Origin of the sequence: Pseudoalteromonas sp. APC 3694 (assembly GCF_030407565.1) — a bacterium.
Classification (GTDB): Bacteria; Pseudomonadota; Gammaproteobacteria; order Enterobacterales; family Alteromonadaceae; genus Pseudoalteromonas; species Pseudoalteromonas tetraodonis.
The window spans coordinates 57,672-115,342 of the sequence record NZ_JASDDE010000006.1; the positions used below are offsets into that span (position 1 = coordinate 57,672).

A 57,671-nucleotide genomic window follows, 5' to 3' on the forward strand; every position below is an offset into this window, starting at 1 on the left:
TTGACTGAACTAGGTTAATAGATTGCTACTTAACTAAGTAAGCTTAACTGTAACCACACTATAGTTTACTCGAAAAGCGATAACCAGCTCCGCGTACCGTTTGTACTAAGCGGTCATGTCCAAGCGTAGCAATTGCCTTACGCAAGCGACGAATATGAACATCTACGGTTCTGTCTTCAACATACACATTCGTTCCCCATACATGATCAAGCAGTTGCTCACGGCTGTAAACACGCTCTGGATGGGTCATAAAAAAGTGTAACAGTCTAAATTCGGTTGGCCCCATATCAAGCTCACTGCCCCCTGAGGTAACACGATGCGAAATAGGGTCCAAGCGCAGGCCATGCACTTCAATTGCTTCTTCTAAAGAGGTAGGTGCTACTCGGCGAATAACCGCTTTAATACGCGCCATTAACTCTTTAGGTGAAAACGGCTTAGTAACGTAATCATCAGCGCCCACTTCTAAACCGCGTATTTTGTCTTCTTCTTCGCCGCGAGCAGTCAGCATAATGATAGGGATTTGGCGTGTGTGTTCATTTTGTTTGAATTTTTTAGCAATTTGAATTCCACTACCACCAGGTAGCATCCAATCGAGTAACACCATATCTGGATAAGGTTCAACCATTGCGGCTATTGCAGAATCATAATCTTCTGCCTCAATGGCTTGAAAGCCATTTTGTTCTAAAACAAAAACCAACATTTCCCTGATAGGTGCTTCGTCATCAACGACTAATACTTTACGTGACATTCCAATTTATCTCTTAGGCTATTGAGTAGGTTTCATTATTATGACTAAGTATGACATTTTTATTAAAGTGTAACGTCTAAATTAAAATGAGTGTAAAAAAAACACAAAATAGTGACAAAAAATAGAATTTGTCATATTTTTATCATCTTGAGCAGTAATAAAAAAGCGGTTTGCAGTAAAAAGAATCAATCATTAAAGTCACTATTTATGGTATCAACATGGGATCATCAAATTACTAACTAGCATCAATTTTCACGCTTAATAATAAAAGTTAGCACCTGCTTAACAGTGTTTAGATCAGGTTTATTATGATCTTAAATACAAGGATCAGAGTTTTATCAAGCAGATCCCTTTTCGGATCACTATTTTACCCACTAACAAAGCTAAACCAATGATTTACTGTGTGATTTTTATCCATTAATCATGATGTTCGACACTTAAAAGTACAAAATACGTCACTTTAAGCCTTTTACTTAGTAAAGTAATGATCCCAGATATGACAAGTTAGTAATCGAGTGATCCCTAATTAATAACTAGGTAAAATACTGATCTCTTACAGATCAAAAAAGCCAGTGCGTAAGCAACTGGCTTTTTATAATGAGTGCGAGAGTATCGCCGTTATTGGCTCATTATTTTATTTTTGGGTTTAACTCACCGCTTAAGTATTTAAGGTGCATTTCATCCAATGAAATTGGCTTAATTTTACTTGCTTGACCCGCAGTACCAAACGCTTCGTAACGGGCGATACAAATATCAGTCATCGCTTGTGTTGCAGCAGCTAAAAACTTACGTGGGTCGAAGTTAGACGGGTTCATTGCTAAATGACGACGGATTGCACCGGTAGACGCTAAACGTAAGTCAGTATCAATGTTTACCTTACGCACACCGTATTTAATACCTTCAACGATTTGCTCAACTGGCACACCGTATGTTTCAGGAATTTCGCCACCGTATTGGTTAATCACTTCTAACCACTCTTGTGGTACAGAAGACGAGCCATGCATTACTAAGTGCGTGTTTGGAATACGCGCATGAATTTCTTTAATACGATCAATCGCTAAAATGTCATCGGTTGGTGGACGCGTAAATTTGTAGGCACCGTGTGATGTACCACAGGCAATAGCCAGCGCATCAACATGGGTTTTATTTACAAAATCTGCCGCTTCTTCTGGATTCGTTAGCATTTGCTCTGTGGTAAGTTTACCCTCAGCGCCAACGCCGTCTTCTTCACCCGCTTCACCGGTTTCAAGTGAACCTAATACACCTAGCTCACCCTCTACAGATACGCCACACGCGTGTGCCATTTCAACTGTTTTACGTGTTACATCAACGTTGTAATCGTAGCTTGACGGAGTTTTACCATCGCTCATTAACGAGCCATCCATCATTACTGATGAAAAACCTAACTGAATTGAACGCTGACATACACCCGGTGATGTACCGTGATCCTGATGCATAACCACGGGGATATGTGGCCATTCTTCAACTGCCGCTAAAATCATATGACGAATAAAAGGTGCACCGGCATACGCACGTGCGCCCGCAGAACCTTGCACAATAACAGGGCTGTTTGTTTTATCAGCCGCTTCCATAATTGCACGCATTTGCTCTTGGTTATTTACATTAAACGCGGGTACACCGTAACCATGCTCAGCGGCATGATCCAGAAGTTGTCGCATACTGATTAAAGCCATTGGGTATTCTCCAATTTATCGGTAGTTATTTTACTACCTAGTTTGAACGGATTTGTTAGTTTGGCGCAATCACTGCGCCATGAATTAAAAGGCAAATGACCTAAAATTCATATTATTAACGACTAAATAAAAGTGAGAGGTATTTACTCGTTAATTGTAGCAGATGTGGGATTAGCACATCTGCTTTACGGCTAGCTAATACCCTAGGTATTATTTAGCGCGTGATTCTAGCATTGCAACTGCAGGTAGTTTTTTGCCTTCTAAAAACTCTAAGAACGCACCACCACCTGTAGAGATATACGATACTTTATCACTAATGCCATACTTATCAATTGCCGCTAGGGTGTCACCACCACCAGCAATAGAAAATGCGCTTGAATCAGCAATCGCTTTTGCAATAGCACGTGTACCATTACCGAACTGATCAAATTCAAAAACACCGACTGGGCCATTCCATACAACGGTGCCCGCATTAGCAATAATTTTTGCAAGTTTGTTTGCTGTATCAGGGCCAATATCAAAAATCATATCGTCGCTGGTAACTTCGCTTACATCTTTAAGTGTTGCTACAGCTGATTCTGAGAATTCATTACCCACAACAACATCAGTCGGTACTGGAATTTCACCATTGTTAGCTTTTGCTGCTGCACATAAGCGATTAGCTTCGTCCATTAAGTCAGCCTCAAAAAGTGACTTACCTACAGGATAACCTGCAGCTGCAATAAAGGTATTAGCAATACCGCCACCGGTAACAAGCTGGTCAACAATTTTAGATAACGAATCAAGTACGGTTAACTTAGTTGACACTTTAGAGCCACCCACAATCGCCACGAGCGGGCGTGCTGGGTTATCAAGTGCTTTGCCTAGCGCTTCAAGTTCAGCTGATAATAATGGACCGGCACACGCTACATCAGCAAATAAACCTACACCATGCGTTGATGCTTGTGCGCGATGCGCAGTACCAAAAGCATCCATTACGTACACGTCACATAATGCAGCTAATTGCTTTGATAAGGTTTCGTCGTCTTTTTTCTCGCCTTTATTAAAACGCACGTTTTCAAAAACAACCACTTCGTTATCTGCAACATCAACGCCGTTTAGGTAATCTTTTTCTAGGCGAACTGTTTGCTCAAGTGCATCATTTAAGTAATCGACAACCGGAGCCAATGAAAACTCGTCTTCGTATTGCCCTTCCGTAGGACGACCAAGGTGTGACATAACCATCACTTTCGCGCCTTTCTCTAACGCTAGTTTGATAGTAGGTAACGCAGCACGAATACGTGCGTCTGACGTCACTTTACCTGCTTTAACGGGTACATTTAAATCTTCACGAATTAATACACGCTTGCCGTTTAAATCTAAATCTGCCATTTTTATGACCGACATGAACATCTCCTTAGTTAACGATACTAAACCAATAAATACGTTTTAAATATTACTTAAATGCCATCATAGCACGCGCGGTATCAAGCATGCGATTCGCAAATCCCCACTCGTTATCACACCAAACTAATAACTTTATCAGTCGTTTATGACTAACACGTGTCTGTGTGCCATCTATAATACAAGAATGGGGATCGTGGTTAAAATCAACCGATACCAATGGCTCTTCGGTGTAACTCAAAATACCTTCAAGGCGGTCTTTAGCTTGTGCTTTAAGGGCATTATTAACCGCACTTAAATCTACATCTGCATTAACCGTGACACTTAAATCCATCGCCGTCACATTAATGGTCGGTACACGGACCGCAATGGCCTCAAAGCGACCTTTAAATTTAGGTAAAATACGGTCTATACCACGGGCTAATTTTGTATCTACAGGAATAATAGACTGGCTGGCGGCACGTGTACGGCGTAAATCATGATGATACGCATCAATTACTTGCTGATCGTTCATTGACGCATGAATGGTCGTAATAGCACCTGATTCAATGCCAAAGGCATCATCGAGTACTTTAATAACAGGAACGACGCAGTTAGTTGTACACGAGCCATTAGAGACAATAGTATGCTCGCTTTTAAGCTCATCGTCATTAATACCGTAAACAATAGTGGCATCAACATCATTATCCGCAGGATGTGAAAACAGCACCTTTTTTGCGCCCGCAGTCAAATGTAACTGTGCGTGCTCACGTGAGTGGTAAACCCCCGTACATTCAAGCACCACATCAACATCTAACGTTTGCCACGGTAATTCAACTGGATTTTGTTCACAAAATAACGCAATGGTGTCATCAGCAACGCTGATAGTGTCTTCACCTAGTTTAACTGGAAAAGCAAAACGACCATGAGAGGTGTCGTATTTTAACAAATGGGCAATAGCTTCAGGGTCGGCTAGTTCGTTAATTGCAACAATTTTGATCTCGTCGCTTAAGCCTGATTCGTATAGTGCACGGACAATATTTCGACCAATACGACCAAAACCATTAATTGCAAGTTTGATTGTCATGAAATATAAAATCCACTCTAGTTACGTACAGAGAAAGGCAGCGTCGCCTTTTAGATGGCGGTATTGTAATCGACCTTGCCTGTGATTATAAGAGCCAAGCATTAGAAACTTTAAATTAACGTCATAATCAACACACAATGCGCTTTTACTTTTAACTCGGCTTCGCGATATTTGCTATTTTAGTTTTAAATCAAACACCACGTTTATTGATGCTTTAACGCTTATTCTTGCACCTAAATATTGCTGCTTAAATGGGTTCTCGTTATTTCTAGCAGCCATGCTATTTCTGTGGCTAGATAAAACAATGTGCTTAACACCGCTCGCGTCGTAATCTGAGCTACTGGAATTTGCACTAATACTATAAACGTTGCCAAGTTCAGCACCAAAAGACTGAGCGAGCTTATTTCCCTTCGCTTTTGCGTTATCAATTGCTAGTTGTGTTGCCTCTGCCTCTAACTGCGTGGCCTTGGAGGATAAACCATTAATTTTTTTGATATTGTCTATTTGTAAGCGTTGAGCAAAATCAATAAATTCATCGACTTTTTTAATATCTTTCAATGTGACTTTAACTGTTTTCAGAGCTAAATAATTATCGCTTAAAGCAATCCCAGATTCTGTACCAACCTTAGTGTATATCTTGCTTTTTAAACCCGATATATGAACATCGCCTTGTCCAAAATCATACTTATCTAATTCTTCAAGTAACACGCTAACTCGGCCATCAAGGTCACGTTTAGCTTCAAGTAATGTATCTTCAATGCTTTTTACTTCAAATATAATTTGAGCCATATCTGGCTCAACTAATACCTCAGCTGTGCCATGTACAGAAATATGACGATTAGTTGGCACGCTTGAATTAGCAAAAGTAATAAGAGGGAATAAGGTAATAAAAATAGCGGTGATGAATTTCATATTCGTTCCTTGAATTTTTAATAAAATACGCGTTCCCATAATTATACAAACAAGAATAAAAGTAAACTGCATGCAATTAAGCTTAGTGCATACTTTATAGTTGGGTTTCTTATAGTTGGGTTTCGCTGTCCTTAACCAACCTACATTAGATCGCCTACTTTAAGTTCTTTACCGGCGCCTATTTGATGGCATTGGGCTAATAACAGCTCAGCAGTGGCTTGTGCATCGGTAAGCGCATGATGGCAATGATAGCTTGGTAAATCGTAGCGATTACGGCATTCATTTAAGGTTAAATCATCTAATTTGATATCGCTTGCGTGTTGCAGTAAGCGCTTTTTTTCTATTTGTAAGGTATCGATGATCAGCTTAGGCCGCTGGATGATCCCTGCATTTTTTAGTGCTAACTTTAAAAAGCCCCAGTCGAGCATGGCATTATGAAATACTAAAATACAGTCACTAAAGTGAGCGCTTAAAGACGTTAAAATGCTTTGTAGACTTTGCCCTTGTGCCACCGAGTCAGTACTAATGCCATGAAAAACGGGGCTCTGCTCTAAACTTTTCACCTCTTTATTAACCAAATGCTGCGACTGACTGTTTTTGATACATTCGTTATCAATCAGTACCCAAGCAACCGAGACAATTTCATGTTGTTTAGGATCAAGCCCTGTTAATTCCAAATCAATCACTAAATAACGTTGCTTTAAAGCACTTTGCGCAAGCAAATGGCGGCGCTTTAAATAACGAGTAATAAGCTGCTTAACCATTGTTGTTACAAACTCCCACGCGCAAATTTAAACGCCGCGCCTTGCTGCGCTTGTTTTACTAGGTAAAACGCTTCTTTAAGCTGATGACGCTCTAACGAATTGAGCTTATCTGGGTTTATACAATTGCTGGGTAACCCCTCTTCGTTTATTTGTGTACGCAACCTAAGTTGAGTTAAAAATCGCCAACAATCTTTTAAATTATAAATATCTTCTTTGCTTAACAATGAATACTTTAATAAAGCATCCAACCGCTCTTGGGTGTTAGCACGGCGGATGCCTACTTTTAATGCATACAGCCTTGCCAGATCGTTAATGATCACCACCCCGCGCTTTTTAAGATCGATGTACTTATGGTGTTGCTCTGTTTTTTCGGTTTTAAAGTTATTGAATAAACCAATCGGCGCACTGTTAGCGTTAACATCGCTGGCCATTGCCGCATAAAAAAGATCGTTGCGAGAAATATGGGTCAACTCTTCACAAAACTGGCTATAGAGTGTGGTTGAGCCTTCAATAAAACGCAGATCAAAAAATATTTTACAGTTGAGCATTGCCTGGGGTGTGGGACTGGTGATCCACTTTAAAAACTTCGCCCCCCAATCACTAACACTCATTCGACACGCATCACTGCTAGCCATTATGTTACCAGGGCAACGACGAATGCCGCACTCAACTAAGTTTTCACAAACAAATTCGCCCATCTGTTTAAAATATGCGTGCTGTTCATCGTTTAGACCATCAGGTAATAACAAGCCATTATCTTGATCTGAATGCAGTGTTTGCTCTTCGCGCGCTTGAGAGCCAAAACAAATAAAACTAAAACTGGTTGGCGCGGCGCCATGGTGTTGTTGAAATAAAAAAATTAGCCGCGAGGTCAACGCATCGGTTAAACCACTGAGTAACTTTCCGATCAGCGAAATATCATCAATATTATTTGAAAAACCTTTTAATAACTCAGGAATTTCTTTCGCGTAACGTTTTAAATCAGCCACATTATGGGCCTTGTAAATACGACCAATTAGCTGCACTGGGTCGCTTTTTTGTTGGCGTAGTAAGTCTGTACTGGTGATCATTCCTAGCGGTTTGTGGTTTTCGTCAAGCACAGGTAAATGATGAATATTATGCTTAAGCATTAAGTGCAGCGCTGAAAATACGCGGTTATTTTCAAATATAAACTTAGGCTTATTGGTCATAATACTATTGATAGCTTGCGCGGGGTCCACCTCATCAGCAAGCACTCGGTTACGTAAATCCCGATCTGTAACTACTCCAACAAGATGCGAATTTTCGGTGATCATCATTGATGAAATCCCATGCTCTTGCATTTTTTTAGCACTATGACGGATGCTGGCATCGGGGGGCAGCGTAATCGCTTTGCGAGTCATGATCTCTGATATTTTACGCTCAGACCAGCTGTCGTTATTACTTTTATAATGTGATGACAGCAATCGATTAGCATGAGCACGAACAAAGTATTGCTCGAATGCTTTATATTCTCGACGTAAGTAATCAAAATCCGTTTGGTCGAGCATATAGACAATGCCCTCTTTTTGTACTTCTAAACTGTTTTGTATTGAATCTCCCGTCAGTAACGAGGGATAACCAAAGTAATCACCTTGAGTTAAACGCGTTACCGTATCGCCTTGAGCATCCACTAAATCGTATAACCCGGAACGAATTAAAAATAATTTAGGCTGTTCACTGTTAAGCCATTGCGTTTGGTTTTCTCGGGTCAAATAAATACTATCGAGATGGTTAACAAAATAACTGCAGGCGCTGTCCTGTAACATTGAAAATGGTGCTTGCTTGTTAATAAACTGCGCGACTTCCTGTTGCTCACTACTCATAAATCATCCTCAATAAAAAAGCGACTTAACCTGAAATATAGTTATTTAATGTAGTCATTATTTAAACAAATAAAAAGCCCGACTTAAGTCGGGCTTTGATGCGTTATATCATTAGATATATGGATTAGTGAGCATGCGCTTCACTAGACCCTTTAGGATTACGAATACCTTCAACCATTTCTTGAATTTCAACTGGTGTCGGTTGAGTCATTTTCATAACACCTGCAGCTACTGCAAAGTTAATGATCATGCCTACTAAACCAATCCCTTCAGGTGAAATACCTAAGAACCAATTTTCTGGGCTATTAAGCTCTGGACTCACAAACTTGAAGTAGATGATGTATGCAGCAGTAAAGGTGATACCCGTTACCATGCCTGCAATTGCACCATGTTTATTCATTGATTTAGAGAAAATACCCATAATAATTGCAGGGAAGAAGCTCGCCGCCGCTAAGCCGAAGGCAAAGGCAACAACCGAGGCCACAAATCCTGGCGGGTTAATCCCAAAGTAAGCGGATATTACAATAGCAATCATCGCTGCCAACCTCGCTGCAAGTAATTCTTGCTTGTCGGTTATATCCGGTTTGAGTGTCCGTTTAAGTAAATCGTGCGATACTGAGGTTGAAATAACCAATAGTAAGCCCGCTGTAGTCGATAGTGCCGCGGCAATACCACCAGCAGCAACGAGTGCAATAACCCATGCTGGTAAGTCGGCAATTTCAGGGTTCGCTAGTACCATAATATCGCGGTCAACGTTTACTTCGTTCGCGCTATTAGGGTCAGTGATTTTACCTGATGTGTAAAACATTTTGCCGTCACCATTTTTATCATTAAAGGTGATTAGGCCCGTACGTTCCCAGTTTTTGATCCATGCAGGCGCATCTGCATACGCTGTGCCGCTACCGTCTTTACCATTAATGGTGTCAATCATGTTTACACGGGCAAACGAAGCTACTGCGGGTGCTGTTGTGTAAACAATAGCAATAAATACCAGTGTCCACGCCGCTGAAATACGTGTGTCCTTTACGCGAGGTACAGTGAAAAAACGAACAATTACATGTGGTAAACCAGCAGTACCCACCATAAGAGCACCTGTGATTGCAAATACATCAATCATGCTCTTCGAGCCTTCAGTGTATTGCCCAAAGCCCAACTCAGTACTTAAACCATCTAATTTATCCAATACATACATGCCTGAACCATCACTTAGCGTGGCACCAAACCCTGTTTGTGGAAAAAAGTGACCGGTTGCCATCATCGAGATGAAAATAGCCGGTACTAAATAAGCAAATACCAGTACACAGTACTGCGCAACTTGCGTGTAAGTAATGCCTTTCATGCCACCAAGTACAGCATAAAAGAAAACAATTATCATGCCGATGTAAACGCCGGTTTCAATTTCAACTTCTAAGAAACGCGAGAACACCACACCCACACCACGCATTTGACCCGCAATGTAAGTAAAACAAATAAAGATGGCACATAAAATAGCCACTAAACGCGCAGTACGTGAGTAGTAACGGTCACCGATAAAATCTGGCACGGTAAACTTGCCGAATTTACGTAAGTAAGGCGCTAAACACATAGCCAGTAGTACATAACCACCGGTCCACCCCATTAAGTAAACACTTCCGTCGTAACCCGCAAACGAAATAATACCAGCCATTGAAATAAATGACGCAGCACTCATCCAATCCGCAGCAGTTGCCATACCATTGGCTAGTGGAGGTACACCACCACCGGCAACATAGAATTCATTTGTTGACCCTGCACGAGCCCAGATTGCAATGCCGATATAAAGCGCAAAGCTTAAACCGACGATTATAAAAGTGAGTATTTGAACATCCATTGCTTAGCTCCTATTCGTCTACGCCATATTTTTTATCTAACGTATTCATTTTGAAAACGTACACAAAAATCAAAGCTACAAAGGTATAAATCGCGCCTTGCTGGGCGAACCAGAAGCCAAGTTTAAACCCAAAAAAACGTACTTCATTTAGTACATCTACAAGTAATATGCCAAAGCCAAAAGAGACCACAAACCATACCGCTAATAACTTAAACAGTAATGAAATGTTTTCTGCCCAATAAGCTTTTGCTTGTTCTTCATTTTTAAAAGCCATTTTTATTTTCCCCTTTAAACATCGCAAGATTACGATGGGTGGTTTTTTATATTCGTTAATCAATTTAGCAATGCAATTCAAATATTGAATTGCGACAATAGTCGTAACAACATATTAACGTTTTCGTAAACTGCGCATGATCAATTAATAAACAACTCATGAACCACTTAAATTTCAGTAGCTTAATAGATTTTTATTGCTCAAGTTTTTAGCCAAATTAAAACAAACCGTGGGAATAAGACATTAGTCTAACCAAATAGACAAAAACAAATTAACCCTTAATTATCATAGCTTTATTTTATTTATAGATAACATAAACAAAATGTATACCCCCTACTTTATTTGCAGCTAGGTATTGTTAATAAGCAAACTCCAACTGGCGCTCGCATCTTGAAATAGTTTGGGTATAGTTATGACAAATTATAAAAACACTCTACGAGGTTAAATAAACATGACAGCTGTACTACTCATTGTTGCCTTTGGCTACATAGGCGTGCTGTTTTGGCTGGCAAATTGGGGTGATAAGACCACCCCACTTGCCAAGCGCATTAGTCATCACCCATTTGTGTATTCATTTGCATTGGGAATTTATTGTACTTCGTGGACTTACTATGGCTCGGTAGGTACCGCTGCTACTAGTAGTTGGAGCTTTTTGCCTATTTTATTAGGACCCGCTTTATTGTTTTTTTTCGGTCAAGGCTTTTTACGTAAACTGGTACTGGTGAGTAAAAAACAAAATATCACCACTATTGCCGACTTTATTTCAGCCCGCTATGGTAAGCGTCAAACCACCGCCATTATGGTGACAATAATCGCCTTATTGGCCACCATTCCGTACATTGCATTGCAATTAAAAGCACTCAGCTCTAGCTTTTTACTCCTACAAAACAGCAATCAGATATCAGGGGATATTTTAGCGCTATCGGCCACGTTAATGATGGCGCTATTTGCTATATTTTTTGGTACGCGCAAAGTTGATGTAACCGAATACCGTTCAGGTTTAATGCTCGCTGTTGCGTTTGAGTCGCTAATAAAGCTGTTTGCTCTGGCTGCTGTAGCAGGGCTTGCAATATATAGCTTATTTAATTTACCCGCAGAAAGTTCTGGCCAAGTCGCCGAGTCAATTTGGCTGCATTGGGCGCAGTTTGACTTTTTTAGCTTTAACTTTGTAGGTCAGTCGCTGATGGCGGCGGCCGCTATTATTTGTTTGCCACGGCAATTTCATGTCACCGTGGTTGATAACCAAGATAAGCGCCATTTATTTACTGCTCGCTGGGCTTTTCCATTGTACTTGTTATTGACCGCTGCAATGATTTTACCTATAGCCACCGCTGCTATTCATCCAGAAATTGGTCGTAGTTTATCACCTGACAGCTTTGTACTGGCACTGCCTATGCTGCACGATAACGCTTTTTTAACCACCTTTGTGTTTATAGGTGGGCTTTCTGCTGCCACAGCCATGATTGTTGTTGCAACGCTTACGCTAAGCACCATGATCTCCAACGACGTGGTGCTACCCTTAATGTTGCGTCGTAAATTTAAACGTAATTTAATCACCAGCAGCTATAAATCCCGCATTTTATTGGTGCGCCGCTTTACCATTGCTGGGGTGCTTATTTTAGCCTACTTCTATCAGCAATGGTTTGGTAGTGGCAGTGCGCTGGCCAGTATGGGGTTAGTGGCTTTCTCATTGGTGTCGCAATTATTGCCTGCTATTGTGGGTGGGTTATATTGGCGAAAAGGCCATGCTTATGGTGTTTATGCCGGGCTACTCGCAGGAGTCATTTGTTGGGTGCTATTTTTGATGCTACCTATTTTAGAAGCCCCTAACCCACTAGACAGTGAGCTACAGCAAACGCTTATAACTAGAGGCACCTTAATTGCGTTGTTTGCTAATATTGGCTGTTATATTAGCTTTTCCTTGGGAGCTGAAGAGCGCTTAATTGATAAAATTCAAGCGGCAGCATTTGTTAATCCCAAAGATCAGGCCATTTTATCTCGTCGCTTAAATAAAAACGTAAAAGCCACGGTATACGACTTTAAAATTTTACTGCAAACCTTTTTAGGCATTCAGCGTAGCCAACAAATTTTATCGCATTACGCACTTCATCATGATTTAAACGACAACAACGCACACCCTCGCGCTGATTTTATTGCCTACTGCGAACGCGCACTAACTGGTGTATTGGGTGCTTCCTCTGCGCAAGCACTTATTCATACAGTATCATCTGGGAAACGCATGGCGTTTGAAGAAGTAGTAAACTTTTTTGATGAAACCACACAGGCACTGCAGTTTAATCAAAACTTATTATTTACTTCACTAGAAAACTTAAGCCACGGACTCTCTGTGGTAGATAAAGATCTCAACCTCGTTGCTTGGAATAAGCGCTACAGCGAAATGTTTAATTACCCTGAAGGTTTTTTACAAGTTGGCCAGCCAATTGAAGAAATAATCCGTTATAACGCAGAGCGCGGTGAATGCGGCCCCGGTGAAATCGAGCGCCATGTTGATAAGCGTGTTCAGCATTTAAAAAATGGCAGTTCACATCACTTTATTCGCCATCGTCGTAATGGCCAAGTTTACGAAATGATAGGCAACCCATTGCCTGATGGGGGGTTTGTAACAAGCTTTTCTGATATTACCAATCATATTAGTACGCAAAATGCGCTCGAAGAAATCAATATGGACTTAGAAAACCGTATTGAAGCGCGTACCCAAGAGGTGCAAACCATTAATAGTAACCTGCAAGCACAAATCGATAGTCGCGTACAAACAGAGCAAGCACTTACTTTAGCCAAACGCGAAGCAGAACAGGCGAATGATAGTAAAACCCGCTTTTTAGCACTGGCTAGCCATGATATTTTACAGCCGCTCAATGCGGCACGATTATATCTCGCCGCCATTGATGAAACTCAGTTAGATAGCACCAATAAAAATAACTTTAATAAGCTAGGTGATAGCCTCGATTCCACCGTGCATTTAATGTCGGCTTTATTAGAAATTGCCAAGCTAGAGCAAGGGGCGATGACCCCAAATCCTCGTCACTTTTGCATTGATGATATTTTAGACCCCCTTAAAAGCGAATATGCGATTTTATCGAGCGATAAAGGGCTTTCATTTAAAGTGCGTTCAAATAAACAAATAGTACACAGCGACATTACTTACTTGCGTCGAATACTACAAAACTTGCTGTCTAATGCAATTAAATACACCGAAAATGGCCGAGTGTTAATTGCCTGCAGAAACAGAAAACACAGTTTACGGATTGAAGTATGGGATACCGGCCCTGGCATTAGCGATATTGAACAAGCAAAAATATTTAACGACTTTTACCGAATTGAAGCGGGCGATAATAAAGGCGTTGGCTTAGGTTTAGGGGTGGTTAAACGTATGGCTGATTTATTGAGCCTGCCGATTGATGTGGTTTCATTACCTAATAAAGGCAGCCGATTTAGCATTGAAGTGCCTTATGGTGATACGCAATTAGTACAGCAAAAACAAACCAGTCAAAATATAGTCGACAACCGCGCCGCGATAAATATTATTGCCGTTGACGACGATCCTGAAAACCTTGCCGCCATGGCCAGCCTAATGAAGCGCTGGCAGGCAAATTACACCCTATTCGATAAAGTAGACGCGGTGTTAACTTATGCAAAAGAACAGAGAGCACCTGATGTTATTTTAATGGACTATCAATTAGGTAATGATTGGGATGGGATTACATTAATTAAAGCGCTACGCGAGATTTGGCAAAGCGATATTCCGGCTATTTTAATTACCGCTGTGCGTGACACCGAGCTAAAACAAACCACCAAAGCCGAAAATATTCATTACCTGAGTAAGCCAGTAAAACCAGGCAAACTTAAAGCACTGCTGAATCACAGTACTTGACGATTAATAAGAGTTTAAGCCCAGTAAGTACTGGGCTTAAACTTAACTATGACTGCGCTTTCTGAGTTTTTGGAACAACCAACTTAGCCCTACCAGCGACAGCCCTAAGCCAATAAACGATAATGCTTTTAGAAGTCCCGTTAAGTTTGCCATATCAATTAAAAATACCTTAACAATTACAGCGCCAAGAATACCAAGACCAACATTTTGCAGTAACCGTTGCTGTTTTAAATGCCCGGCTATCACGACCAGTGCGCCGAGTAACAACCAAATAACCGAATAGCTATATAGTTCGGCGTCACTGGTTGCTTTATCAAGATAAATGAAGCCACCTTGCCAATATTGGCGGATCAAGGTATTGATAGCTAACAGGGCTAATAAACCAGACACTCCGAGTGTAATTTGACTCAATTTAGCATTTAACGATTTAACTAAACTCGCTAACCATAACGCCAGTAGGCTTGGTACCAACCAAATTAAAATCACCCAGTTAAATATTGGCGTTTCACCAACATAAAGACGCATTAATAACGGATTATCATCTAACGTTGTTTTAATTAACAATAAGCCAGCTAACGCTGATAAAATCAAACCTGCAGTGCGGTATAACTTACCCAGCTGCCCAGCACTTTGCGCCCGATATAAATAAACGCAGCCTAAAGCAAGCAAGTTACAACTGAGCAAAACTTGCTCATAAAAACTTAAAGAAAACAGCTGAGGGTAGTGCCCTACCAGTTGATAACTGGTCTCGGTTGTCACAAATAACGCTAAACAATGCAGTGCTGCTCCTTCAAGCCATATTTTTAGTTTTGAAGTATTAAAACATTTAGCCGCTGCAAAAAATAACCCTATACACAGCGGGTAAACAACTAAGCTCCAATGCAAACCAAATATGCTTAGTTCATCATAACTAGGCGTCCACGGCGATAAGGTAAGGCGTAAAAGTAATGCTGCCACAAGGGCTTTTATTGGCCAGTGTGGCATAGCCACATTGTATTTTTTTATCAATAAGCTCAGCAGTAATACTTGAACAGCCAGTGCAATGGTAAGGCCGCTATCACTCAGTAACATTGTAATTGCTAAAGTGATATTGGCGTTTGCTCCCACCCAATAACTAAAACGCTGCCATAAGGTTGTATTATTTTGCGTAAATTTAATTAACACCGCACTCATTAAACATAACAATACCGCCCAAAGTGGATAAGCGGTTGCTAAAGCCGTATTTGGGATAATCGCATACAAAGTGCCAACTAATGCAAACACGCTTAATGAAGCAAGCAAATGAAAAGCTAATCGTTTTGGGTATTTATTACCAAAATAGAGTCCATAGCCACTTAACCCCAGAGCAAGTAATAAGCCTAGCCCATATTCGTTTTTAAAAATAAATAACGCATCATCAAAGGCATAAGTTTGTTTAGCACTGATCACTAGTAACAGCGCAATCACTAAAGAAACCCCTTGCCATGCATCCCAACGGCTATTTTTTAACACTAAAAATAGTAACAAAGCGATGCTTAACAACGCCACGATTTGCCATTGTAAATTAAACAAACTCAATAGCATGGCAATCATTAAAGGCGCCATAAAGGCCAGTAATAATCCGTGATCTGGAAATAAGTTAACTAATCGTTTGAAGCTGTGCGGGCGCACTTCAAGGGTATTAAAGCCCAAGCCTAAGCGTGCAATAGCGATTAAGCCTAAAATACTTAGTAACGCATAAGCGCCTATTAACCACACTGTGTCATAGTTAAATAGAGTGAGTCCGACCAAGTACCAGCCTATATGCCCTACCCACAGTAAATACCACAACCACACTCGCTGTACTTTATGTGCCACAACCGCTGCGGCAACACTCACAAGGGCAACATAAATAAGTAAAGAAAATAACTGACCACTGCCCGTATTTACCCAAATAGGAACACTGTATGCGCCTATAATGCCAATTACAGCAAGTAAAGGACCTAACTTAATCGCCATTGCACTGGCGCAAAGAGCAATCACTGCTAAGCCAATAAATGCCCACTCAGCACTTAGCATGGTAAAGCTGTTATAGGCCAAAAACATTAAGGCAAAGCAAGTCATAAAGCCGCCACTGGCAAAGGCTGCAGGAATGTAATTATTAAAGCCTTCAAAAACGATACGTTTATAATGTAAATAATACGCTGCTGCGATTAAGCCAATGCCAAATAATCCACCGGCACTGAGCCTCATCGCAGGTGAAAGTAGCCCCGCCTCTAAACTGTACTTGGCTAAAAACACGCCACCTAAAGCCAAAGCAATAGCACCAATCCAAGTCATCCAGTTTTGTTCAAAGCCTGCACGTAATTGTTTAAAAAGCAGTTCAATACTCGATGGCTTTTTAATTGCTACTTTAGGTAGTGGCGTATGTTTAATGCTCGCAGGTTTATAATCAGAGGCAGGAATGTCTGAGCGGTTTAGAGGTATTGCGTTATCTACTTGAGGGTCAGCGGAGGATTTTTCATTTTTTGCTGCATTTGAGCTTAACTCGAACTGTAATAGTTTTAGTTTTAATACTGCAACCTCTTGTTTAAGGGTGTTTAATTGCACTAAGGCCACTAATCCACAAATAGCCCCTGCAACAATCGCAATAGATACAATAATTGCTAATCCGATTAACTCATCCATACAGTCCCTTTTTTATCTCGCAACACAAGTCCCCAAAAACAGCATGAGCGAAATCTATTTTATAAAATTACTATGTTTAAGCAACCTCAAGGCGATCACGGCCTGCTTTTTTGGCTCGGTATAATGCCTGATCTGCACGTTTCATTACATTGTCAAAGGTCTGTTCGCTACTACGGTGCGCAATACCTATACTAACCGTTAAAGAACGCTGATTTTGTACTGTAATAGTACGAGCCGTCTCTAGAATAGTCTGCGAAAAGTTAAGTACTTCATCAAGCTCATAACTAGGCAGGTAAGCGGCAAACTCCTCACCACCTATACGAGCAAAAATATTTTCATCTTTAAGAAGACGGTTCACTTTATCAGCAAACTGTTTAAGCACCTTATCGCCCACATCGTGGCCATAATCGTCATTAATACGTTTAAAGTGGTCGAGATCTATAATTAAAACAGTGTAAGGATTATTAACAACCTCCTTCACATGCTGATAAAAGCAGCGACGGTTATACACTTTGGTTAAATCATCCATAATAAACTCTTGCGCTAACCGGTTGTGCATTCGCTGCATAAAGTGCATAGTTTTAAATAAACCATAAGCGGTAATTAGCATACCTAATGTGCGACATAAGTCTTCTACGTAATTGCTTATCCAAAAAGGCTGACGTATTACTTCATCGAGCACATCGGCAGTAGAGCCTACAATCCATAGCATTAAACCGATACTGACATATAAATACGCTTTTTTAGCTAACCGTGAACATTGCACTACAAAAAAATAGCAAAAATCACCACTAAATTAATAAAGTCAGTGGTAAAGCCATAGAGGTTTTGGGCTATGTCTAATCGGGGAAAGTACATCAACGAAAAAATTGAGAAAGCGATAATAAACGCCAGCATAGCTAAAATTAACAGCTTGTTTAATCTGGTAATTTTTACAAAGCGGCTGAGCTTGAGGCTCACTTTTTCCGGATTCATCATGGGCTGTGTTTAAATTTATTATTGTTAATAAAAACTATACCATAAACTTAAACTGCTTTATTTATATTTGCGTACTAATTATCCAGCCAATAGCAATTAAAATAGTTAATCCAATCATGGTCTTAGTTTTGTGCTTGCTGATAAGTCGCTCAGCTTGATTGCCCGCATAATACACCACGATTGCCAAACCAAAATAGCGTATAGAGCGCGCAATCGCAGATGCCACTAAAAACAGTGCCAGCGAATACTTAGTTGCACCAGCGGCCAGCATCGCAATTTGAAACGGAATAGGAACGATACCTAGGCTTAACACAAACCAAAATCCTTGTGCCTGCATTTTTTGTTTTACGTTTTCAAACTGCTCAGGGCTTGAGAATGTGTTGATAACCCAATCGCCAATGATATCAAATAAGTAATAGCCTAAAGCATAGCCAAATAACGCACCTACAATACAGCCTAGTGTTGCCATTAGGGCAATTTGCCAAAGCTTTTCCCGCCTTGCTTGCATAAGCGGTACCAGCACCGCCTCGAGTGGAATGGGCACTATGGTGGATTCTAAAAATGAGGCGATAGTAATCCCACCCAGCATATTTTTAGACTCAATAAACTGACGTGTTTTTTGCTTGAGCTTTTTTTGTATAGCCATAAACGTCCTGTTAGCAATTAGGTAAGTGATTAAATCATCTCATAATTAGGTTAATGCTACCTGAAGAAATACAGTCAACATAGTAATCAGTAAAAGACTGCTTTATTATCTTTATATACCATTATACTTTTAAAATTTTCACAATATGCAAACTGCTCGCTACATTCCTTTTAGAAAACACGACATCATTACAATGTGCGCCAAAGAGCTTACCAAAGACCAACAAACTTCTTTTAAGCAGCTTTGTGAACTTTTAGCCAGCTTAATTCACTTTCAGTACCATGGCACACTTGAGTCATTAAAAAACAATTACGCGCCTTTTGACCCAAATAGCGATACTCGTTTAATAAACAGCGTGACTGATGAGCAAAAAGCTCTGTGCCAACGCGATTTTGCTAAAGATTTCGCCAACGTATTAAATGCGGCTAATTTTGAAGTGATCACCCATCAAGACTTACAAGATGCATTAAACGAAGAATCGCTTTTTAAAGTTCGCCTTGAGGTAGAGTTTGAGGATTTTGAAGAAGTGGTTTTTTATCGCAGAGGCGAATCGCAACTAACCGAAACCATAACCAGCTTTTGGGGGTTACGTAAAAAGCCACTGCATTTTACCAACTACGATCGCGTAGCAGTATTTATCCGTTTTAAAGATAAAGCCTATTTTGAATCAAAAAATAAACTACCTATGGGGTTTGAGCCCAGCTCAACCATAGTAAAACTATTTCAAAATGTGCCAAAAGCTGACTTAGAAATGCTATTCCCTAATAGCGAAGTACGGATGCGTCCTATTGATAAAGTGATTATTGGCTCGTCAGCACTTATTGGCGGTGCGGTGGTGTTAGTTACCAAACTGGGCGCCTCATTACTTCTACTGTTTGCTTTGTTTACATTTTAGGGAGGGTTTAGTGATAAAGTCGTTACCATGACTCAGCAGCACTTTATTACGTTAGCCATTGGTATTGGTGTATTTGGCAGTTTTGTATTTAAAGAGTGGAGTAAATTTAAAAACCGTAAAATTAAATTTATGAAAGCGCTGAGCGATAATCTGTACTTTAAAAACCTAGATAACAACGCCGGTGTTTTTCATACACTAATAGACGCCGCCGAAGAAGAAGACATAAAAGAAGCCCTACTGGCCTACACGTTTTTACTAAAATCTAAAAATGGCTTAAGTGCTCACGCACTTGATGAGCAGATAGAGACGTGGTTTAAAAGCAAGTACCAATGCGAGCTAGATTTTGAAATTAGCGACGCGCTTGAAAAGCTTGAACGTATGCATTTAGTAACTTGCACAAACACCCTATATAACGCGGTAAATCTAGAGCGCGCAAAAGCCATATTAGATGAGCGCTGGGATAGCCTATTTCAATATAACTAAGCAACTCCTTACTTAACAAAAAAGCAGCTGACACTTCAGCTGCTTTTTACGTTATTACCTAATTTAGGCTGTTTGCTGCTTTTTAAATTTTGCATGCACTAATTTATAAAGTGCTGGTAAAATTAACAATGTGAGCAAAGTGGATGACATAATTCCACCTACCACCACGGTTGCCAAAGGCCGTTGTATTTCAGCGCCGGTACCGGTATTTAGCGCCATAGGTATAAAGCCTAAACTAGCCACAAGCGCGGTCATTAGCACTGGGCGTAATCGCTGTAGTGCCCCGCTATGTATTGCATAATATAAGCTTAACCCCTCATTTCGTAATTGCTTAATGAACGACAACATCACTACACCGTTTAATACCGCAACCCCACTTAGCGCAATAAACCCCACACCCGCTGAAATAGAAAGCGGCATATCTCGTAGCAATAATGCCAATACCCCACCGGTCAGTGCCAGTGGTACACCACTGAATATAATAAGTGAATCACGCAGCGATCCAAAAGCACTATAAAGTAAGCCAAAAATAAGCAATAAAGTCACAGGCACTACCAACGACAAACGCTTACTCGCCGATTGTAATTGCTCAAACGTACCGCCGTATTCAAGCCAATAACCGCTGGGTAGGTTAAGTTGTGCGTTCATAGTCGCTTGGGCATCTCTTACAAAGCTGGCTAAATCGCGTCCTGTTACATTCGCTGTTACTACCACATTGCGCTTGCCGCTTTCGCGATTTATTTGATTAGGGCCTTTTTCAATACTGATTGTAGCCACTTCTCCAAGCGGTACAAATGCAAGCTCAGGGTTACTACTTTGAGGTAATGCAATAGGTAAACGCGCAAGCACAGAGACATCATCAGACCAACGCTTATCTAAGCGTACTAATAACGAAAAGCGCTTATCACCCTCATAAATTAGCCCTGTTTGCACCCCACCAACAGCAGCGGCAAGCGTTTGTTGAATGTCGTTTACAGTTAATCCTAATAACGCCATGTGGTCTCGCACTGGAGTAACAGAAAGTGTAGGCAGCCCCTGTATTTGTTCTAAACGAACATCAGTAGCACCGGTAATATTTCGCATTAAACCAGTGGCTTTTTCGCCAAACTGCTTAAGTATGGCTAAATCGTCACCGTAAATACGCAGCGCTACATCGGCACGCACACCAGCAATTAACTCGTTAAAGCGCATTTCTATAGGCTGGGTAAATTCATAGTTATTACCCGGTACCTCATTCACACGATGACGAATTTGCTGCACTAACGCGTCTTTACTCAGTGATGGGTTTGGCCATTGCTCGGACGGCTTTAACATTAAAAAGGTGTCAGCAACATTTGGCGGCATAGGATCGCTGGCTACATCCGCAGTACCAATCTTCGAAAATACGTTCGCAATTTCGGGTTGCGCTAATAAAGCCTGCTCCAACTGTTTTTGCATTTGCACCGATTGTTCAATACCGGTGCCAGTAATACGCAGCGCATGCATTGCAATATCACCTTCATCTAGCTGGGGTAAAAATTCGGCGCCCATATTTTTAACTTTAAAGCCAAGTACTAGTACTAAAACCGTGGCAATGCTCACCATCACCCACGGTAATTTAAGCGATAAGTTAAGCAGTGGCTTGTAGATTTTTTTAACACCATGCATTACTGCATTTTCGCTTTCATCTACTTTACCACGCACAAATACGGCAATAGCCGCCGGCACAAAGGTGACAGCAAAAATAAGTGCACCTATTAACGCAGCAACAACAGTAAACGCCATAGGCTGAAACATTTTGCCCTCAACACCACTGAGCGCAAATAGCGGTAAATACACCAACATAATAATTAAAATACCAAATACGGCGGGGCTAAACACTTCTTTGGTGGCTGAAGTGACAACCTCTAAACGCTCACTGAGCGTAAGTAAGCGGCCATGTTTATGTTGAGCCATCCCTAATTGACGAAGGCAGTTTTCAACCACAATCACCGCGCCATCTACAATTAATCCAAAATCGATTGCGCCTAAGCTCATTAAGTTACCCGAGACTCGATTGCCCACCATACAAGTAATAGCAAATAGCATACTCAGCGGAATAACCATGGCGGTAATAAGCGCACCAGTGATGTTCCCGAGCAATAACAGTAAAATGACGATAACTAATACCGCCCCTTCAAACAGGTTTTTTTGTACTGTGGCAATGGTTTTATCAACCAGATTGGTACGGTCATAGACAGGCTCAACGATAACCCCTGCAGGTAAGCTTTTTTGTACCTCTATCAACTTATCTGCCATGGCTTTGGCGACCACACGGCTGTTTTCACCTATTAGCATCATTGCCGTGCCTAGTACGGTTTCCTCGCCATTATAAGTAGCCGCGCCAGTTCTGAGTTCTTTTCCTAAGTATACATTTGCCACGTCTTTAATTCGCACAGGAGCATCATCACGCTTAGCAATAACGGTGTTTGCTATATCGGCTAAGGTTTTTAATTGCCCAGGTGAGCGCACTAAATATTGGCCGTCAAAGCGCTCTATATAACCGGCTCCGCGATTGCTGTTATTAAGCTCAAGTGCACTAATAACATCGTTGATTGTCAGCTTATAAGCAATAAGCTTTTCTGGTATGGGCGCAACTTGGTACTGGCGCTCAAAGCCACCTTGACTGTTTATTTCGGTTACGCCTTTTACTTTTAAAAGCTGCGGACGAATAACCCAGTCTTGTAAAGTACGTAAATCTTCGGCGCTGTAAGGCATACCATCACTTTTTAACGCATCGAGTTTTGCATGCACGCTATAGGTAAATATTTCACCTAAGCCACTGGCAATAGGTCCAAGGTTTGGCTCAATATTATTAGGTAAATCGGCGCGAATACTTTGAATACGCTCTCCAATTTGTTGACGCGCCCAATATATGTCGGTGCCCTCATCAAAAATAATGGTTACTTGAGAAAGCCCATAGCGAGAAAGCGAACGGGTATAATCAAGCTTAGGAATACCCGCCATCGCTGTTTCGACTAAGTAAGTGATACGCTGCTCAACTTCAAGCGGCGTAAAACCAGGCGCTTTAGTATTAATTTGCACTTGCACGTTGGTAATATCGGGGACAGCATCTACCGCTAAGTTTTGGATGTTATACACACCAAACCCAGCAAATAAAAATGTCAGTGCCAGTACCATCATGCGGCGTTTAACCGCAAAAGAAACAATCCAGTTAATCATGGTACCTCCTAGTGAGCGTGACTTGCGCCGCTTTTTAAAATATCGGCTTTGATCACATAGCTATTGGTTGTGACGTACTCGCTACCTGGGCTTAAACCCGCGATCACTTCAACCCACTCGCTACTTTTTGCGCCTAAAGTAACAGGGCGTACTTCAAACACACTATTTTTACGCACAAACACACTCGCCATACCATTAAACTCTTGAATAGCCTCAGGCTTTACACGCACGTTAGCATTAACCTTATCGATACTGACATCACTATTAACATGCATACCTGGACGCCAATGACCATCAGGGTTATTAAGCTCAATACGAGCACGTGCAATGTGCCCGCCGGTCATCATAGGCGCTATAAAAAACACCTTACCTTGGGCATTTAAATGATGATGTAAATCGTACACCGTGGCACTTTGACCAATGGCTAGGTTTTCAATATTTTCAGGAAAGGCAGAGAGCTCAACCCATACTTTATCAAGGTTCACGACTTGCATAAGCGCGCGAGTACTTGCCAGTTCGCCACGCTTTAAATATTGCTCGGTTACAACACCGCTAATGGGGCTTTTAATACTGTAGTTTTGCAATGTTTCACGGTTGGTGACACTGGCCAGTACCTCACCTTTTTGAACCTTTTGACCAATGCTGACAAAAATATCGCTGATCAATCCGGTATATGGCGCCATCACTTCTACTGTGCCGTGCTGTGTCGGTGCAATAACACCAAACAGCGTGTCAGAAATATCAACCTCGCCGCTTTTTGCTATCTGCGTTTCAATACCCGCACCTTTAACTACTCGCTCACTAAGCATAGTGCGGCCTTCGTGTTGGGTGTACTCAAAACTAACGTGTTCACCTTTATAATTGGCAGTAATGAAAAGCGCAAACGAATGTGGCTCATTTATGGGTTGCGTGCTAACAAGGTACTCATTCTCACGCGTAAATTGTATTTTTTGCGGCGCTTCTACTAATCGTTTTAAGTTCATTTCGATGCTTAAATCGTTGATATCTACCGGCTGATTTTGCTCATAACCATATACGCGCAGCTCAACTTTACCTGCCAATTCTTGCAGCTTTAACTCAAGAGTGAGCTTTTCGTTGGTTAATAAAAAGCCGCCGTGTGGACCTTGTTTTTGGGTTTGCTCTGTTTGGTCATGCTCTGCTGAGGCAAATGCATGTGTGCTTATAAGGCTCGTTGTAAACGAAAGTGATACTAATAATGCGATAAACGTGTTGTTCATGGTTGAAAAGTCTCAATTAAAGATTGGCCAGTTAAACGCTCAAGAGTAAGGTGCGTTTGATATAGTACTGCATAGGTATTGATAAGTGCGCGTTTAGAGTCAAATAGAGCTTGTTGGGCATCGAGCAATTGCAACACCGAAATTTGTCCGCGTTGATAGCTTTTTAAACTTTGCTCAATGAGTGTTTGGGCTTGTGGAATAACCTGCCCTGATAACAACTGCGCCTGTAACGTTTTGCCTTGGTAATAGGCGTACAAGGTACGAACTTGTTGGCGTAACTGAACCCGTAATTGCTCTTGCTGCTTGCTTAGCAGTGCCAACTGACTGTTAGCCGCTTCAATATTACCGCTATTTGAGTTACTCAATTGCAGCGGCATAGAAAACGAAAACAGTAACGAACTGGTATCGCTTTATAGATTGAAGCGCAGGCCTGCACCTACATTAATATCGCTTTGCCCGTTAGCTTTTTGCAGCGTTAAGTTGGCCGCTTGCTGCAAATATTGTTGCTGCAACATAGCAAACTCAGGCGCTTGGTTAACTGCATTGAGTAACGCTTGCTCAGATTTAAGCGGTATTAAAGTAGCCATATTCCCTGCGAAATTCGTGTAGTCATGTTGCTCATTCCACAACTCATTGAGCGATAAACGCGCTCGCTCAAATTCGCTATTTAGCTTAGCTTTATCAAGCTCTACTTGGCTAAGCGCATAACGCATACGGGTTACATCGGCTTGCGATACAGCGCCAGCGTTAGCCCGTTGCTTTATTGCTTTAAGAGCTTGGCTCACCACGTGTTGTCGTTCGCTGTTAAGCGTAAGTAAGGTTTGAAATTTAAGCGCCTCGTAATATCGCTCACCAGTGGTTGCTAATAAAGCTAACCGAGTATTTTGATATTGTATTGCTTGGGCTTTAATGTTCGCCGTTGCGTAATTTATGCGGCTTTGGCGTTTATCTCCAAGCTCTATAAGCTGGCTAAATGCCAAGGTTATTTCAGCCCCTTGCACACCACGCGCATCGTTTGTTCCTAAGAGGTTTTCGGCTTCTACATTTATTACAGGGTTAGGCGAAAGCGCCGCTTGAGATTTAAGCGCGCTGAGTATTTTTTGATGATAAGGATAGCGTTTTAATAGCGGATTTTGTTGCTCGGTATTTATCAACGCTTGTTTTAGGGTTAACGTTTTAACATTTGCAAACGCACTAAAAGCAGGTAGCGCGCACAGCATCACCACCAGCATAATTGGTTTTTTATTCATATAGCTTGTCCGTTTTTTAATAAACAGAGTTCACTTGCAAACCATTCACAACCTACGCTAAAAACAGCGACAGTGTAAAATAGTTAGCAATTTAAACATGCCTATAACAGCCCATGGAACGCTTACGCGCAGGCAGCTAAAAGCACAATAATTAATTGAAATTAAATTAAAAACTAGCTAAATGAATTCGGTGGGGGTACATCAGGTGGATAATTTAAACCATGGTAATACACAAGTACTGAGGGTTTACTTTGTTGAGGAATAATAGCGTGACTAAGTGTGCTGTAATAGCCACAGTGACAATGTTGGTGTGCATGAATCTCAACCGGTGGCTGATTATCGCTTTGTCCTTGGTCATTATCAGCGGTTATAGTGTTTTGTGATAATGCGTTACTTACATGCTCAACGTCTTCTTGTAAATGGTATGCAGCGCCATCACAACTTATAAAGCTGTGCACAAGCACGAGTAACATGACCATTAACAAACGATTTTAGCGCATAATTTAGCTATCTTCTCAGCCTAAAATTGACTTAAATAAACCTAACCAATTGAAGCCACATAGTATATTAGCGGCAAACGACAATAAAGGGCTTTTTATCAATTAATGGCGCCAATTGCGTTTACTGAGGTTAACTATAAAACAAAAAACCACCGGCTTTAATAGCCAGTGGTTTTTTAAAATTAACGCTTAAGCAACCGCGTGTTCTAAAATTTCACGGCTTTCTTTTAGCGTAATCGCTTGGTTTTCACCAAGGGCAACCATGCCATGTGCTTCTAGTTTGCCAATAATATTATCAATGGCAGCCGCTTTATCATCACCATGTTCAGTTAGCTGTGTTGCAACCTCAAGGCTGTGGTAAAACGCTTCAATCGCTTGAATTGTTTGCTCTGCTAAATCGTCTGTTTGCTCAAGGCCAAATACGTTTTTACCCATTTGCTCTAGTTTCGCTTTTTTAACTGCAAATTGATTGCGCAATAACGAAGGCTGAACAATAGCAAGCGAACGCGCATGGTCAACACCATAGGCAGCAGTAAGCTCATGACCAATCATGTGGGTTGCCCAATCTTGCGATACGCCAGAACCAATTAAGCCATTAAGTGCTTGGTTAGCTGCCCACATAAGGTTTGCACGCCATGCATCGTCTTGGTTTTCAAAGTTATCGCCCAGTGTTTTGAGCGTTTTTAACAGTGCCTCTGCGTATCCTTCTTGTACCAATGCGCCTTCAGGGAACGTAAGGTATTGCTCACAAGTATGCACCCACGCATCAACTAAGCCATTTACAAGCTGGCGCTGTGGTAATGTTTTCATTACATCAGGATCCATAATCGCAAATTTAGGCAGTACTTCTGGTGAAGCAAACGGCAATTTTTGCTTAGTCGCTTCTTTGCTTACCACTGAGTTTTGGTTAGATTCAGAACCTGTAGCTGGTAGCGTTAATACGGCACCAATTGGTAATGCGCTAGTAATTGTATGCTTGCCAGTAGGAATGTCCCAACCTTCGCCGTCGTATACTGCAGAAGCCGCAATGTATTTAACGCCGTCTATTACAGAGCCGCCGCCGACACCTAATACAAAGTCGATATCTTGTTCTTTACAAATTTTAACCGCTTGGTCAAGTACTTCAATTGTTGGGTTAGCACCCACGCCCGAGAATTCTACCCAATCAAAACCTTCAAGTGCAGCAGCAACTTGGTCATACACGCCGTTCTTTTTAATTGAGCCGCCGCCATAAACAACTAATACTTTTTGATCTTTTGCGATCAAGTCGCTAAGTGCGGCAATTTGCTGTTGGCCAAATTGGATGAGAGTGGGATTTACGTAGCTAAATTTCATTATTTTGCTCCTAGGTGACGGTTAATTTCATAATGCTTTACTTAGTCACATATCAAGTAAAGCTTTGATGAATGCATATTAGTAGCAAAGTTAATATATAAAAAGCCCAATAACTGCCTAAAGCTTGCCTAAAACTACCAGCACTGTTATTTTACGCAAAATATTTTAATTACAGATACTTTTATGCCCATCATAGCCAAAATGTTGCAACAATACGCCGAGCACAATAATTTACTAAGCTTTGAGGGCACCATGGAAACAATTATTCCTGGGGTGTATTTTCATCGCGCTACCAAAAGTTCACCGCGCCAGCCGCTTATTTATAATTCAGGCATAATCGTGGTTGGCCAAGGCCATAAAATAATTCATTTCCCAGAACATCAAATAAAATACGGCGAAGGTGATTACTTGGTACTAGGTGTACCGGTCCCATTAGAGTGTGAAGCGTTTACCGATAATGACTTACCGGTTATGGGCATAGCTATAGATATAAACCCTGTCATGTTGCACAAGCTGGTTAATCAGATGATGCAGCACCAGCCTTTATCTGTCTCCAGCGCGAACATTGGCGCAGTACAATCAGCAAAGCTAGACTGCGCAATGGAGCAGGTAACATGTAGGTTACTAACGGTTTTAAATAATCCACTTGAGGCTGAGGTATTCGGCGAAGATATAGTAAAAGAGCTAGTGTATCGTGTCCTTTGCGGCCCCCAAGGGAATACTTTAATAGGCCTAGCTATGCATGATGGCCATTATGCGCGTATAGCTCGCACACTAGCAACGATGCATCAGGACTATGCAAACCCTATTACTGTTGAAGGTTTAGCAGAAGAGGTAAATATGAGCGTATCCTCTTTTCATCGTGCATTTAGACAGGTAACGTTTGAATCTCCCTTACAATACTTAAAAAAAGTACGTTTAGCTAAAGCAAAAGAGTTAATTACCACAGCGGGCAGCAAAGCAAATGAAGCTGCTTTTAAGGTAGGTTACACCAGTGCATCACAGTTTAGCCGTGAGTTTAAACGCCACTTTAATAAAACTCCGAGTGAAATACAGTTATAAAAATAAGATTTACCCATTCATGCGCTATATCAAACTTTATTATTAACTTTTACTAGCAAAGATAACACGCTTTGTTAATATAGGGCAACTGCCATTTTTATAACCCTACTATGCTCAATAACACCGTAACAATAAGGAAGCACTTACATACAACCACCTCCTTATGTATTAAATTTTGCGGTGCTTTATTTGTCATTTTTATTTTTCTTATCTGCAATACAGCTATTGCAAAAGATAGCTGCAATTTAAAATCTATCGCAAACAGTGTATCCATTCCCTTATCGCAAGGTATTGCTGCAGACATAAAACTAGAAAAAGGCATTAACCAATTTGAGTTGGTATGTACGCTAAACCAAAGCGGTGTTTTTACGTTTACTCGCCCTGCACTTGAACGTTTTTCGTGGCAACAAAATAACCAATTAAAAGCCCCTTTAAAAACAAATCAAATGGCTATTTTAATGGAACAAGGCAGCTTTAATGCAAAGCTAACTTTAACCACTACTGCCAGCTATAACCCCCGGTTTACTTGGCTAGACTCACAGCAATTTATTGAAAAGGTGCAGTTGTACAATTTAATATTTGGGGTGTTTTATGGATTATGCGCAACGCTTATTTTTTATGCTTTAATAATAGGTTATGGCATTAAAGACGCTATTTTTAAACTGTATGGCATCTATCTTTTTTGTATCGCTAGCTTTATTTTTTTACAAGAAGGCCAGCCCTATTTATTTACCAATGGCTACTTTTCTGCATATATCAGCCACCTTTATACATTAAGCATTGGTTTAACTATAGTCAGTGCTACTTGGTTTATGAGCGCACTATTAGAGCTACCTGAGTATTGGCGCAAATTAAGTTATGCATTAAAAATTATCGCGTTATGTGTACTGACTTTGTGCTTACAAAAAATAGCTTTAGATTTACCCACTATTACTAATATTACCGCAATCGTTACTGGCTATTTGTCACTACTGATTGTGGTGACCATTTTTATACTCTCAGCTGTGCAAGCTAAACAAGGCGTTAACGAAGCCAGCTTGGTATTTATTGCCTTAAGCTGTGTATTTATCAGCATGATATTTAGAGTGTTACTAACCGAATACAGTCCTTTTATACAGCGTTATGGGTTTGTGATTGCTTTTACGATTGAATCCCTGCTTCTTGCTATAGCAGTTGGTAGGCGAATTCAACGACTTAGTTATGCTAAAAAACAGGCTGAACAGCACGCTAATTACGATCATCTTTGTCATATTTATAACCGCCGAGGCTGGAGTTTAAAAGCCAATGAGTTATTAAAAAAACACGCTCAACGTGGTGGCGTGTTGTGTTTTTTATATATCGATTTAGACCGATTTAAAGCAATAAATGATACCTACGGCCATGATGTTGGCGATAAAGTACTCTGTACGGTGGCAGAGTCAATTAGTCAGCATATGCGCAGTGAAGACGCAGTTGGCCGCTTAGGCGGAGATGAGTTTGTGGCTATGGCATTATTTACCAGCAAAGATAAAATTAACCAGCGAGTTGCGACCCTTGAAAAAAAATTAAATGCGCTTAGCTTAGAACACCAAGGCAACACCATCGCTATTTACGCAAGCGTAGGACAAATAAACTATAGCGAAGCGCCTAAAAATTTAGATGAGGTTTTAAAAGCCGGTGATGAAGCAATGTATCAGAAAAAGTCTTTACGAAAAGCGCAGGCTAAGCAAACCTACACAAGAGAAAACGCCTAAAGTAATCGTTTAGGCGCATAATCATTACTCGTCTTTTTTGAATAAGACTTCTGGGTTTACCATAGTTTTCATTTCTAAAACGTTACAATTTGGATCTTCAATAAAAAACGTTTCTTGCTCAAATTCATCACCTACAAAACGGCGGTAAGGCTTATCTAAATATTCAAGGCCGGCGTCTGCAATACGTTTTTTTAATGCTTGAAATTCATCTTCAGATAAATGAATGCCAAAATGCGGTACAGCTACAGCGCCCATATCAACATCATGACGCACCGTTGGTAAGCGCTCTGTGCTTTGATGAAGCGTTAACTCGTTACCCCAAAAATCAATGTCTACCCATCGCCCAGCTTCACTATTACCCGTTTTACAACCAAGCACGTCACAATAAAACGCTTTCGCTTTTTCAAGATCACCAGCTGGAATAGCCAAATGCAAACAGTTAGACATAAATTACCTTAGGTTATAACTTTTAATATATGAAATATGCTGCATTATACATAATTTGTAATTTATAGAACATTAATGGCATTATTTTTAGTCATTCATTGCGTACATTTAATTTAAAGCCACGGTTATTTGCTCTTTTGGAAGCCATATATCGCTTTTAGTCTTAAATTGTCGATTTTAACTATTAAAGCTAAAACTGAACCTTTATGATGTGCGCCTTATGACTAAATTCATACTTTTAAAATTCATCACCTTTTTTATCGGCTGCTTGTCGTGCTTTATAATGCATACCACATTGGCATTACCTATTGTTGTGTCTGCTGCTTTAACAGGCCTCATCGGCTCATTTATTCCGTTTCCTGCACGTTATCAAAACCACCCTTATGCCTCCATTTATGCAGGTAGTTTTGCCGGTATGTGTTCCACCAGCTTAATTAGCAACTATTGGGAAATCGCTATTATTTCTGCCATTGGCGCTGTTTTATATACACTAACACTTAATGTATTTGCAGGATTTGGCGGACGATTAGGCAGTATTGCATTTGCCAGTGTAGCCCTGTTTGTTTTAGCTAAAGGATTGCTGATATGACTATTACATACCCAGTATTAGCCTTGGCTGGTGCTTTTTTTACCTTTTATTTAGCAAAGCATAACCGCTTTGATGCTATAAGAGCCTCAGCTGCACTTTCAATTATTGCCTATTTGATTTTTGCACAGCTGAGCCTCAACGCAGAACTCTATAGTATCGTTTTTTTTGGCGGCACCTTTATTGGCATGAGCGCCCCTCACCGCTTTGGTGTTTATACGCTTGCCAGTTCAGCAATTATATTTTCATTGTTTTTTGCCTATTTGGTTCCCATTCTTGATGGCTTTGGTGGCGCTTTGGGAATTAGTGCATTTTTATCAGTGTGTATTTGCCACCTTTTTATTTTACTGGGTGCGCCAAGAAGTAAAAAGCAAAGTTCTTAAAGCTAGCTAAAACCAGTAAGTAACGTGTTTATTTTATTAATTAAAGTAAGCGCAACATGAAAAAATTCATAGCTTGTTATGTTCCTTTTTTCTACAACTCTGTTAAAATCCTCCGCGCTCTTTGTTTACCCTAAATAAAGACTAATCAAATATGGATTTATGGATATGAAAAAAATAATCGCAGTAGCAGCACTTTCTTTACTTCCTTTCTCTAATGCTATGGCTGACCAAGATATTGGTTGTGGCCTAGGCTCTATGTTATTTGCTGGTCAGCAAGGTAAAGGCGTTAAAATTTTAGGCGCTACAACTAATGGTACTTCTGGTAACCAAACTTTCGGTATTACTTTTGGTACTTTAGGTTGTGACGGTACTGGTACTGTTACTTCTTCTGAAAAAATCGCATTATTCATCGATGGCAACATGGAGCAACTTGCTCGTGATATGTCTCAAGGTGAAGGCGAAACTTTAGCAACACTTGCTGAGGTTTGGGGCGTTGCAGACCAAGATAAAGCAGCATTCAACAAACTTGCTCAAGCACAATTTTCTTCAGTATTTACTTCTGAGAACGTAACTTCACAAACAGTGTTAGAAAACCTAAACGCTGTTGTAGCAAGCGATGCACAACTAGCTTCTTATACTCTTTCTTAATCAGCTAAATTAGCCGGTTTTATATGTATAAATAAAGCCGCTAGAGTATCCTCTAGCGGCTTTTTTATGATTTAGCGATTATGAAAAAAATATTATTTACCTTGCTAGCCATACTTTTTAGTATGCAATCAAATGCTAAAAGTATTGAAAAAAGTACCTTAGCCACACACCCTTATTGGCTTAAACTGGGCCACTACCGCAATACAACCTTCAGAAGCTGGAAAAGCGAGGTGGATAGCGCCGAGTTTTTTTTATCCCCTACAGGTAAAACCAGCCCAGTAGATGAGTTAAATGCCACCATTAGCGCATTTAATGCCAGTAAAAGCAGTCAACAAAAATACAGCTGTCAATTTCCAGCTCGCTACACATGGCTAAAATCAAAAATTAAAAACAATTGGCCTGCTCTTGATTGCGCTGAGCTTAAAACCTGGCAACAAGTCATTAATCCTAAAGGGGTTACGCTTGTATTCCCTACCGCATTTATGAACAGCCCTTCATCAATGTTTGGGCACACTTTACTGCGCATCGACGCTAAAGATCAAACCCGTAGTAAAGAACTGATTGCCTTTGCTGTAAACTTTGCGGCAGAACCTGATGACTCAGATAACGCTGCCATGTATGCACTGAAAGGCCTTGTTGGTAGCTATCCGGGTAAGTTTTCACTTATGCCGTATTATAAAAAAGTACGCGAATATAATGATTTAGAATCACGCGATATTTGGGAATACAAACTCAATTTAACTGAGCAACAAGTTGAGCGGGTATTACTGCATTTATGGGAGTTACAACGCGCCACTTTTGATTACTTTTTTATAGACGAAAACTGCTCATATCAGTTACTGGGGCTATTACAATTAGCTAAAGACGACCTTAATTTAACCTCGCAATTTAACATGCAGGCTATTCCTTCAGACACAGTTGCCGCACTTAGAGACAACAATTTACTGCAAGCTCCTAATTACCGCCCTGCTTTTGGCACTAAGCTTTATCACTATTCAACACAGTTAAGTGATCAACAACTTAGTGATGCGAGGGAGCTTATGCAAGGCAAGCCATTAAATACCCGTAATTACTCACAAAAAGAGCTAGTAGCTATACTAGAAATGGCGTACGAATGGCTAAACTTTGAATTTTACGATAAAGCCCTAAACCGTGAAAAAATAGCCCCAAGGCTTACTAAGTTATTATTAATGCGCAGTAAGTATGCTGTTCCTTCTCCTTTATCTAAGCCCAACAAACCTAAAGCCTCGCCAGAGCAAGGCCACGGTTCTTCTAGGCTAACAGTAAAAAGAGTGCAAAATAATAACCAGCAAAACACCACCAATTTAGCTTATCGCCTTGCTTATCATGATTTACTAGACAGACCCGCTGGCTTTATACCCGGTGCTCAAATTAGCTTTTTTGACTTAGCAGCTAACCTATCAGATAGCGGTAATAGCCAGATTGAGCATTTTTACTTACTTGATGCTATGTCGCTTGCCCCCGATAATCGTGTATTTGATAGCTGGTCGTGGAATATAAAAATGGGCTTTGATAGGCAACCAAGCCCAAACAAACGCTCTGGCCGATTTTTTACTAAAGGTGGATATGGTAAGTCTTATGGCAACCCGAACCGTGTGCATGGCTATATTTTGGGACAGTTTGAGCTAAATACTGGTGATATTTCTAACCAGCTAAGTATAGGGCTAGGTAGTGAGGCTGGCATTATTTGGCAAGTAAATAACAATCACAAACTTGCGCTAACGGGTAATATGTTTTGGCTAAACGATAATACCGCTAATAACCACAGCGAAGCTGCGCTAACCTGGAGCTATGCGCTGTCACGTAACATAGCGCTTCGCAGCCAAATAAAGCTCGAAAAATGGCACAACCATAATACTGCGGCTAGTTTAGCCCTACAGTTTTACTTTTAAGTCTATTATTTAATTTTAATGCTACTGGTTGGGTAGCCAAATAGCACTTCGCATTTCGCTTTTAACCCTTTCGCCGTATAGGTACTTTTTAATAAATGAGCCCACTGATGAAACGTTATTATTAGTGGGTTATTGCTATTTAGCTGGCCTACGATGCCATATTTACAGGGCTGATTTTTGTCCTCCTCTATAAAGGTACCAAACAGCTTATCCCAAATAATAAGGACGCCGGCAAAGTTTTTATCGAGGTAGCTTTTATTAATTGCATGATGAACCCTGTGGTGCGATGGCGTATTAAATACCCTTTCCAACCAGCCTAACTTGCCTACGATTTGCGTATGCACAAAAAATTGGTACGCTAAATTAAGTGCCACCACACTAAATACTGTAAGCGGGTCAAAACCTATGAGAATCATGGGCAGCCAAAATACCCACATGCCGGCTACTGGGTACATTATGCTTTGCCTAAACGCAGTGGTAAAATTCATTTTAGTAGAACTATGATGCACTACATGAGCGGCCCATAACCAATGAATATGGTGTGATGCACGATGAAACCAATAGTATAAAAAGTCTTGCAGTAAAAAAGCGCCTAAAACAGTAAATACTGTCAATTCAATATCAAATAGTCGAAACTGATACAACCAATAAAAAAACGGCATTAATAATAATAACGCAATGGCATCAGCGCCTTGATGTAATAAAGCAAGTAACGCGTTGGCTAAGCTGTCTTTTATATCGTAGTAACGTCTAAATTTTATAAACTCAACCCCTACAAACAGCAAAAAAATAGGGCTCAGTGCCAATAAAATAATTTCAATGCTCATGACGTTTCTCCTGAAAATAGCTGGCTATTTTTTTAAGTGCTTGGCTAACATCTTTTTTTATAAAAAAAGCCAGTATAAAGTCGGGTAACCACAAAGGCGCAATACAACGAATATGGTAGCTGATCTCGGTGAGTGATGGCTGAGTATTATTGGCTTTTAAGTAAATATCACCACGGTGCTGTGCAACGGGTTTATCCCCTAAAATGCGGTAACAAATGTGGCTATTATTGGCCGTTATTATTTGCTCTTTAAATGTTGTACCTTGCATTTTTATTTGTCTAATGGTGCCTTTTCCACCACTTATTTCACCCGAGTCTTGCGGTGTTAACACTTCAAACTGCGCATTAAAAAAGCGCCCCAAATCAGCATGCGCTAATAATAAGGTGCATAATTGTTCAGGCGTTGCTGCCACACTATGTTTAACGTTTATCTCAATCATTGTGTGCCCCATATTATTTTTATAGATCTCTAGCATATAAAAATATTGCATGGCAAACTTGCGATTAGATGACTATTTTTTAGCTTTAGGCGACAAATGAAAACCTTAGCCGATCATTACTTTTCTAGCTGTTTGGATTATCTTCAAAGCACAGGATTAGATAGCCAAGAGATACTAACTGCCATTGAATTTGATGAATATGCAAATAAGCAAACACAACAATTAGCGCCTCGTATTAGCTTAAAAAGCTATAATGCGCTGCTTAGTTATGCACAGCAAACGCTAAATGACTCCTTATTCGGGTTTGAGTTAGGAAAACAAATACGCACCGCTGATTTTGGTGTACTTGGGTATTTAATTGAATCAAGTACTAATCTAGCCAGTGCCATTACTGCATTACTGAGCTACGACAGTTTAGTGGCTAACATAGGGCGTGCTGAGTTTGAACAGCAACAAACACTTTGCAAGGTAACCTGGTTAGCAGACCCACAGTGCAGTCCACAGGCCGTATTACGAAATATGACCGCGTGGGTAAGTGTTATACGCCAACTGCTTAATCCTCAGCTTTCGCCTAGTTGCGTTTATTTCATAGCACATTTTTCAGACAGTGAGTTACAACAATTAGCGCAATGGTTTAATTGCCCAGTAAAAGCTGGCGCTAACTTTAATCAAGTAGAGTTTCCAAGTAGTTACTTAACCCTTCCTTTTAAAACCGATAACTCCCAGATTAACGCTGTGCTAAAGCAAATGTCAGAGCAACAGCTATCCCAGTTTAAAAGTCAGCAATTATTAACAGAAAAAATTAATCATATTTTAATGGCTAAATACGATTTGCAGGACTGTTCACTGATCAGAACGGCTAGTGCTTTAAATATGACCCCGCGCACAGTGCAACGTCATCTAAAGCAAGAAAACACCAATTTTGCCGCTCTTCTTGAGCAAGAGCAAAAACGCCGTTTGTTAACTTATATTCCTCATTATCCGCTAAGCAGTATTGCAACTATGTTGGGGTTTAATGATCAAAGCTCTTTTAATCGCGCCTTTAAGCGCTGGTATCAATGCTCACCTCGTCAATTTATAAAAAACAATAATTAAACAATTTGATTACCTAAAACACACATTTACCGTGTACCTTTTTATTGATTTTATTTACACTAGCCTCATGTATTGCTTTAAAGACAATTATTTATGCGTTTGCGTATGATGTTAACTGTTTTTGTAGTGGTTTTTTATAGTGCGGTCTGTCACGCAAACCCGGTCACCTTCATCGCTGAAGATTTGCCCCCTTATCATTTTAAAAACCCTCAAGGTGAAGCGCAGGGTGCCTTAGTTGATATCGCTAAAGCTGTATTAAAAGGCACGGCTTTAACAGCAACGTTTGAAATAATGCCGATGGCGCGTATGTTTCAACAACAACAAGCCAATCCTAATGCCATCATGCTGTCACTGTTAAAAACACCAAACAGAAACAGCCAGTTTAAGTGGCTGGGAAAAGTGTATTTTGCAGATGCATACCTAGTAAGTTTACGCAGTCATAACGATTAAGTGATTCACTTAAACTTTGCCAAAGAATACAAAGTAGCCACTATTCGCGGTTATTCTGCACAAGCTTATTTAGAAGCTCAAGGCTTTACTGAAAGTGAGAATCTAGTCTTAGTGAGTTACTACCAGCAGCTATGGAGAATGCTGTATAAAAATCGTATCGATTTTGTGGTAACTAACACCCTCACACTTGAAAACGAGCTAAAGCGTACAGGGCTCGACCCAAGCTTAATTACTAAGCGTATACATTTAGATGAGCTACCTTCCTCTCTTCACTTTGCAGCAAGTAAGCAGCTTAACCCGCAAACAGCGAAAATTATTACTGATAGATTAAACGCGATAAAAGAAAGCGGTGAATACCAACAAATTTTAAATAAATGGCAACTCCCTATTCCAACGCGCCTTTAGTCTTGAGTGGGTAAAACGCCTTGTGTTAAGTAATTTTTTAATGAAGTAAATAAAGGTGAAGGTAAGTTATTAATATCGCACCAACGCCACTGTAAACATTTGTTAGGCTCTTTATTTACAGGCTCGCCACCTTCATACTTTGCCTGCACATATAAAGTAATATAATGCTTGTTCTCGGCGCTAAAAATATCGTTGGTAAAATCGAGTTTACGAATATTAGTAACAGTAAGCCCTGTCTCTTCTGCTACTTCGCGCACTGCACATTGCTCAACCGTTTCACCAAATTCTAAATGCCCCCCCAGGGGTTGCCCAGGTATTTGCACCATGTGCGCCTATTCGCTCACCGAGTAAAATTTTATTATCATGCATTACTATCACTGCAACGCCTACTCTGACAACTTGACTCATTATTACCACATTAAATAGTTCATCATTTTTATATGTTACCTCATTTAAATCATCAAACTAGTTGTTAGTTCGTTATAAACCATAGCGTTAGCTAAAAACCACACAACCCGTTCATTATTCAACCGACCATAGTCGAATATCACTCCTGATAAAAAGCGCTTAGTTTTAAATAAAGTTATATTAAATTTTGCTCAGGAGCCTTTATGTCAGGTGAATACAAACAACATTACAACGAGTTTAAACAAAACCCGGCAGCGTTTTGGTTATCGCAAAGTAAACGCCTCCCTTGGTACCAGGCTCCCGAAACAGCTTACACACAAGATGAAAACGGTTTATATCACTGGTATGCCGATGGCCAACTTAATAGCTGCTTTTTAGCCGTAGATCAGCATGTTATTGCCGGCCATGGTGATGAAACAGCGTTAATTTATGACTCACCCGTAACCAATACCGCGCGCAGCTACAGTTACTTTGAACTACAACAAGAAGTCGCTAAATTCGCAGGAGTAATGCAGTCTTTAGGCGTAACAAAAGGCGACCGCGTGGTTATTTATATGCCCATGATCCCCGAGGCTGTAATTGGCATGTTAGCCTGCGCCCGCATCGGCGCTATTCATTCGGTCGTTTTTGGCGGGTTTGCAGCACATGAGCTTGCCGTAAGAATTGATGACGCCAAGCCTAAGTTAGTACTCAGTGCTTCTTGCGGTGTAGAAGTGAATACCGTAATTGAATACAAAGAGTTACTTGATAACGCCCTCGAATCAGCCTCGTATAAAGTAGAACATTGTATTATTTATCAGCGTGAGCAAGTAACTGCACCACTTATGCCTGAGCGTGATATTGACTGGGCTGTTGCAATGCAAACAGCTACTGGCGTTGATCCTGTTCCGGTAAGTGGCGATCACCCGCTTTATATTTTATACACGTCAGGCACAACGGGTACTCCCAAGGGGGTTGTTCGTGAAAATGGCGGCCATGCCGTGGCCATGCATTACAGCATGGAAACCGTATACGGAATGAAACCTGGTGACGTGTTTTGGGCCGCTTCAGATATTGGTTGGGTTGTAGGCCATTCGTACATAGTGTATGCCCCACTTATGTACCGCTGCGCCACTATTTTATTTGAAGGTAAACCGGTTAGAACCCCAGATGCCAGTGCATTTTGGCGAGTGGTTGAACAGTATAAAGTAACGGCTTTATTTAGCGCACCAACAGCCTTTAGAGCGATAAAAAAAGAAGACCCCAATGCCGATGGGTTTAAACAATACGATACTTCAAGTCTGAAACGCTTGTTTTTAGCAGGCGAGCGCTTAGATCCTCCCACCTACGATTGGCTCAAAGAAAAAACAGGCCTACCTGTGCTTGATCATTGGTGGCAAACAGAAACTGGTTGGGCGATAGCCTGTAATCCTGTCGGCATTGAGCATCTACCTACAAAAGCAGGTAGTTCAACGGTTGCGACTCCTGGGTTTGACGTACGTATTTTAGATATGAATGGTGACGAATGCGCCCCCAATGAACAAGGTGCAGTCGTTATTAAACTGCCTTTACCGCCAGGATGTTTACCCACTATTTGGCAAAATACCGAACGCTTTAAAGCCGGTTATTTAAGTGAATATGAAGGCTATTATCTCTCTGGCGACGGCGGTTATATTGATGATGATGGCTACCTATTTATTATGGGCCGCATCGATGATGTGATTAATGTTGCGGGACATCGTTTATCAACCGGTGAAATGGAAGAAATTGTAGCCGCTCATCCCGCGGTTGCTGAATGTGCCGTATTTGGTGTTAATGATGCGCTCAAGGGTCAAAACCCCATGGCCATGGTAGTGTTAAAAAATGATTTTCATGGATCGCATAAAGAAGTAGAGCAGCAATTGGTGCAAACCGTGCGTAATCAAATCGGCGCTATTGCGTGTCTTAAAAATATTATATGTGTAGAGCGCTTACCAAAAACACGCTCAGGTAAAATTTTACGCAAAAACTTACGTCAACTTATTGATGGTGAAGAACTGCAAATTCCATCAACCATTGACGATCCGAGTATTTTTGAGGAGTTAACTCTGCAACTTGCTGAAAATAAAATATAAATATTATTTTTAAAACGTCTATTTAAGCGCGGCTTAAATAGACTTTTCTCGCCCCATCTGCTTAACTAGATCTCATTAAATAGATGAAACTCACGCAAATAAATCTCTTGGGAATATAAATGACTGAAATACGATCGCAGCTGCGAGAATTTTTACTGCAATGGTTTAGTCTTTATTTTCCTGGGAGTGCGCATTTATGGTACAACATATTAGTACTGTGCTGGGTTGGCTTATTTGCGCTCATATTGCACCTCATCTTAAGGTCAGTTTCAAAACGACTACTTAAAGGCCGCTTTAGTGATAAAGTTGTTCAAACCGATACCCACACGCCTGCCGACTTAGCGCTTAAATTAACACGTAATATTTCCTTTGTTTTACAAGGTGCTGTGGTTGTTATACAAGCTAGGCTCTGGGTTCCAGAAGGAACGGCTTTTTTACATATCATTGAGATGTTTACTGATCAGTGGATCATTTTATTTGCACTGCTCTCGCTGTTCTCTTTGCTCAATATTTTTCAAGCAATATCTGACAGGCAACCCATTGCAGCTCACTTTCCATTACGTGGTTTTTTACAAACAATTAAACTGATCGCCAGCGTATTAACCGGTATTTTAGCGATTTCATTATTAATGAATAAATCCCCGTTAATATTACTCAGTGGTTTAGGTGCGCTATCGGCTGTACTGCTACTGGTGTTTAAAGACGCTATTTTAGGGCTGGTGGCCGGTATTCAGCTTTCAGCAAACAATATGCTTGCGGTTGGTGATTGGTTAGAAATGCCCAAATACGGCGCAGATGGCGATGTGATTGATATAGCCTTGACCACAGTTAAAGTAAGAAATTGGGATAAAACCATTACCACTATCCCAACCTATGCGCTAATTTCTGACTCATTTAAAAACTGGCGCGGTATGTCAGAATCCGGTGGACGGCGCATAAAACGGAGTATCCATATAGAAATGAGCAGTGTGCGCTTTTTAGATGAGCAAGAGATCACCGCGCTGAAAAAAGCAGATTTATTAAGTCACTACCTCGAAATTACCCTACCGGCTATTAACGAGCAAAATACCACGAAAAAAATAGATATGAGCTGTACGTTAAATGGTCGTCGGCTCACTAATGTTGGCACATTTCGTCATTATTTAGTCGCGTTATTAAAACATCACCCACATATTCATCAGGGAATGACACTGATGGTAAGGCAGCTAGAGCCAACTAAAAATGGCTTACCCATTGAAATTTATGCATTTACCAATACAACTAATTGGGGTGAGTATGAAAATATTCAGTCAGATATATTTGACCATATATTAGCGATATTACCCGCCTTTTCGTTGCGTGCCCATGAGGCACCAACAGGGAACGATATTCGTCAACTAATTAAATAGTTACTAAATCCGTTTTAATTGCGCTATTAACCACTGGTGAATATCGCTGTTATTTGAACGTGGATGCCACGCTGCAATCACCTTAAATGGCGGTGGTAATAATTCAACTTCAAGCTGTTTCACTTTGGCGTTTGGCAGTAAACGCGATGGGTAAAAAGCAATTAAGTCAGTACTGCAAAGCAAATCGGGGACAAATGAAAAGCCAGGCACTGACATAACTATATTGCGCGCATAGCCCTTATCAGCAAACCACTGGTCGTGAGAGCCTCTTAAGTTAGCACGTGACGCTGAAACCACTAATTGAGGGTGTGCCGCCACTTCAGCAAGGCTCAACGTCGACGAAGAAAACACCGTGTCTTTGCCCGCAATACAAATATGTTGTTCTTCAAATAATGTGTCATAGATTAAGTTTGTTGGGATAAATTCAGGAAAACTAATTAATAAATCCAGCTCTCCTGCACTTATTAATTGATTAACATTATCAGAGGCAAAGTCACGAATAATCAGCTTTAATCCTAGCGCTTCGCGTCTTGTTATTTCTAATAATTGTGGCAAAAGAGCTGCTATAGCGTAATCAGTCGCACTTATTGTAAATACGCCCTTGTAACTACTTGGGGTAAATTGTTTAGGTATTAATAACGCTTCTACCTGAGTTAATATTTGATTAATGGGCTTCTCTAGTGCGATAGCCTTAGGTGTTGCAACCATTGTATTGCCTTGGCGAATAAAAAGCCGATCGTCAAATAAGTCACGCAATTTTCGCAGCTGCTCGCTAATAGCCTGCTGGGTTAAGCCCATTTTTCGCGCCACATCCGACACATTTTTTAGTTTAAGTAATGCACTCAATATTCGTAATTGTTTTATATCAAGCCGAGACATACCATTCATAATTGTATCTTAAACAAAAAAGCATTGTTTCAAATTGTACCTTTTAATCCCTATGATCACCAGCATTGTAATTGGCGCTAAACAGCATTATTAATTTAAAAGGTATTAAAATGAGTCAACCAAGTAAAAATATCGACAGTCTATTTTCATCAATCAATTTAGGCCCATACACGCTTAAAAACCGTATTGTAATGCCGCCACTTACACGCTCACGCAGCACAGTTCCTGGCAATATCCCCAACGAGGTGATGGCCACATATTATGCACAGCGTGCTAGTGCTGGTTTTATGGTTACCGAAGGCACTCAAATTGAACCAAGAGGACAAGGGTATGCCTGGACACCGGGCATTCATTCTAATCAACAAATAGCTGGTTGGAAAAAAGTAACTGATGCAGTACATGCAGAAGGTGGAATTATTTTTGCCCAGCTTTGGCACGTTGGCCGCGTTTCACATACTAGCTTACAGCCTAATGAAGCCAAACCTATTGCCCCCTCAGCTCTAACAGCTGATAGCGTTAAAGTCTTTATTGAAACAGGACCAGCTCAAGGCGCTTTAGCCAACCCAAGTGAACCACAAGCTTTAACAACCGATGAAGTAAAAGAGCTTGTTGGCATGTATGCACAAGCTGCCCGTAATGCGCTAGAAGCGGGGTTTGATGGCGTAGAACTGCATTGTGCTAATGGGTATTTAGTAAATCAGTTTATTTCTGAGCACACCAATAAACGAGATGATGAATACGGCGGCTCTCTTACTAATCGCCTGCGCTTTTTAAAAGAAATTGTCGCGGCAGTAAGTGACGTAGTAGGCCCTGAGCGCTTAGGGGTTAGATTTGCGCCCTTATTTAGCAGTACTGATGAAACCCGTGTTTATTTAGGGTTAGTAGAATCAGACCCACATCATACCTACATTGAAGCGATTAAAGTACTTGAACAAGCCGGTATTGCTTACCTTTCAATTGCAGAAGCTGATTGGGACAATGCTCCTGATTTACCAGAGCTATTTTATCAAGCAGCTAGAGCTGAATTTTCTGGGCGTATTATTTACGCTGGTAAGTACACTGTTGAAAAAGCGGTGGCGATGTTAGCTAAAGGCTACGGTGATTTATTTGCTTTTGGTCGCCCTTTTATTGCAAACCCTGATTTACCAGCGCGCATAAAAAATCAATGGCCATTAAATGAAGCCGATGCAGCCACTATGTATGGCGGGACTGAGCAAGGTTACAGTGACTACCCTTACTACAAAAACGATTAATTAATAGGCCATGGATGGCCTTATTCAATGTTTAAACGCTTTTTACATCGTCTCCCACCTTGTTGTATTTAATCTACTCACTATTTTTACATTTACTAAAATGTCATACATTTGGTTAAAAAATGTCGATAAAAAGCATTGGAATTAGTTTTAAAGTATTGTTTTTAAATAATTAACAAGCATTAAAGTAGTAATATTTTTATATATCAATACAATAAGCTTTTATTTTTTTAGGCATCGGTCTTTGGAGCATGGGTTGTTAAAATTAGCAGGAGTTAAATCAACTTCTTTGAGTCTTTTAGCCGTGTGTGGATTATTTTTGTTATTAACTCAATTTCAAACCCAATGGCAAAGTAAGCCCTCTCTTATTAATAATCTTGTTTATCCATTACTGATTATTACCGCTATATTTGCCACTCAGTTTAATCGAAGTCGAGTTGCTATTTTGTGCGCGTTTTGGTTACTTTATTTATGTTCACTTGAGTATGCTTTGCCGTGGTCAAGTTGGCTTAAAGCGCAATCTGATTGGGTTTTATTATGTGCTGCAAGTTTATTAATGTTGTTAGCCGTGATAAAAGATCGCGCACTTTTATCAATACACACTGCGACCCGAACCTTATTAATTATTCTATGTGGCGGCGCAGCGTTTGCGTGGCTGGCACTGAGTCTGCATTTACAAGGGCTATCATTACAACCTTCTGGTTATACTCAATTGCTTCCTTATTTACCCATAGCTTTACCACTGTCGCTCATTGGCAGCTTACTCATTTGGCAAAGCGTAAGAACACATAACCTGACGCAAACGGCGTTACTCATTACTTTTATTGTGTGGTGCCTTAACCAACAACATGTTATTGATTTTCCTTGATCTGTCATTGCTGTACTTGTGGCTTCTCTGTATTTATTAGCGGTGAGTACCGACTCTTATTATTTAGCTTACAGAGACGATTTAACGAGCTTACCAACGCGCCGCGCACTTAATCAGCTTGCTCTATCATTAGGGCGAAAATACACTGTTGCTATGCTCGATATTGACCACTTTAAAAAATTCAACGACACCTATGGCCATGATATTGGCGACCAAGTACTTAAGCTAGTGGCAGCAAAAATGAGTGGCGTTAAAGGGGGTGGCAAGATTTACCGTTATGGCGGAGAGGAATTTACCGTTGCATTTCCAAGAAAAACAGCTGAGCAGTCAATTCCTGAACTCGAAACACTGCGTCAAAATATTGCAACTTACGACATGGTGATCAGAAACCCAAAACGCACAGATAAAAAATCTCGCAAAGGTAAACAGCCAAGCGACAATAAAACGGTGAACGTGACTGTCTCTATTGGCGTAGCACAAAGAACAGCAAAACAAAGCTTTGACGAGGCTTTAAAAAATGCTGATTTAGCGCTTTATAGAGCTAAAAAGAAAGGCAGAAATAACGTAAGTGAATAATGCTTTTATAACGTGGCACGCTAACGTTTAGTTATAGCGTGCCCAAAGGCAACTAATTTTATCTGCAAACTATTGCTTTTCAATCACCGCTTTTAAATTATTTAACGCGGAGACCGAAAAGCCACGGTCGTAAAAGTAAATAATTTTGCCACTCTCATCAAGCAGTATTACGCGGCTGTTATTCGGGTTTTCGTTACCAGTAAATGCCTGAACCTTATCGCCATCTTTGTAAATTGTGATCACCCCACCCCACAACTCTTTTGGGATCCCTTTGCGCATACCGCTATCAATTAAGGTACTAAACATGCGAGGAACCATACCCTGAATAGTGGGCAACTCATAAGCGGTCACATTCACTGCGCTCATATCTAAACCAATAAGCCAACGATCAATATCAAACTGGCTATCTTGTTTATAACCAATTAACAGCAACGTATTGGGGTTGTTAAAGTCCTCAGGAATGGTGAATGACTGTTGCTCTAAGCTTTCTCCCGTCACAGTAGGAAATTGCTTACCAAGTAGTGCTTGGTTTGGGTATTGGGTTGAACACCCACTAACCACTAAAACCATCACCAGTGCCATTATTGCCTTTAACATACCTCTACTCCCTCTTTTAAATAAAAACTAAAGTGAACAAATTAATTTATTACTACGTACTAAGGTTACGATTTTAACTGTAGTTAAAATCTTACTTTCATCTAGTAAACGCCATAAATTAAAGAAAATACAATCATATGGGTTAATTTTTTCAACAATGTGCTCATTCGTTATACTTTAATATTATTACTATATTCATTTTAATTCTATACCATAGCGAAAGCGTATTTTGTTAACGTCTTACAAAGCGTTAAAGTGCCGCGCTAATTCACAGCTATAAAAGAGGGTACTATGTCGCTTGCTGTATTATTAATGTTGGCATTATTTGTCGGTTTGCTGTTCGCGATTTATCTTTTTTCGCAAAAAAGCAGCTCTTTATCTCGTACCGTTTTATTTGGCTTAGTGCTTGGTAGCACCTTTGGCTTAGCCCTACAGTTTTTGTTTGCCCACTCCCCAGAAACCATTAAAGAAATACTCAGCTGGGTAAGCGTGGTGGGTAAAGGCTATGTCGGTTTATTAAAAATGATCATCATGCCATTGGTATTAATTTTTATGATTGCCGCAGTGGTAAAGCTCGAAAACCAAGGCTCTTTAGGTAAAATATCATTTATTAGTATTTCTGTTTTACTCTTTACCACAGCAATTGCCGCTTTGGTGGGTATTGCTGTCACCTATGGATTTGACCTCAGTATTGAAGGGCTTGTTTCGGGTACTCGAGAAGCCGCTAGAATGGACACTCTACAAAGCAAAGCTGCGAATGTAGCCGACCTAAGTGTGCCGCAAATGCTACTGAGCTTTATTCCTGAAAACCCCTTTGCGGATTTAAGTAATCAACGTTCAACCTCTATTATTGCCACGGTTATATTTGGTGTACTTGTTGGTATAGCTGCACGTAAAGTAATGCTGGAAAAAACAGAACTTGCTAGCCCAATTCGTAACGGTGTAAACGCCCTACAAGCAACAGTAATGAGCTTAGTTCGCATGGTAATTGCACTCACGCCTTATGGTGTTGCGGGCCTAATGGCAAGCGTTGTGGCAAACTCAAGCAGTAGCGATATTTTAAATTTACTTGCCTTTATTGTTGCCTCGTATGTGGCTATTTTATTAATGTTTGTTGTGCATGGCTTGTTGCTTAGCTTTGTGGGTGTAAACCCAAAGCATTATTTTGAAAAAATCTGGCCAGTACTGACCTTTGCATTTAGCTCACGTAGCTCAGCAGCCTCCATTCCTATGAATGTCGATGTGCAAATTAACCAGTTAAAAGTACCACCAGCAATTGCGAACTTATCGGCTTCTTTTGGTGCCACTATTGGTCAAAACGGCTGTGCTGGTATTTATCCTGCGATGCTCGCAATGATGGTTGCGCCAAGTGTGGGGATAGACCCACTTACATTTGAGTTTATTTTACCGCTAATTGGTATTGTGGTTATTAGCTCGTTTGGTATTGCAGGTGTTGGTGGTGGTGCTACCTTCGCAGCGTTGGTTGTATTGCCTACCATGGGATTACCTATAGAAGTTGTGGCTTTGCTTATTTCTATTGAACCCTTAATAGATATGGCACGCACAGCGCTCAACGTATCAGGCTCTATGACCTCAGGTGTGATCACCAGCAAATTAATGAAAAATCAATAACACAGATTTTAATCTAATAGCCCAGCCTTGGGCTTTTTTATGTCTGCCACTTTCAAAGCTCTTTAGTGATTTGTTTATTTAATCATTTAACTTTAATAAATCATTTTTATAGATTGTATCAATCGGTTTATTTCGCACACGGTTTTTAGCCCCTCTACTATACTATTCGCACTGCTTAGTCATTCAAGCTTGGTAAACAACAACTTGAATGGAGTAAAAGCTCACTAATTTTTAAATTATTAGATTCTATTTTTAATAATAGTAATACGCTTTGTATATAACGAAATTCGTTAACTTTAAGGAAGCTGACAATGAACAACCGATCATTTACTAAAAAAGCACTTGTTGGATTTATAAGTATGGCACTTATGTCTGGCTCTGCTTTTAGCCAAGAAAAACCACAAATGTCTAAGCCACAAGGTGCTGTTGGCATGGGTGAGGCTAAAATGGGCGCAACCAGAACAAACCAATTTTGGTGGCCAAATCAACTAAACCTATCTCCTCTTCGTGATCATGATCTACGTTCAAACCCTTATGGTGCAGACTTTAATTATGCAGAGGCATTTAACAGCCTAGATTTAGACACAGTAAAAAGTGATATTGACGCCCTACTTACGCAATCTCAAGACTGGTGGCCAGCGGACTTTGGTAACTATGGCCCATTTTTTATTCGTATGACATGGCACAGCGCAGGCACCTACCGTACGCTTGATGGCCGTGGTGGCGCAGGCGGTGGTCAACAACGTTTTGAACCGCTTAACAGCTGGCCAGATAACGTAAGCTTGGATAAAGCACGCCGTTTACTTTGGCCAATTAAACAAAAATACGGAGAAGCACTTTCATGGTCAGACTTAATCGTATTAGCAGGTAACGTTGCTCTAGAAAACATGGGATTTGAAACCTATGGTTTTGCCGGCGGGCGAACTGACGACTGGGAACCAGACATGGTTTACTGGGGTCCAGAAGTAGAAATGCTTGCCAGCGACCGTGAAGATGCTAGCGGCAAATTAGAACGCCCATTAGGTGCAACGCACATGGGTTTAATTTACGTAAATCCTGAAGGCCCTAAAGGGGTTCCTGATCCAATTGGGTCAGCTAAGAACATTCGCGTTGCGTTTTCTCGCATGGCGATGAACGATGAAGAAACCCTAGCACTTATCGCCGGTGGTCACACCTTTGGTAAAATGCATGGTGCGCACAAACCTAAAGATTGTGTGGGTGCAGAGCCTGCTGCAGCCGGTATTGAAGAGCAAGGTTTAGGCTGGAAAAACAAATGTGGTAAAGGCCACTCTGAAGATACCGTATCTAGTGGTTTAGAAGGCGCATGGACACAAGCTCCTACTCGCTGGTCATCACTGTACTTGAGCAACCTGCTTAACTTTGAGTGGAAACAAACTCGCAGCCCTGCAGGTGCCATTCAGTGGATCCCAACGGATGAATCGTTACACAACGCTGTACCTGACGCTCATATTAAAGGTAAGTTTAACGCACCAGTGATGACCACGGCCGACTTAGCGTTAAAATTTGACCCAGAGTATCGCAAAATTGCAGAACGCTTTTTAAATGACCCTAAAGAGTATCAACTTGCATTTGCTAAAGCATGGTACAAATTAACTCACAGAGATATGGGACCACCAGGTAACTTTTTAGGTAAAGAAGTACCAAAAGACGACTTAATTTGGCAAGACCCTATTTCAGCAGAAACTCAATCAAACATTGATGCTGGTGCAGTAAAAGAGCTTAAAGCCGCTATTTTAGACTCAAACTTAAGTGTACCTGAGTTAGTACGTGTAGCCTGGGCATCGGCTGCTAGCTACCGTGATTCAGATATGCGCGGCGGTGCCAACGGCGCACGTATTGCGCTAGCACCACAAAAGGATTGGGCAGTAAATAATCCAGCAGAAACCGCAAAAGTACTTAACGTATTAAAAGCGATTCAAGCTGACTTTAACGACAGCTTATTTAGCAAAAGCCATGTATCGCTTGCTGATTTAATTGTGCTTGGTGGTAATGTAGCGATTGAAAAAGCAGCCAAAGATGCAGGTTACACAGTAGATGTACCGTTTAATGCTGGCCGTGGCGATGCTACGCAAGCGCAAACTGACGTTAATGCATTTAGTTTATTAGAGCTGACTGCCGATGGCTTTAGAAACTACTTTGATGCAGAAAAAAGCTATAAATCGCCAACTGAAATGCTAATAGATAAAGCCGATCAGCTTGACCTAACCGTGCCAGAAATGACCGTGTTAGTAGGCGGCTTACGTTCGCTTGATGCAAACTACAAAGGCACTGACTACGGCGTATTTACTGACAAGCCAGGCACTCTAAATAACGACTTCTTTGTTAATTTATTAGATATGTCGACGGTTTGGAAAAAGTCATCAGATGCGGGTATTTATCAAGGCTTTGATCGTCAATCAGGTGAGCAAAAGTACACAGCCACTTCAGTTGATCTGATTTTTGGTTCAAATTCAGAATTGCGTGCAGTTGCCGAAGTATATGCCTTTGATACATCAAAGCAAAAGTTTGTAGAAGACTTTGTTGCGGCATGGACTAAAGTAATGAACTTAGACCGTTAATTACCATTAAGTAATACAACCATAGCGCTGCAATTAATTGCAGCGCTTTTTTATTAAGCTACTTTAAAGCAATCACTCGCTCGCGCAAATCATCGGCATTAACCTTCTGTGCAGCCACTATTTCACCAATGGTCACACTGACCAACGACCACTTTGGTCTAGGCAATCGCCACTTTGTTTTTCGACTAAACATGCTGCCCCATAGTCCATCTAAATGAACAGGAATAACAGGCACCGGTGTGCGCTGAATTATTTTTTCAATGCCACGGCGAAATACATCAACCTCGCCATCTCCACTGAGCTTGCCTTCAGGAAAAATTCCCACCAGCTCTCCACGCTCTAGTGCCTGAGCGATATCGTCAAAGGCTTTATTAAACGCCTTAGGATTTGCTTTTTCGCTATCAATTGGAATGGCTTTGGCCATTTTAAACAACCAATTAAGTGCTGGTGAATAATAAATAGGGGCAAACACGACAAACCGAATTGGCCTAGGTGACGCGGCTAAAATAAACATCCAATCAACAAAGCTAACATGGTTACTCACCACCACGGCAACCCCATCATCGGGCATATTAAGCGTTCCCTTAGTGCGTACTCGATACATGCAAATCGCTAAAATATAAATAATAAAACGTAAGAAAAACTCAGGCACTTTGCTATATATGTACAGCGATATCAGTAAATTAAGCCCTGCTAATAACAACAGTAATTGTGAAATCTCCCAGTGTAAAAGCGTTAGGGTAACAATACTTAAAACAGCGCTGCCCACCATAAATAAGGCGTTTAGTACATTATTGGCAGCAATCACTCGTGAACGGCTATCTGGGTGAGTACGCTGCTGAATAAGTGCATACAGTGGCACCGTATAAAAACCCGCCGCTATACCAATACCAGCCATCCAAATAAAGTGCCAGAGCATATCGCCGGTATTAATCACTTGTTCAAGGGTAAGCAGCGATTCATTAGTTTGGCGATAAAACTCAATGCTTGGCTCTTGGCTTAATAAATATAAAAACAAGCTAATTAAAAGCGCCCCAAAAGGCACAATGCCTAACTCAATACGTGAGCGCGATAGCTTCTCACAAAGTAAAGACCCCAATGCAATACTCAACGAAAACACCACTAAAGCTGAGGTAACCACCAGCTCATCGCCTCCCATTACATGTTTTACATAGTTAGGGAGTGCGGTTAATATCACTGCACCAATCAGCCAAAACCAGCTGATCCCCAATACTGATTTACCCACTGACTCGGTTTGTGCGTTAAGCACATTAAATACACTTTTGGTCGAGGAAATAGGATTAAGCGATACCTTTAAATTAGCATCATTCGCAGCACTTTTTGGTATAAAACGACTACTCAAATAACCAATAACCGCCAAGATCACTATCGCGATACTGATATAAACAGGGCCTGCAGCTTGGGTTATATAATAAGTGCCAAATACGGTGCCCAATAAAATAGCCACAAAGGTGCCAGATTCAACTAACCCATTAGCTTTGGTTAATTCATGAGGAGCCACATGTTGCGGTAAAATAGAGTATTTAAGTGGCCCAAAAAAAGTGCTTTGTAAACCCATTAAAAACACAGTACCCAACATTAACCATACCTGCTCGGTTAAAATAGATACCACGCCCACCAGCATTATTGGAATTTCGCAAAACTTTACGATGCTGATCAACTTTGATTTTTCCAACTTTTCTGCAATTTGACCAGCCATGCCCGAAAATAAAAAGAATGGCAAAATAAATAATCCCGCAGCCACGTTAGAATAAAAAGCACCATCGGCTACCGTAGCAGCCTGAAAAATTAAAATAAGGAGGATTGATTGCTTGTAAACATTGTCATTTAAAGCGGAGAAAAACTGTGTCACAAACAGAGGTAAAAACCGTTTACTGCTCAGTAAAGCTCCTTGATATTGTTGCTTATTTTCCTTCATTACGGTCTCTTAAAATTAGCTACAGCGTTTAGATTACCATTGTATAAAAGAAATACGAACCCACTTTTTTAAGTACGTGCTCAAAAATATACCTAATCGCTAACACGCAATAAAAATGATTAACAAATGAACAACACAACTAAATCTTGCGTATAAGTTGTTTATGAGTTGTAAATAAAACATCTATGTTCTAAAACTAAAAGGTGACTAAAAAAGGAGCATCTTTATGCCAACTACAAACACAATAGACAAAGACACCAAATTCGCACGTTGTTTAGAGTGCAACAAAGTAAATACATTTGCCGCTTTTCATTGGCTTTCGTTAGCGTTTAAGGATATGGCGCGCGCGCCCATGCTGAGCTTAATTTACGGTTTAATCTTCACACTTATTCCCGTAGCGATTGTTTACTCTGTTGTACTTACCGACAGCCACCTTGCCATACTGCCAGCCACGGTTGCATTTGCTTTAATAGGTCCTGTGTTTGCGGTTGGTTTGTACGATGTGGCTTGGGAGCTTGAGAAAGGCCATAAACCTACTTTAAGCCATTCATTAAAATCGATGTTTCGTAACCCTGTAGGTGAGTGGGGTTTTGCCGTGTTACTTATGGTAATTATGATTATTTGGATGCGCTTAGCCGCAATTATTCATGCATTGTACCCAAGCCATGCAAACCCAACATTTGAAGAGCTTTCGGCGTTTTTAACCATAGGCAGTATTATTGGCGGTATTTTACTGGTTAGCGTGTTTTCAATTTCGGCATTTACCCCGCAAATTATGATGGAAAGACGCGTTGATATAATGACTGCCGTGGTTTCTTCAATCCATGCAGTTAAAGAAAACTTTGCAGCCATGCTGGTGTGGTCTATTTGTATATTTGTACTTGTGGCACTAGGCTTTGCTGCGGGTGCCGCTGGATTCATTATTATTATGCCACTACTTAGTTACGCTAGTTGGCACGGTTACATTGCGGTTATTAAAACTAAAAAAGAACGTGGTTACGAATAACATTCACCCATAGCCATTTTTTATCACTTAATAAAACGCTTTAGGGCGTTTTATTAAGTAATACCTGTTTCCCTCCTGTGAATTAAATCTGCAAAAACCTTGATCTCAATAAGGTGCAAAGCTTAAAAAGCGCGCTAATATAATGTGATATACCACACGCTTTATAAAGGAATAAACATGAGTCAAAATGTTGCAGACTTAATGACACCTAACCCATTCTCAGTGAATATAAAAAGTACTTTGCACGACGCACATAATTTAATGAAAGAAAAAAATGTTCGTCACATTCCCGTCATCGACGAAGATGGCGCATTTGTTGGCATGCTAACGCAAAAAATTATGGTCGCCAAAGTCATGGGGATCATGGCAACGTTTGGTGCTAATGCATTACAACGCAAAGAAAAACTCACAAAAGTAGAAGATATTATGGTGAGTGATTTTATCAGTGTAACGCCAGAGCAGCCGCTATCAGATGTCGTTAAATTTTTTGTAGATAATCGCCATGGCTGTATGCCTGTGGTTAGCGAGCAAGGTCAATTGGTGGGTATTTTAACCTCTTCTGATTTTGTGCGCTTAGCTGCGGCGCTATTATCTTAACTTAATAGCACAATAAAAAACCTGCGTTTTGAATTTACCCAAAGCGCAGCTATTTTTATAAACAAATGCCTACCCAGAAGCCTCTTCGTATATAGCTAAGCCACTAACAGCCTGTTATGGTAAGCAGCTCTACTTTCAGCAGTTATTACTAAAAGGTAATTTGTCATATGGCTAATCAATTAAATGTATTAGGAACTCGCCTACAGCTATGTTGTGGCAATGGCGGCTATACTCGCGAAGGGTTTTGCTATGTGCCAGATCAGACTTTGGCAATCATAGTGTATGCGCCATTATGACCGACGAATTTTTGCAGTTTTCCAAGGCGCAAGGCAACGATTTAATTAGCCCTAACCCTTTGTATGATTTTGCTGGTTTAAAAGCTGGCGATAAGTGGTGCTTATGTGCGATTCGTTGGTATCATGCCATTGCTGCGAATGTTGCTCCTCCTGTTGTACTTGAAGCGACAAACCAAAAAGCGCTCGACATTATTCCCCTTGAAGTATTAAAAGCACATCAATATACCGGGTAATGATTTGGCGCTCAGCTTGCAACATTAAAGTATTACAACCACCCTTTATGTTTAAAAAATAAATAAGGGGCGAAGCCCGACAGCAACATAATGCCAATTGCAAATGGATAACCCCATTCCCAATGTAACTCTGGCATTATATTAAAATTCATACCATACACACTAGCCACTACTGTAGGCGGTAAGAAAACCACTGAAGCAATAGAGAAAGTTTTGATAATTTGATTTTGTTCAATATTAATAAAGCCCTGCGTTGAATCCATCAAAAAGTTCACCTTGTCGAATAAAAAGGTACAGTGTGACATTAAGGTTTCTATATCGAGTACAATTTCTCTAAGAGATTCGCGCTCGTCATTTTGCGCGCCTATACGGCGTATTAAAAACGAAATATTGCGTCGCGTATCCATTAAACATAAACGCACCTTACCATTAGCATCTTCTAAGCGAGCTATACGACCAACCGCCTCTTCTAAGTCTGAGTTATCTTCTTCAAGTACATAAGCACTGAGCCTCTCTAATTGATGATGCATGTCTTCGAGCATATCCGCGTGGTTTTCAACTTTTTGATCAAATAAGGTGATTAATAATTGTTTTGCTGTATCGCATGCCACCTGACCTTTGCGCGCTCTTAAGCGCAATAGTCTAAAGTCAGCCAGTTCTTCATCGCGAATAGTAAGTAAGCAATTGTTTTGCAACAAACAAGCTACCGTTACAGTATTAAATCGCCCTTCATTAGGTGACATAAACAATGCATGCACATGCAAACCTTCGCTATCGATAAAGCACCTTGACGACGTTTCAATCTCTTCTACATCTACCGAATCTGGAAAAGTTATATTGAGCGTTTTTGCAAGCGCATTTTGCTCCTGCGGGGTTGGATTAATAGTATCAATCCAATGTGCATTCTTTATGGATACTTCAACAGGGGTATCAGGTAAAGGCTCTAACTCTTTGATCACTCCTTGCTCGATGGAAAAAAATCTCAACATACACTTCTCCTTTAATGGATCTTTAAGTTGAGTATATGTAACAGGACATTAATCAACAATGATAATACCTTCATTATAACCACTCTAAAGGGCACGCTATTCGCTAACACTTTAAAGTACTGCTGTTTTGCAGAATTTACAAAAAAGTGCATATTTTTCATATGCACTTAATCTTACTGCTTTATCAAGTACTATAAATAAAAATTAAACTGCTATTTTTCAGTTAGTTAAAACTATATCACTATCGGCATGACGATTGCTTCTATAAATACAAGAGGTGTTCGTTATCGCAATTTAAATACTCACTAGAGTAAAGCGAGCACTATTTTTGAAATAGTAGGAGGAATCATGAGTAACAGTAATAATGCAAATAAAGTCGCTGAATTTACCGCTCCCGGTGTAAAAAACGAATCAGCAAATAAAGCAATATCTGTACTAGAAAATCGCATGGTAGCGCTAATTGATTTACAGCTAACTTTAAAACATATTCATTGGAATGTAGTAGGTCCAAACTTTATTGGCGTACATGAAATGCTAGACCCACAAGTAGAAACCGTCCGTGAAATGACCGACACCATAGCAGAACGTATTGCCACTTTAGGCGGCGTCCCAGTTGGCACACCAAAATCGATTGTTGAGCGTCGTACATGGGAAGATTACGCCATAGGTAAAGGCTTAGTAACTGAACACTTAGCCGCATTAGACAAAGTATATAACGGCGTTAACGGTGATCACCGTAAAGCCATAGAATCACTTGCTGAGCTTGATCCGGTATCTGAAGATATGATCATTGCGCAACTTGCGGAGCTTGAGCAATATCAGTGGTTTGTTCGCGCCCACATAGAATCATCAACTGGTCAATTGAATAGCTAATTTTTAAAGCAGTCATTTGACTTACAAAGCCCAGTAACTTGCTGGGCTTTTTTGTTTTTAAACTATATTCCTCTTATTAATACACTAGCCCCCCCTATTTAGCGCATCTAACACGTTTAGTTACTATACTTATTATTAAAGAGAACTTACTATCGACTCCTAATTATTAGCAGGGAATTTGAAGTGTTGTCGCGTTTATATAGCTTTATGCCAGGTTTACACACCTTATTTAATTATCAACGTCAATGGTTTGCTGATGATGTGAGGGCGGCATTATCGGTTGCAGCCGTTGCTTTACCTGTTGCTATAGCTTATGCGCAACTTACAGGCGTTAATGCTGCAGTTGGCCTGTATTCTTGCGTATTACCTATGATGCTTTATGCACTTTTTGGTACCTCTAAACAGCTTATTATTGGCCCTGATGCCGCAACATGTGCGGTTATTGCTGCAGTTGTTACTCCACTTGCTGCAGGCGATAGCTTTAAACATTGGCAATTAGTGATCACCATGACCGCAATGACCGGTTTTTGGTGCTTTATTGCCAGCCGCTTTAAGCTAGGTGTATTAGCCGACTTTTTATCTAAACCAATTTTAATGGGGTTACTAAACGGTGTGGCTATTACCATTATTGTTGGTCAGTTTTCTAAAGTATTTGGCTTTACCTTTGATGAACGCTACTTGCTTGAGCGTTTAGGTGGCGTCCCTACGTATTTATCGCAAACTCATATTCCCACCTTATTAATGGCTTTATTTACCCTCGGCGTTTACTTTGTGTTAAAGCGCTTAAAACCTACATGGCCAGCCTCTATGTTTGCCATTGCACTAGGTGCGGTATTCGTTTGGTTGTTTAATTTAGAGCAATTTGAAATAAAAACCATAGGCACAGTAACCGGTGGTTTGCCCGTGTTTAACACACCAGTATTTGACGTGGGTATTATTCGAGAACTTGTTGTACCGGCACTCAACTTAGCCATAGTTAGCTTTGTCAGCATGATGCTAACAGCGCGAAGCTTTGCAGCAAAGAATGGCTACGACATCGATGCCGATAAAGAATTTAGAGCCTTGGGCATCGCTAATTTAGCGTCAGCATTATCACAAGGCTTTGCCGTTAGTGGTGCCGACTCACGCACAGCCGTAAACGACGACTCTGGCGGAAAAACCCAATTAGTTTCGATTATAGCTGCCGCTATTATTGGCGTTATCGCTCTTTTTTTAACGGCGCCGCTTGAGTTTATTCCCAGTGCTGCACTCGGGATTGTATTAATAATTGCCTCTGTTCACCTGCTTGATTTAAAGGCAGTCTGGCAATTAAAATTTAAAGATAAGCAGGCATTTTACTTAGCCTCAGCCACACTTTTTGCTGTGCTGTTTATTGGTGTTATACCAGGAATTACCCTTGCTGTATTACTAGGGTTATTTCAATTTATTCGAACTGTTATGCGCCCATCAGACACCATTTTAGGTGTGGATATAAAAGGCGTAGTAAGAAGCTTAGACGAAACAGATAAAGCCAAAGCAGTACAAGGGGTTTTTATATATCGTTTTAATTCTCCTTTAACCTATTTTAATGCCAGTTATTTTAAACGCCGCTTGTTAGAGCAATATGCAAGACAAAAAGACGACACGCAATGTGTCATTATTGATGCTGTGCCCTGCTTCACTCATCTTGATTTAAGCGTTATGGCCATGCTCGCAGACCTAGATGTGATATTTAAAAAACGAGGTATTCGATTAGAGCTAGCGGGAAGAAAACGCCAGCTACTTTCTTGGTTTAAAACCGCTGGTATCGCCTCAGGTAAAGACGGTATTTATATTCATTCAGACTTATACATTGCCTTACAAAAAAACAGCGTCAATCAACATGTAGACG

Annotated in this window: 41 protein-coding genes and 6 pseudogenes (1 of these 47 only partly in view); 22 read left to right on the forward strand and 25 right to left on the reverse strand. The window is 40.6% G+C overall.

Translation table 11 applies throughout. The features are described 5' to 3' along the window. Positions 1 to 58: 58 nt before the first annotated feature. The 9 genes from phoB to QMA00_RS03865 form a co-directional block, all read right to left on the reverse strand. Positions 59 to 748 (reverse strand): phosphate regulon transcriptional regulator PhoB, encoded by a 690-nt coding sequence (gene phoB / locus QMA00_RS03825; RefSeq protein ID WP_013465747.1) that lies wholly within the window; start codon positions 746 to 748, stop codon positions 59 to 61. A gap of 629 nt (positions 749 to 1,377) precedes the next feature. Beyond that, positions 1,378 to 2,442 carry a class II fructose-bisphosphate aldolase gene (fba, locus tag QMA00_RS03830; RefSeq protein ID WP_008111197.1) on the reverse strand — a complete coding sequence of 355 codons (1,065 nt, stop codon included), beginning with the start codon at positions 2,440 to 2,442 and terminating at the stop codon, positions 1,378 to 1,380. A gap of 210 nt (positions 2,443 to 2,652) precedes the next feature. Then, positions 2,653 to 3,828, reverse strand: a complete 1,176-nt coding sequence (locus tag QMA00_RS03835) for a phosphoglycerate kinase (RefSeq protein WP_076920729.1) — start codon at positions 3,826 to 3,828, stop codon at positions 2,653 to 2,655. Positions 3,829 to 3,877: 49 nt separating this feature from the next. Continuing rightward, positions 3,878 to 4,891: an erythrose-4-phosphate dehydrogenase gene (gene epd, locus QMA00_RS03840; protein WP_076920730.1), complete on the reverse strand. Its 1,014-nt coding sequence runs from the start codon at positions 4,889 to 4,891 to the stop codon at positions 3,878 to 3,880. Positions 4,892 to 5,065: 174 nt separating this feature from the next. Continuing rightward, positions 5,066 to 5,803 carry an SIMPL domain-containing protein gene (locus QMA00_RS03845; protein WP_076920731.1) on the reverse strand — a complete coding sequence of 246 codons (738 nt, stop codon included), beginning with the start codon at positions 5,801 to 5,803 and terminating at the stop codon, positions 5,066 to 5,068. Between the two features lie 140 nt (positions 5,804 to 5,943). Continuing rightward, complete coding sequence (locus tag QMA00_RS03850) at positions 5,944 to 6,567, reverse strand: 3'-5' exonuclease (RefSeq protein WP_076920732.1); 624 nt, start codon at positions 6,565 to 6,567, stop codon at positions 5,944 to 5,946. Positions 6,568 to 6,572: 5 nt separating this feature from the next. Beyond that, complete coding sequence (locus QMA00_RS03855; protein ID WP_010387614.1) at positions 6,573 to 8,411, reverse strand: DUF294 nucleotidyltransferase-like domain-containing protein; 1,839 nt, start codon at positions 8,409 to 8,411, stop codon at positions 6,573 to 6,575. A 124-nt stretch (positions 8,412 to 8,535) separates the two neighbouring features. After that, on the reverse strand, positions 8,536 to 10,260 hold the full coding sequence (locus tag QMA00_RS03860) for a sodium:solute symporter family protein (RefSeq protein ID WP_013465754.1): 1,725 nt from the start codon (positions 10,258 to 10,260) through the stop codon (positions 8,536 to 8,538). Positions 10,261 to 10,270: 10 nt separating this feature from the next. After that, positions 10,271 to 10,534, reverse strand: coding sequence for a DUF4212 domain-containing protein (locus tag QMA00_RS03865; protein ID WP_008464847.1), 264 nt, complete (start codon positions 10,532 to 10,534; stop codon positions 10,271 to 10,273). Between the two features lie 451 nt (positions 10,535 to 10,985). On the opposite strand from QMA00_RS03865, the gene QMA00_RS03870 reads away from it, so the two are divergent. Further along, the gene (locus QMA00_RS03870) at positions 10,986 to 14,426 is read left to right on the forward strand and encodes a PAS-domain containing protein (RefSeq protein ID WP_036956595.1); all 3,441 of its coding nucleotides are present in this window, start codon (positions 10,986 to 10,988) and stop codon (positions 14,424 to 14,426) included. Between the two features lie 42 nt (positions 14,427 to 14,468). On the opposite strand, the gene QMA00_RS03875 is transcribed toward QMA00_RS03870, so the two are convergent. The 3 genes and pseudogenes from QMA00_RS03875 to QMA00_RS03885 form a co-directional block, all read right to left on the reverse strand. After that, a complete protein-coding gene (locus QMA00_RS03875) occupies positions 14,469 to 17,072 on the reverse strand; it encodes a DUF2339 domain-containing protein (RefSeq protein WP_076920733.1) in 2,604 nt (867 codons plus the stop codon). Between the two features lie 76 nt (positions 17,073 to 17,148). Next, positions 17,149 to 18,047, reverse strand: a pseudogene (locus QMA00_RS03880) (GGDEF domain-containing protein). A gap of 64 nt (positions 18,048 to 18,111) precedes the next feature. Further along, a complete protein-coding gene (locus QMA00_RS03885; protein WP_033102872.1) occupies positions 18,112 to 18,696 on the reverse strand; it encodes a VTT domain-containing protein in 585 nt (194 codons plus the stop codon). Positions 18,697 to 18,841: 145 nt separating this feature from the next. Between QMA00_RS03885 and QMA00_RS03890 the strand changes: the two are divergent. Further along, positions 18,842 to 20,074, forward strand: a pseudogene (locus tag QMA00_RS03890) (TMEM143 family protein). Between the two features lie 63 nt (positions 20,075 to 20,137). On the opposite strand, the gene QMA00_RS03895 reads toward QMA00_RS03890, so the two are convergent. From QMA00_RS03895 to QMA00_RS03920, 5 genes and pseudogenes are all read right to left on the reverse strand, one after another. Then, on the reverse strand, positions 20,138 to 23,275 hold the full coding sequence (locus tag QMA00_RS03895) for a CusA/CzcA family heavy metal efflux RND transporter (RefSeq protein ID WP_076920735.1): 3,138 nt from the start codon (positions 23,273 to 23,275) through the stop codon (positions 20,138 to 20,140). An 8-nt stretch (positions 23,276 to 23,283) separates the two neighbouring features. Continuing rightward, positions 23,284 to 24,513 carry an efflux RND transporter periplasmic adaptor subunit gene (locus tag QMA00_RS03900; protein WP_024601307.1) on the reverse strand — a complete coding sequence of 410 codons (1,230 nt, stop codon included), beginning with the start codon at positions 24,511 to 24,513 and terminating at the stop codon, positions 23,284 to 23,286. After that, a pseudogene (locus QMA00_RS03910) lies at positions 24,510 to 25,763 on the reverse strand (TolC family protein). The gene QMA00_RS03900 and the pseudogene QMA00_RS03910 overlap by 4 nt, the downstream one beginning before the upstream one ends. Before the next feature lie 173 nt (positions 25,764 to 25,936). Further along, positions 25,937 to 26,242: a hypothetical protein gene (locus QMA00_RS03915; RefSeq protein ID WP_254843606.1), complete on the reverse strand. Its 306-nt coding sequence runs from the start codon at positions 26,240 to 26,242 to the stop codon at positions 25,937 to 25,939. A gap of 210 nt (positions 26,243 to 26,452) precedes the next feature. After that, positions 26,453 to 27,598: an iron-containing alcohol dehydrogenase gene (locus tag QMA00_RS03920; protein WP_013465765.1), complete on the reverse strand. Its 1,146-nt coding sequence runs from the start codon at positions 27,596 to 27,598 to the stop codon at positions 26,453 to 26,455. A gap of 183 nt (positions 27,599 to 27,781) precedes the next feature. Here QMA00_RS03920 and QMA00_RS03925 point away from each other — a divergent pair, with 183 nt between their 5' ends. After that, positions 27,782 to 28,660: an AraC family transcriptional regulator gene (locus QMA00_RS03925; protein WP_024601309.1), complete on the forward strand. Its 879-nt coding sequence runs from the start codon at positions 27,782 to 27,784 to the stop codon at positions 28,658 to 28,660. Between the two features lie 110 nt (positions 28,661 to 28,770). Then, positions 28,771 to 30,393 carry a diguanylate cyclase gene (locus QMA00_RS03930; RefSeq protein WP_290156098.1) on the forward strand — a complete coding sequence of 541 codons (1,623 nt, stop codon included), beginning with the start codon at positions 28,771 to 28,773 and terminating at the stop codon, positions 30,391 to 30,393. 24 nt (positions 30,394 to 30,417) lie between these two features. Here the strand turns inward: QMA00_RS03930 and QMA00_RS03935 are convergent, their stop codons facing one another. Further along, a complete protein-coding gene (locus QMA00_RS03935) occupies positions 30,418 to 30,840 on the reverse strand; it encodes a VOC family protein (RefSeq protein ID WP_290156100.1) in 423 nt (140 codons plus the stop codon). Between the two features lie 283 nt (positions 30,841 to 31,123). On the opposite strand from QMA00_RS03935, the gene QMA00_RS03940 reads away from it, so the two are divergent. From QMA00_RS03940 to QMA00_RS03955, 4 genes are all read left to right on the forward strand, one after another. Beyond that, positions 31,124 to 31,429 (forward strand): hypothetical protein, encoded by a 306-nt coding sequence (locus QMA00_RS03940; protein ID WP_008111425.1) that lies wholly within the window; start codon positions 31,124 to 31,126, stop codon positions 31,427 to 31,429. Continuing rightward, positions 31,426 to 31,809 (forward strand): hypothetical protein, encoded by a 384-nt coding sequence (locus QMA00_RS03945; RefSeq protein WP_036981428.1) that lies wholly within the window; start codon positions 31,426 to 31,428, stop codon positions 31,807 to 31,809. The genes QMA00_RS03940 and QMA00_RS03945 overlap by 4 nt, the downstream gene beginning before the upstream one ends. A gap of 165 nt (positions 31,810 to 31,974) precedes the next feature. After that, complete coding sequence (locus QMA00_RS03950; protein ID WP_036956603.1) at positions 31,975 to 32,457, forward strand: DUF3015 domain-containing protein; 483 nt, start codon at positions 31,975 to 31,977, stop codon at positions 32,455 to 32,457. A gap of 80 nt (positions 32,458 to 32,537) precedes the next feature. Then, the gene (locus tag QMA00_RS03955; protein ID WP_290156104.1) at positions 32,538 to 34,370 is read left to right on the forward strand and encodes a DUF4105 domain-containing protein; all 1,833 of its coding nucleotides are present in this window, start codon (positions 32,538 to 32,540) and stop codon (positions 34,368 to 34,370) included. Positions 34,371 to 34,375: 5 nt separating this feature from the next. Here the strand turns inward: QMA00_RS03955 and QMA00_RS03960 are convergent, their stop codons facing one another. Then, positions 34,376 to 35,197 carry a sterol desaturase family protein gene (locus QMA00_RS03960; protein WP_248532464.1) on the reverse strand — a complete coding sequence of 274 codons (822 nt, stop codon included), beginning with the start codon at positions 35,195 to 35,197 and terminating at the stop codon, positions 34,376 to 34,378. Then, on the reverse strand, positions 35,187 to 35,636 hold the full coding sequence (locus tag QMA00_RS03965; protein WP_214553116.1) for an SRPBCC family protein: 450 nt from the start codon (positions 35,634 to 35,636) through the stop codon (positions 35,187 to 35,189). Before QMA00_RS03965 ends, QMA00_RS03960 begins: the two co-directional genes overlap by 11 nt. A gap of 96 nt (positions 35,637 to 35,732) precedes the next feature. Here QMA00_RS03965 and QMA00_RS03970 point away from each other — a divergent pair, with 96 nt between their 5' ends. Together QMA00_RS03970 and QMA00_RS03975 are read left to right on the forward strand one after the other, a co-directional pair. After that, entirely contained in the window at positions 35,733 to 36,731 is a 999-nt protein-coding gene (locus QMA00_RS03970) for an AraC family transcriptional regulator (protein WP_248474427.1), read from the forward strand. Between the two features lie 93 nt (positions 36,732 to 36,824). After that, a pseudogene (locus QMA00_RS03975) lies at positions 36,825 to 37,586 on the forward strand (transporter substrate-binding domain-containing protein). Here the strand turns inward: QMA00_RS03975 and QMA00_RS03980 are convergent. Next, positions 37,583 to 37,994, reverse strand: a pseudogene (locus QMA00_RS03980) (NUDIX hydrolase). The pseudogenes QMA00_RS03975 and QMA00_RS03980 sit on opposite strands and share 4 nt — an antisense overlap. A gap of 203 nt (positions 37,995 to 38,197) precedes the next feature. Here QMA00_RS03980 and QMA00_RS03985 point away from each other — a divergent pair. Together QMA00_RS03985 and QMA00_RS03990 are read left to right on the forward strand one after the other, a co-directional pair. Next, positions 38,198 to 40,087, forward strand: a complete 1,890-nt coding sequence (locus tag QMA00_RS03985) for a propionyl-CoA synthetase (RefSeq protein ID WP_069440131.1) — start codon at positions 38,198 to 38,200, stop codon at positions 40,085 to 40,087. 119 nt (positions 40,088 to 40,206) lie between these two features. Continuing rightward, on the forward strand, positions 40,207 to 41,475 hold the full coding sequence (locus tag QMA00_RS03990; protein ID WP_182739522.1) for a mechanosensitive ion channel domain-containing protein: 1,269 nt from the start codon (positions 40,207 to 40,209) through the stop codon (positions 41,473 to 41,475). A 3-nt stretch (positions 41,476 to 41,478) separates the two neighbouring features. On the opposite strand, the gene QMA00_RS03995 is transcribed toward QMA00_RS03990, so the two are convergent. Continuing rightward, the gene (locus QMA00_RS03995) at positions 41,479 to 42,363 is read right to left on the reverse strand and encodes a LysR family transcriptional regulator (RefSeq protein ID WP_290156110.1); all 885 of its coding nucleotides are present in this window, start codon (positions 42,361 to 42,363) and stop codon (positions 41,479 to 41,481) included. 110 nt (positions 42,364 to 42,473) lie between these two features. Here QMA00_RS03995 and QMA00_RS04000 point away from each other — a divergent pair, with 110 nt between their 5' ends. The 3 genes from QMA00_RS04000 (at position 42,474) to QMA00_RS04010 (ending at position 45,060) form a co-directional block, all read left to right on the forward strand. Further along, complete coding sequence (locus QMA00_RS04000) at positions 42,474 to 43,616, forward strand: alkene reductase (protein WP_290156113.1); 1,143 nt, start codon at positions 42,474 to 42,476, stop codon at positions 43,614 to 43,616. Positions 43,617 to 43,872: 256 nt separating this feature from the next. Further along, positions 43,873 to 44,484 (forward strand): hypothetical protein, encoded by a 612-nt coding sequence (locus tag QMA00_RS04005; protein ID WP_254843607.1) that lies wholly within the window; start codon positions 43,873 to 43,875, stop codon positions 44,482 to 44,484. Between the two features lie 18 nt (positions 44,485 to 44,502). Next, a complete protein-coding gene (locus tag QMA00_RS04010) occupies positions 44,503 to 45,060 on the forward strand; it encodes a GGDEF domain-containing protein (protein WP_254843608.1) in 558 nt (185 codons plus the stop codon). 69 nt (positions 45,061 to 45,129) lie between these two features. On the opposite strand, the gene QMA00_RS04015 is transcribed toward QMA00_RS04010, so the two are convergent. Next, the gene (locus QMA00_RS04015) at positions 45,130 to 45,657 is read right to left on the reverse strand and encodes a hypothetical protein (protein WP_076920739.1); all 528 of its coding nucleotides are present in this window, start codon (positions 45,655 to 45,657) and stop codon (positions 45,130 to 45,132) included. A gap of 291 nt (positions 45,658 to 45,948) precedes the next feature. Here QMA00_RS04015 and QMA00_RS04020 point away from each other — a divergent pair, with 291 nt between their 5' ends. Together QMA00_RS04020 and katG are read left to right on the forward strand one after the other, a co-directional pair. Next, positions 45,949 to 47,289: an L-cystine transporter gene (locus QMA00_RS04020; RefSeq protein ID WP_076920740.1), complete on the forward strand. Its 1,341-nt coding sequence runs from the start codon at positions 45,949 to 45,951 to the stop codon at positions 47,287 to 47,289. Positions 47,290 to 47,600: 311 nt separating this feature from the next. Beyond that, entirely contained in the window at positions 47,601 to 49,868 is a 2,268-nt protein-coding gene (gene katG / locus QMA00_RS04025; protein ID WP_076920741.1) for a catalase/peroxidase HPI, read from the forward strand. Positions 49,869 to 49,926: 58 nt separating this feature from the next. Here katG and QMA00_RS04030 read toward each other — a convergent pair whose 3' ends face one another. Further along, a complete protein-coding gene (locus QMA00_RS04030; protein WP_076920742.1) occupies positions 49,927 to 51,807 on the reverse strand; it encodes an MFS transporter in 1,881 nt (626 codons plus the stop codon). A 226-nt stretch (positions 51,808 to 52,033) separates the two neighbouring features. On the opposite strand from QMA00_RS04030, the gene QMA00_RS04035 reads away from it, so the two are divergent. The 3 genes and pseudogenes from QMA00_RS04035 to QMA00_RS04045 all read left to right on the forward strand — a co-directional run bounded on the left by QMA00_RS04035 (position 52,034) and on the right by QMA00_RS04045 (position 53,939). Further along, positions 52,034 to 52,813: a DUF2189 domain-containing protein gene (locus tag QMA00_RS04035; protein WP_076920743.1), complete on the forward strand. Its 780-nt coding sequence runs from the start codon at positions 52,034 to 52,036 to the stop codon at positions 52,811 to 52,813. Positions 52,814 to 52,990: 177 nt separating this feature from the next. Continuing rightward, entirely contained in the window at positions 52,991 to 53,410 is a 420-nt protein-coding gene (locus tag QMA00_RS04040) for a CBS domain-containing protein (RefSeq protein WP_033104433.1), read from the forward strand. Positions 53,411 to 53,577: 167 nt separating this feature from the next. Then, a pseudogene (locus tag QMA00_RS04045) lies at positions 53,578 to 53,939 on the forward strand (DUF2237 domain-containing protein). Positions 53,940 to 53,971: 32 nt separating this feature from the next. On the opposite strand, the gene corA reads toward QMA00_RS04045, so the two are convergent. After that, complete coding sequence (gene corA, locus QMA00_RS04050) at positions 53,972 to 54,928, reverse strand: magnesium/cobalt transporter CorA (protein ID WP_076920744.1); 957 nt, start codon at positions 54,926 to 54,928, stop codon at positions 53,972 to 53,974. 348 nt (positions 54,929 to 55,276) lie between these two features. Between corA and dps the strand changes: the two genes are divergently transcribed. Continuing rightward, positions 55,277 to 55,801 carry a DNA starvation/stationary phase protection protein Dps gene (gene dps, locus QMA00_RS04055; protein WP_013465787.1) on the forward strand — a complete coding sequence of 175 codons (525 nt, stop codon included), beginning with the start codon at positions 55,277 to 55,279 and terminating at the stop codon, positions 55,799 to 55,801. A 183-nt stretch (positions 55,802 to 55,984) separates the two neighbouring features. Beyond that, a protein-coding gene (locus QMA00_RS04060) for a SulP family inorganic anion transporter (RefSeq protein WP_076920745.1) crosses the window boundary here: on the forward strand, positions 55,985 to 57,671 show its 5' portion. 56 nt of this gene lie beyond the right edge of the window; 1,687 of the gene's 1,743 nt are visible here — the first part of the coding sequence; it begins with the start codon at positions 55,985 to 55,987; its stop codon lies beyond the right edge, outside the window.

Bases quoted from the DNA above. Each gene is read 5' to 3' on its own strand.
- QMA00_RS03900 (WP_024601307.1), bottom strand. From the start codon at position 24,513: ATGAACAACACGTTTATCGCATTATTAGTATCACTTTCGTTTACAACG.
- QMA00_RS03960 (WP_248532464.1), bottom strand. From the start codon at position 35,197: ATGAGCATTGAAATTATTTTATTGGCACTGAGCCCTATTTTTTTGCTG.
- QMA00_RS03950 (WP_036956603.1), top strand. From the start codon at position 31,975: ATGAAAAAAATAATCGCAGTAGCAGCACTTTCTTTACTTCCTTTCTCT.
- QMA00_RS03925 (WP_024601309.1), top strand. From the start codon at position 27,782: ATGCCCATCATAGCCAAAATGTTGCAACAATACGCCGAGCACAATAAT.
- QMA00_RS04020 (WP_076920740.1), top strand. From the start codon at position 45,949: ATGTCGCTTGCTGTATTATTAATGTTGGCATTATTTGTCGGTTTGCTG.
- QMA00_RS04035 (WP_076920743.1), top strand. From the start codon at position 52,034: ATGCCAACTACAAACACAATAGACAAAGACACCAAATTCGCACGTTGT.
- katG (WP_076920741.1), top strand. From the start codon at position 47,601: ATGAACAACCGATCATTTACTAAAAAAGCACTTGTTGGATTTATAAGT.
- QMA00_RS03995 (WP_290156110.1), bottom strand. From the start codon at position 42,363: ATGAATGGTATGTCTCGGCTTGATATAAAACAATTACGAATATTGAGT.
- QMA00_RS03895 (WP_076920735.1), bottom strand. From the start codon at position 23,275: ATGATTAACTGGATTGTTTCTTTTGCGGTTAAACGCCGCATGATGGTA.
- phoB (WP_013465747.1), bottom strand. From the start codon at position 748: ATGTCACGTAAAGTATTAGTCGTTGATGACGAAGCACCTATCAGGGAA.
- QMA00_RS03955 (WP_290156104.1), top strand. From the start codon at position 32,538: ATGAAAAAAATATTATTTACCTTGCTAGCCATACTTTTTAGTATGCAA.
- QMA00_RS03845 (WP_076920731.1), bottom strand. From the start codon at position 5,803: ATGAAATTCATCACCGCTATTTTTATTACCTTATTCCCTCTTATTACT.
- QMA00_RS03855 (WP_010387614.1), bottom strand. From the start codon at position 8,411: ATGAGTAGTGAGCAACAGGAAGTCGCGCAGTTTATTAACAAGCAAGCA.
- QMA00_RS03865 (WP_008464847.1), bottom strand. From the start codon at position 10,534: ATGGCTTTTAAAAATGAAGAACAAGCAAAAGCTTATTGGGCAGAAAAC.
- QMA00_RS04015 (WP_076920739.1), bottom strand. From the start codon at position 45,657: ATGTTAAAGGCAATAATGGCACTGGTGATGGTTTTAGTGGTTAGTGGG.
- QMA00_RS03850 (WP_076920732.1), bottom strand. From the start codon at position 6,567: ATGGTTAAGCAGCTTATTACTCGTTATTTAAAGCGCCGCCATTTGCTT.
- QMA00_RS03940 (WP_008111425.1), top strand. From the start codon at position 31,124: ATGCATACCACATTGGCATTACCTATTGTTGTGTCTGCTGCTTTAACA.
- QMA00_RS03835 (WP_076920729.1), bottom strand. From the start codon at position 3,828: ATGTCGGTCATAAAAATGGCAGATTTAGATTTAAACGGCAAGCGTGTA.
- QMA00_RS03965 (WP_214553116.1), bottom strand. From the start codon at position 35,636: ATGATTGAGATAAACGTTAAACATAGTGTGGCAGCAACGCCTGAACAA.
- QMA00_RS03970 (WP_248474427.1), top strand. From the start codon at position 35,733: ATGAAAACCTTAGCCGATCATTACTTTTCTAGCTGTTTGGATTATCTT.
- QMA00_RS03870 (WP_036956595.1), top strand. From the start codon at position 10,986: ATGACAGCTGTACTACTCATTGTTGCCTTTGGCTACATAGGCGTGCTG.
- QMA00_RS03930 (WP_290156098.1), top strand. From the start codon at position 28,771: ATGCTCAATAACACCGTAACAATAAGGAAGCACTTACATACAACCACC.
- QMA00_RS03985 (WP_069440131.1), top strand. From the start codon at position 38,198: ATGTCAGGTGAATACAAACAACATTACAACGAGTTTAAACAAAACCCG.
- fba (WP_008111197.1), bottom strand. From the start codon at position 2,442: ATGGCTTTAATCAGTATGCGACAACTTCTGGATCATGCCGCTGAGCAT.
- corA (WP_076920744.1), bottom strand. From the start codon at position 54,928: ATGTTGAGATTTTTTTCCATCGAGCAAGGAGTGATCAAAGAGTTAGAG.
- QMA00_RS03935 (WP_290156100.1), bottom strand. From the start codon at position 30,840: ATGTCTAACTGTTTGCATTTGGCTATTCCAGCTGGTGATCTTGAAAAA.
- QMA00_RS04040 (WP_033104433.1), top strand. From the start codon at position 52,991: ATGAGTCAAAATGTTGCAGACTTAATGACACCTAACCCATTCTCAGTG.
- QMA00_RS03945 (WP_036981428.1), top strand. From the start codon at position 31,426: ATGACTATTACATACCCAGTATTAGCCTTGGCTGGTGCTTTTTTTACC.
- dps (WP_013465787.1), top strand. From the start codon at position 55,277: ATGAGTAACAGTAATAATGCAAATAAAGTCGCTGAATTTACCGCTCCC.
- QMA00_RS04030 (WP_076920742.1), bottom strand. From the start codon at position 51,807: ATGAAGGAAAATAAGCAACAATATCAAGGAGCTTTACTGAGCAGTAAA.
- QMA00_RS03875 (WP_076920733.1), bottom strand. From the start codon at position 17,072: ATGGATGAGTTAATCGGATTAGCAATTATTGTATCTATTGCGATTGTT.
- QMA00_RS03990 (WP_182739522.1), top strand. From the start codon at position 40,207: ATGACTGAAATACGATCGCAGCTGCGAGAATTTTTACTGCAATGGTTT.
- QMA00_RS03915 (WP_254843606.1), bottom strand. From the start codon at position 26,242: ATGGTCATGTTACTCGTGCTTGTGCACAGCTTTATAAGTTGTGATGGC.
- QMA00_RS03885 (WP_033102872.1), bottom strand. From the start codon at position 18,696: ATGGCTATACAAAAAAAGCTCAAGCAAAAAACACGTCAGTTTATTGAG.
- QMA00_RS04000 (WP_290156113.1), top strand. From the start codon at position 42,474: ATGAGTCAACCAAGTAAAAATATCGACAGTCTATTTTCATCAATCAAT.
- epd (WP_076920730.1), bottom strand. From the start codon at position 4,891: ATGACAATCAAACTTGCAATTAATGGTTTTGGTCGTATTGGTCGAAAT.
- QMA00_RS03860 (WP_013465754.1), bottom strand. From the start codon at position 10,260: ATGGATGTTCAAATACTCACTTTTATAATCGTCGGTTTAAGCTTTGCG.
- QMA00_RS03920 (WP_013465765.1), bottom strand. From the start codon at position 27,598: ATGAAATTTAGCTACGTAAATCCCACTCTCATCCAATTTGGCCAACAG.